This window comes from Streptomyces sp. NPDC037083, from assembly GCF_055606485.1.
The window spans coordinates 113883-170624 of sequence record NZ_JBVJSQ010000009.1; the positions used below are offsets into that span (position 1 = coordinate 113883).

46 protein-coding genes and 4 pseudogenes (2 of these 50 running past the window's edge) are annotated in these 56742 nt (G+C 72.7%); 20 read left to right on the forward strand and 30 right to left on the reverse strand.

All coding sequences use genetic code 11. The annotated features are described in order from the left end of the window. From ACZ7DE_RS24085 to ACZ7DE_RS24100, 4 genes are all read right to left on the reverse strand, one after another. A protein-coding gene (locus ACZ7DE_RS24085; protein WP_470764925.1) for a right-handed parallel beta-helix repeat-containing protein crosses the window boundary here: on the reverse strand, positions 1-1297 show its 5' portion. Its footprint begins 1145 nt before the window's first position; 1297 of the gene's 2442 nt are visible here — the first part of the coding sequence; its start codon is at positions 1295-1297; its stop codon lies beyond the left edge, outside the window. A 107-nt stretch (positions 1298-1404) separates the two neighbouring features. Then, positions 1405-2010 (reverse strand): Rv1733c family protein, encoded by a 606-nt coding sequence (locus tag ACZ7DE_RS24090; RefSeq protein WP_470764462.1) that lies wholly within the window; start codon positions 2008-2010, stop codon positions 1405-1407. A 180-nt stretch (positions 2011-2190) separates the two neighbouring features. Then, positions 2191-3015, reverse strand: a complete 825-nt coding sequence (locus ACZ7DE_RS24095) for an MOSC domain-containing protein (RefSeq protein ID WP_470764464.1) — start codon at positions 3013-3015, stop codon at positions 2191-2193. Positions 3016-3055: 40 nt separating this feature from the next. Beyond that, the gene (locus ACZ7DE_RS24100) at positions 3056-3487 is read right to left on the reverse strand and encodes a DUF6643 family protein (protein WP_470764466.1); all 432 of its coding nucleotides are present in this window, start codon (positions 3485-3487) and stop codon (positions 3056-3058) included. A 298-nt stretch (positions 3488-3785) separates the two neighbouring features. Here ACZ7DE_RS24100 and ACZ7DE_RS24105 point away from each other — a divergent pair, with 298 nt between their 5' ends. Then, positions 3786-5096 (forward strand): TerD family protein, encoded by a 1311-nt coding sequence (locus ACZ7DE_RS24105; RefSeq protein ID WP_470764927.1) that lies wholly within the window; start codon positions 3786-3788, stop codon positions 5094-5096. A 22-nt stretch (positions 5097-5118) separates the two neighbouring features. Here ACZ7DE_RS24105 and ACZ7DE_RS24110 read toward each other — a convergent pair whose 3' ends face one another. After that, positions 5119-6282 (reverse strand): glycosyltransferase, encoded by a 1164-nt coding sequence (locus tag ACZ7DE_RS24110; protein WP_470764929.1) that lies wholly within the window; start codon positions 6280-6282, stop codon positions 5119-5121. 69 nt (positions 6283-6351) lie between these two features. On the opposite strand from ACZ7DE_RS24110, the gene ACZ7DE_RS24115 reads away from it, so the two are divergent. After that, positions 6352-7137: a glutamate racemase gene (locus tag ACZ7DE_RS24115; RefSeq protein WP_470764468.1), complete on the forward strand. Its 786-nt coding sequence runs from the start codon at positions 6352-6354 to the stop codon at positions 7135-7137. 112 nt (positions 7138-7249) lie between these two features. After that, positions 7250-7825, forward strand: a complete 576-nt coding sequence (locus ACZ7DE_RS24120) for a hypothetical protein (RefSeq protein ID WP_470764470.1) — start codon at positions 7250-7252, stop codon at positions 7823-7825. A 24-nt stretch (positions 7826-7849) separates the two neighbouring features. Here the strand turns inward: ACZ7DE_RS24120 and ACZ7DE_RS24125 are convergent, their stop codons facing one another. Next, the gene (locus ACZ7DE_RS24125; RefSeq protein WP_470764472.1) at positions 7850-8866 is read right to left on the reverse strand and encodes an O-antigen ligase family protein; all 1017 of its coding nucleotides are present in this window, start codon (positions 8864-8866) and stop codon (positions 7850-7852) included. A gap of 475 nt (positions 8867-9341) precedes the next feature. On the opposite strand from ACZ7DE_RS24125, the gene lnt reads away from it, so the two are divergent. The 4 genes from lnt (at position 9342) to ACZ7DE_RS24145 (ending at position 14328) form a co-directional block, all read left to right on the forward strand. After that, positions 9342-10952 carry an apolipoprotein N-acyltransferase gene (lnt, locus tag ACZ7DE_RS24130; protein WP_470764474.1) on the forward strand — a complete coding sequence of 537 codons (1611 nt, stop codon included), beginning with the start codon at positions 9342-9344 and terminating at the stop codon, positions 10950-10952. 21 nt (positions 10953-10973) lie between these two features. Continuing rightward, positions 10974-11453, forward strand: a complete 480-nt coding sequence (locus ACZ7DE_RS24135) for an NUDIX hydrolase (RefSeq protein WP_470764475.1) — start codon at positions 10974-10976, stop codon at positions 11451-11453. A gap of 54 nt (positions 11454-11507) precedes the next feature. After that, positions 11508-12311 (forward strand): 3-hydroxybutyrate dehydrogenase, encoded by an 804-nt coding sequence (locus ACZ7DE_RS24140; RefSeq protein ID WP_470764477.1) that lies wholly within the window; start codon positions 11508-11510, stop codon positions 12309-12311. 88 nt (positions 12312-12399) lie between these two features. Next, entirely contained in the window at positions 12400-14328 is a 1929-nt protein-coding gene (locus tag ACZ7DE_RS24145) for a helix-turn-helix domain-containing protein (protein ID WP_470764479.1), read from the forward strand. 94 nt (positions 14329-14422) lie between these two features. Here the strand turns inward: ACZ7DE_RS24145 and ACZ7DE_RS24150 are convergent, their stop codons facing one another. Beyond that, positions 14423-15817: an MFS transporter gene (locus tag ACZ7DE_RS24150; protein ID WP_470764931.1), complete on the reverse strand. Its 1395-nt coding sequence runs from the start codon at positions 15815-15817 to the stop codon at positions 14423-14425. 262 nt (positions 15818-16079) lie between these two features. On the opposite strand from ACZ7DE_RS24150, the pseudogene ACZ7DE_RS24155 reads away from it, so the two are divergent. Next, a pseudogene (locus ACZ7DE_RS24155) lies at positions 16080-16420 on the forward strand (RHS repeat-associated core domain-containing protein); the annotation flags it as partial. A gap of 78 nt (positions 16421-16498) precedes the next feature. On the opposite strand, the gene ACZ7DE_RS24160 reads toward ACZ7DE_RS24155, so the two are convergent. Together ACZ7DE_RS24160 and ACZ7DE_RS24165 are read right to left on the reverse strand one after the other, a co-directional pair. Continuing rightward, positions 16499-17323 carry an ABC transporter permease gene (locus tag ACZ7DE_RS24160; RefSeq protein ID WP_470764481.1) on the reverse strand — a complete coding sequence of 275 codons (825 nt, stop codon included), beginning with the start codon at positions 17321-17323 and terminating at the stop codon, positions 16499-16501. Then, entirely contained in the window at positions 17323-18252 is a 930-nt protein-coding gene (locus ACZ7DE_RS24165) for an ABC transporter ATP-binding protein (protein ID WP_470764483.1), read from the reverse strand. The genes ACZ7DE_RS24160 and ACZ7DE_RS24165 overlap by 1 nt, the downstream gene beginning before the upstream one ends. A gap of 685 nt (positions 18253-18937) precedes the next feature. On the opposite strand from ACZ7DE_RS24165, the pseudogene ACZ7DE_RS24170 reads away from it, so the two are divergent. Further along, positions 18938-19076, forward strand: a pseudogene (locus ACZ7DE_RS24170) (rhodanese-like domain-containing protein); the annotation flags it as partial. A gap of 117 nt (positions 19077-19193) precedes the next feature. Here ACZ7DE_RS24170 and ACZ7DE_RS24175 read toward each other — a convergent pair. The 4 genes from ACZ7DE_RS24175 to ACZ7DE_RS24190 are packed head-to-tail and all read right to left on the reverse strand — an operon-like array spanning position 19194 to position 24896. Next, on the reverse strand, positions 19194-21221 hold the full coding sequence (locus ACZ7DE_RS24175; protein ID WP_470764485.1) for an acetoacetate--CoA ligase: 2028 nt from the start codon (positions 21219-21221) through the stop codon (positions 19194-19196). Beyond that, positions 21218-22819: a bifunctional 3-(3-hydroxy-phenyl)propionate/3-hydroxycinnamic acid hydroxylase MhpA gene (gene mhpA, locus ACZ7DE_RS24180; protein WP_470764487.1), complete on the reverse strand. Its 1602-nt coding sequence runs from the start codon at positions 22817-22819 to the stop codon at positions 21218-21220. Before mhpA ends, ACZ7DE_RS24175 begins: the two co-directional genes overlap by 4 nt. After that, complete coding sequence (locus tag ACZ7DE_RS24185) at positions 22816-23754, reverse strand: fumarylacetoacetate hydrolase family protein (RefSeq protein WP_470764489.1); 939 nt, start codon at positions 23752-23754, stop codon at positions 22816-22818. The genes mhpA and ACZ7DE_RS24185 overlap by 4 nt, the downstream gene beginning before the upstream one ends. Next, the gene (locus tag ACZ7DE_RS24190; RefSeq protein WP_470764491.1) at positions 23751-24896 is read right to left on the reverse strand and encodes a VOC family protein; all 1146 of its coding nucleotides are present in this window, start codon (positions 24894-24896) and stop codon (positions 23751-23753) included. Before ACZ7DE_RS24190 ends, ACZ7DE_RS24185 begins: the two co-directional genes overlap by 4 nt. Before the next feature lie 137 nt (positions 24897-25033). Here ACZ7DE_RS24190 and ACZ7DE_RS24195 point away from each other — a divergent pair, with 137 nt between their 5' ends. Then, positions 25034-25675 (forward strand): TetR/AcrR family transcriptional regulator, encoded by a 642-nt coding sequence (locus ACZ7DE_RS24195; protein WP_470764493.1) that lies wholly within the window; start codon positions 25034-25036, stop codon positions 25673-25675. A 258-nt stretch (positions 25676-25933) separates the two neighbouring features. Here the strand turns inward: ACZ7DE_RS24195 and ACZ7DE_RS24200 are convergent, their stop codons facing one another. From ACZ7DE_RS24200 to ACZ7DE_RS24215, 4 genes are all read right to left on the reverse strand, one after another. Further along, positions 25934-26590, reverse strand: a complete 657-nt coding sequence (locus ACZ7DE_RS24200; protein ID WP_470764495.1) for a TetR/AcrR family transcriptional regulator — start codon at positions 26588-26590, stop codon at positions 25934-25936. 145 nt (positions 26591-26735) lie between these two features. Next, positions 26736-29138 (reverse strand): Orn/Lys/Arg family decarboxylase, encoded by a 2403-nt coding sequence (locus ACZ7DE_RS24205; RefSeq protein WP_470764497.1) that lies wholly within the window; start codon positions 29136-29138, stop codon positions 26736-26738. Positions 29139-29375: 237 nt separating this feature from the next. Then, positions 29376-30035, reverse strand: coding sequence for a YceI family protein (locus tag ACZ7DE_RS24210; RefSeq protein WP_470764500.1), 660 nt, complete (start codon positions 30033-30035; stop codon positions 29376-29378). Positions 30036-30166: 131 nt separating this feature from the next. Continuing rightward, positions 30167-30769: a response regulator transcription factor gene (locus ACZ7DE_RS24215; RefSeq protein ID WP_470764501.1), complete on the reverse strand. Its 603-nt coding sequence runs from the start codon at positions 30767-30769 to the stop codon at positions 30167-30169. Positions 30770-30809: 40 nt separating this feature from the next. Between ACZ7DE_RS24215 and ACZ7DE_RS24220 the strand changes: the two are divergent. From ACZ7DE_RS24220 to ACZ7DE_RS24230, 3 genes and pseudogenes are all read left to right on the forward strand, one after another. Further along, a pseudogene (locus tag ACZ7DE_RS24220) lies at positions 30810-31596 on the forward strand (LLM class flavin-dependent oxidoreductase); the annotation flags it as partial. Between the two features lie 102 nt (positions 31597-31698). Beyond that, the gene (locus ACZ7DE_RS24225) at positions 31699-32271 is read left to right on the forward strand and encodes a MarR family winged helix-turn-helix transcriptional regulator (protein ID WP_470764502.1); all 573 of its coding nucleotides are present in this window, start codon (positions 31699-31701) and stop codon (positions 32269-32271) included. Between the two features lie 519 nt (positions 32272-32790). Next, complete coding sequence (locus ACZ7DE_RS24230) at positions 32791-33696, forward strand: DMT family transporter (RefSeq protein WP_470764504.1); 906 nt, start codon at positions 32791-32793, stop codon at positions 33694-33696. Between the two features lie 180 nt (positions 33697-33876). Here ACZ7DE_RS24230 and ACZ7DE_RS24235 read toward each other — a convergent pair. Beyond that, a pseudogene (locus ACZ7DE_RS24235) lies at positions 33877-34572 on the reverse strand (gamma-glutamyl-gamma-aminobutyrate hydrolase family protein); the annotation flags it as partial. Further along, entirely contained in the window at positions 34569-36059 is a 1491-nt protein-coding gene (locus tag ACZ7DE_RS24240; protein WP_470764506.1) for an aldehyde dehydrogenase, read from the reverse strand. The pseudogene ACZ7DE_RS24235 and the gene ACZ7DE_RS24240, both read right to left, overlap by 4 nt. Before the next feature lie 104 nt (positions 36060-36163). Here ACZ7DE_RS24240 and ACZ7DE_RS24245 point away from each other — a divergent pair, with 104 nt between their 5' ends. Next, positions 36164-36874 (forward strand): type 1 glutamine amidotransferase, encoded by a 711-nt coding sequence (locus ACZ7DE_RS24245; protein WP_470764508.1) that lies wholly within the window; start codon positions 36164-36166, stop codon positions 36872-36874. Between the two features lie 393 nt (positions 36875-37267). Here the strand turns inward: ACZ7DE_RS24245 and ACZ7DE_RS24250 are convergent, their stop codons facing one another. The 8 genes from ACZ7DE_RS24250 to ACZ7DE_RS24285 form a co-directional block, all read right to left on the reverse strand. Further along, positions 37268-38722, reverse strand: coding sequence for an APC family permease (locus ACZ7DE_RS24250; RefSeq protein WP_470764510.1), 1455 nt, complete (start codon positions 38720-38722; stop codon positions 37268-37270). Between the two features lie 267 nt (positions 38723-38989). After that, positions 38990-39619, reverse strand: a complete 630-nt coding sequence (locus tag ACZ7DE_RS24255) for a TetR/AcrR family transcriptional regulator (protein WP_470764512.1) — start codon at positions 39617-39619, stop codon at positions 38990-38992. Positions 39620-39699: 80 nt separating this feature from the next. Further along, positions 39700-40545 (reverse strand): fumarylacetoacetate hydrolase family protein, encoded by an 846-nt coding sequence (locus ACZ7DE_RS24260; protein WP_470764514.1) that lies wholly within the window; start codon positions 40543-40545, stop codon positions 39700-39702. A 12-nt stretch (positions 40546-40557) separates the two neighbouring features. Then, a complete protein-coding gene (locus ACZ7DE_RS24265; RefSeq protein ID WP_470764516.1) occupies positions 40558-41502 on the reverse strand; it encodes a 3,4-dihydroxyphenylacetate 2,3-dioxygenase in 945 nt (314 codons plus the stop codon). Next, on the reverse strand, positions 41495-42955 hold the full coding sequence (locus tag ACZ7DE_RS24270; RefSeq protein ID WP_470764518.1) for an aldehyde dehydrogenase: 1461 nt from the start codon (positions 42953-42955) through the stop codon (positions 41495-41497). Before ACZ7DE_RS24270 ends, ACZ7DE_RS24265 begins: the two co-directional genes overlap by 8 nt. A 96-nt stretch (positions 42956-43051) precedes the next feature. Then, positions 43052-43864, reverse strand: a complete 813-nt coding sequence (locus ACZ7DE_RS24275) for an acetoacetate decarboxylase family protein (RefSeq protein WP_470764520.1) — start codon at positions 43862-43864, stop codon at positions 43052-43054. A gap of 10 nt (positions 43865-43874) precedes the next feature. Then, positions 43875-45107 carry an NAD(P)/FAD-dependent oxidoreductase gene (locus ACZ7DE_RS24280; protein ID WP_470764522.1) on the reverse strand — a complete coding sequence of 411 codons (1233 nt, stop codon included), beginning with the start codon at positions 45105-45107 and terminating at the stop codon, positions 43875-43877. A gap of 5 nt (positions 45108-45112) precedes the next feature. Beyond that, a complete protein-coding gene (locus ACZ7DE_RS24285) occupies positions 45113-45301 on the reverse strand; it encodes a ferredoxin (RefSeq protein WP_359280117.1) in 189 nt (62 codons plus the stop codon). A gap of 356 nt (positions 45302-45657) precedes the next feature. On the opposite strand from ACZ7DE_RS24285, the gene ACZ7DE_RS24290 reads away from it, so the two are divergent. From ACZ7DE_RS24290 to gndA, 5 genes are all read left to right on the forward strand, one after another. Continuing rightward, positions 45658-46971, forward strand: coding sequence for a glutamine synthetase family protein (locus tag ACZ7DE_RS24290; protein WP_470764933.1), 1314 nt, complete (start codon positions 45658-45660; stop codon positions 46969-46971). Positions 46972-46988: 17 nt separating this feature from the next. Then, the gene (locus ACZ7DE_RS24295; protein WP_470764524.1) at positions 46989-48272 is read left to right on the forward strand and encodes a cytochrome P450; all 1284 of its coding nucleotides are present in this window, start codon (positions 46989-46991) and stop codon (positions 48270-48272) included. A 1113-nt stretch (positions 48273-49385) separates the two neighbouring features. Next, on the forward strand, positions 49386-50993 hold the full coding sequence (locus tag ACZ7DE_RS24300; protein ID WP_470764526.1) for a cellulase family glycosylhydrolase: 1608 nt from the start codon (positions 49386-49388) through the stop codon (positions 50991-50993). A gap of 126 nt (positions 50994-51119) precedes the next feature. Then, a complete protein-coding gene (locus ACZ7DE_RS24305; RefSeq protein WP_470764528.1) occupies positions 51120-51626 on the forward strand; it encodes a MarR family winged helix-turn-helix transcriptional regulator in 507 nt (168 codons plus the stop codon). 223 nt (positions 51627-51849) lie between these two features. After that, on the forward strand, positions 51850-53289 hold the full coding sequence (gndA, locus tag ACZ7DE_RS24310; RefSeq protein WP_470764530.1) for an NADP-dependent phosphogluconate dehydrogenase: 1440 nt from the start codon (positions 51850-51852) through the stop codon (positions 53287-53289). Positions 53290-53362: 73 nt separating this feature from the next. Here the strand turns inward: gndA and ACZ7DE_RS24315 are convergent, their stop codons facing one another. Together ACZ7DE_RS24315 and ACZ7DE_RS24320 are read right to left on the reverse strand one after the other, a co-directional pair. Then, a complete protein-coding gene (locus ACZ7DE_RS24315; protein WP_470764532.1) occupies positions 53363-54817 on the reverse strand; it encodes a glyceraldehyde-3-phosphate dehydrogenase in 1455 nt (484 codons plus the stop codon). A 172-nt stretch (positions 54818-54989) separates the two neighbouring features. After that, positions 54990-55391 (reverse strand): DUF3291 domain-containing protein, encoded by a 402-nt coding sequence (locus ACZ7DE_RS24320; protein WP_470764534.1) that lies wholly within the window; start codon positions 55389-55391, stop codon positions 54990-54992. 121 nt (positions 55392-55512) lie between these two features. Here ACZ7DE_RS24320 and ACZ7DE_RS24325 point away from each other — a divergent pair, with 121 nt between their 5' ends. Then, positions 55513-56130, forward strand: a complete 618-nt coding sequence (locus tag ACZ7DE_RS24325) for a MerR family transcriptional regulator (protein WP_470764536.1) — start codon at positions 55513-55515, stop codon at positions 56128-56130. Between the two features lie 159 nt (positions 56131-56289). Here ACZ7DE_RS24325 and ACZ7DE_RS24330 read toward each other — a convergent pair whose 3' ends face one another. Then, a protein-coding gene (locus ACZ7DE_RS24330; RefSeq protein WP_470764537.1) for a LysR family transcriptional regulator crosses the window boundary here: on the reverse strand, positions 56290-56742 show its 3' portion. Its footprint extends 417 nt past the window's final position; the window shows 453 of its 870 coding nt (coding positions 418-870); its start codon lies beyond the right edge, outside the window — the gene reads right to left on this strand; it ends in the stop codon at positions 56290-56292.

The following is a 56742-nucleotide window of genomic DNA, read 5'->3' on the forward strand; positions in this document are numbered from 1 at the left end:
CCCGGCCGCCGGCCGAGACGTAGAACCCGGCCTCGGTGGGGGAGTCGACCGTGCAGCGCTCCACGGTGGGATCGGCGCCCTTGGTGACGATCACGCCGGTCTGGGTGCCGTCCATGGTGCAGTTGCCGAGGGTGCCGCCGCTGCCGTGGTCACGGAACCACGCGCCGGTCGCCGCGTCCCGGATCCGGCAGTCGTCGAGCTGGGCCGTCGCCCCGTCGCTCACCGACACGGCCGTGTTGCGCACCTGGAACAGATCGCTGTCGACGACGTCCGCGCGTGAGCCGCGGTCGAGGACGAACAGGGCGTCCGGCACGTCGTGCACCCGGCAGGACTCCAGCACCGCGGTGGCGCCGTCGCTCACCCAGACGGCCGGATAGTCGCCGGTGCTGTCGAAGATCTCGCACTGGTTGGCGTCCACGCGCGTGCCCGGATCCCACACCGACAGTCCGTTGCGCCCGAACTGACGCACCGTCGTGCGGGTCAGCGTCAGCACCGAGCGCGAGCGCAGGTCGACCGCGTTCTCCGGAATGTCGTGGATACGGCAGTCGGCCAGGGTGAGCACGGCGTCCGTGTCGAGCGTGACGCCGTCGGCGGTGGTGCGGTGCACATCGCAGTCGGTGAGGTGCGCGGTGGCCCGGCCGGTGACCTGGACGCCGCTGCCCCTGACCTCGTAGACCTCGCAACCCACCGCTTCCAGTGCCGAGTTGTCGCCGGTCGCGCTCAGCCCCGCGCCTGAGGTGTGGTGCACCCGGCAGCGCTCCAGCCGGGGATGCGCGCCCCCGCGCACCGCGACGCCGGCCTGACCGGCCGCCACGACCTCGCACTCCTCGAAGACGCCGCCGCCGCCGTCGACCACGGCGATGCCGATGCCCGCCGGGTTGTCGACGGTGCAGCGCCGTACCGTCGGGCGGGCGCTGCCGCGCACCTCGACGCCCGCCGAGGACCGCGTGACGATCCGCAGGTCCAGCAGTTCCGGGGCGCCCTCCTCGACGAGCACCGCCGGGGCGGCCGCGTCCTGGCCCTCCACGTGCAGGTCCTGCACCACCGCCGAGGCGCGCACGGTCAGCGGCACCCCGTCCACCGGGGCCAGACGCACGGAACCGGGAGAGCCCTCGGGGCCGCGCAGGGTCACCGACCGCTGCACGACGAGGTTCTCCCGGTAGGTGCCGGGAGCGATGGTGAGAACGTCACCCTCGGCCGCGGCCTCCAGGGCGGCGGCGAGCGATGCGTACTCACCCGTGCGGCGCCGCCACCGCGACGTGCCGGTGTGCGTCACCTGGACCGTGCCCTGTGCCATGGCGTTGATGTGCCCCCACCTCGTCATACGCGGGTTGATGCCGAATGGTTCGGCCGGACCACCGTAGCGTGCGCGGGGCTCGTGGGATGACCACAGACGCAAGGGTGTCAGCTACCTGTGCCGGTACGGCCCCAATCCGGACCCACCCGCTCCCACGCACGGTCCCAACGCGCATACCGGCGGCGGACCATGCGCCAGACGATCACCCGGCGGGCGCCCTCGACGACGCCCGCGGTGAGCAGGGCCGCGCCGAAGCCGGCCAGCACGGCGTGCGTGGTCGCCGTCGCGGAGTCCAGCGGGCGGGCCACCAGCCGGCCGTGCGCGTCCGTCCACATCCCGAAGCGGTCGCCGCTGTGCGGGGACTTGAGGCCCGCCAGAACCGTGCCGTGTCGCGCGGTGCCGTCCGGCGCGGTCCACTTCGCGACGACCCTGGTGCGTGCCTCCCGGCCGGTGGCCGTCTCGGGGTCCACCTCCAGCGACGAGCCGTCCGCCTTCCGCACCACGGTGGCCGTGACCTCGTGGCGGGTCGCGCGCTGCTCGCGGACCGCCTGCTGCAGGACGCCCTGGGCCGCCCCGCCGACGAGGGAGCCCACCACGGGCGCCACGAGAAGAATCAGCAGCATGGCCGACAGCGCCACCCACGCCTCGACCAGATCCGTCCCCCGACGCAGCGGGTTGTGTCGCCAGCGCCAGATTCCACCGATCGCTCGCACCGTCCGCACCCCCTTCCCGCTCCGTGATAACTCCCCTCGGAGCCGTTCCCGCGCGAGCCCGGTGAAAGAGAGAGCGAAATCACCCGGGCTCGGGACCCCCACGAACGTCTCCCGCAGTCCCAACGCTCCGCGGCCGGGCGGCGGTTCCCGCGAAGCGCCCGTCCCCCGCCGGGGGCGGGATCAGGCGAGGGCGCGCACCGGGTCGCCGACCCTGATCGTGCCGCCGGAGAGGGGGACCAGGTTCTGTCCGAAGATCAGCCGGCCGTCGAGTCGCCGGTGCCGGCCCAGGGTGTACAGGGGTTCCTTGCCGCGGCCTGCGCCGTCCTGGTCGGTGGTGGTCACGACACACCGTCCGCAGGGCTTGGCCACCCGGAACTCGACCTCGCCCACGACCAGGCGGGACCAGTCGTCCTCGGCCCACGGGCCGGTGCCGGCGACGACCAGGTTCGGCCGGAACCGGTTCATCGGCAGCGGTCCCTCGCCGGCGTGCTCGCCCCGGGCGATCAGGGAGTTGAGGGCGTCGAGCGAGGAGGCCGAGGTGACCAGCAGCGGATACCCGTCGGCGAAGGAGACGGTCTCGCCGGGCAGCGCGTACTCCGGGTCGACGGGCCTGCGGGTCGCCGGATCGTCGAGGTGCACCAGCCGCACGTCGGCGCCCACGTGGGCGCTGCACCACGCGTGCGCGGCGGCGCCGGCGGGAACCGCCTCCACCTTGTCGCGGAAGATCTCCATCGACACGGTGTCGACGGGGTCGGGCACCGGCACGGTCAACGGCTCAAGACCGGGCGCGGACAGACGAACGCCGCCGCCGGGCAGAGGCTCGGCGGCGGCCAGTGCGAGGCGCGGCTGCTGGCGTTGTGTGACGACCTTGCCCCCGTCGTCGATCAGCGCCCACCGTCGGTCTCCGGCCAGCCCCCAGGGCTCCACTACGGCTTCCCGGGGCGACTGGCCCCGGAACGCCTTGACCGGATGAACGTGTATCGACTGCAGTTCCGCATTCCCCATGGGGCCATCCTGCCAGGCGGCGGCGACGGCCCCGGGCGGCTCAGTAGCCGCGGTACTGCTGGTTGTTGTACGGGTCCTGGTACTGCGGCGCGGCAGGCCGGGGCGCGGCGGGACGCATCGCCTCGTAGCCGGCCGGGGCCGCGGGGCGCATCTGCTGCTGCGCCTGCGGACCCGGATAGCCGCGCGGCGGGCCGGCCTGCTGCGGGATGTACGCCGCCGGGGCCTGCTGCAGCGGAGCCGGATGCTGCGCCTGCGGGTAGCCGTAGGCGGTCTGGGAGGGGCCCGCCGGGAGAGCGGGCAGTGCCGAGGGCAGCGCGGGCAGATGGCCTGCGCCCATGTCGTACGCGGCGGGCACCCGGATCGGGGCGATCTGCGGGGTGCCCCGCTCGGCGACGAGCGAGTCGTAGATCGGGGTGTCCGGGAAGGAGGCGGAGTAGTAGCCGCCGCCATAGGTGGAGCGGGGGGAGGTCATGGCACATAAGTTAAGCCCACGATGTGCTGGTTGGGGAGACCGATAAGAGGGTTGTTTTCCGTGTCTCCGGTGGCCTCGCACCGCCAATGCGAGCGAACGTGGGAAAAAAGGACGGCGAAAGTGCGGTCAATCGTGTAAAAGCCCGGGTTACGAGTGGGTTACCCGCGGTTGGCCAGGGCTGTTCCGTCCTCCTGATGGGCGTTCGCCGCCCCGCGCAATAGGTTGACCGGGTAGACAACGCGAGGGGTGCCGGGGCGCTGCCTGGGCGCACTGACTGACGATGGGGGCGTACATGTCAATGGCGAAGGGATCCAATGCTCCGGTGCCGACCACGGCGCTGCGGGTCGAACTGGGCTGGCGCCCGGGACCGGGCGTTCCGGACACGGACGCGTCGGCACTGCTGCTCGTGGGCGGAAAGGTCCGTTCGGACTCGGACTTCGTCTTTTACAACCAGCCCGCCCACTCCTCCGGCGCCGTCCGCCACGAGGGCAAGCGCGACGCCGGCGGCCGGGTGACCGACAGCCTTCTCGTCGACCTCGCGCGCGTGGAGCCCGCGATCGAGACCGTCGTCGTGGCCGCCTCGGCGGACGGCGGCTCGTTCGGCCAGGTCCCGGACCTCTACATCGAGGTACGGGACGCCGCGCAGGGCACCGTCGTGGCACGGTTCGACAGCACCGGCGCCACGGTGGAAACGGCCTTCGTGCTGGGCGAGTTCTATCGCCGCCAGGGCGCCTGGAAGTTCCGGGCCGTCGGACAGGGCTACGACAGCGGCCTCGAGGGGCTGGCCACGGACTTCGGCATCACCGTCGACGAGCCCCAGCAAGCCGCCGCCCCTGCCGCGCCCACCCCTTCCCGGACGTCGTGGACCGCGCCGCCTCCGCCGCCGCCGACCGTGCCCGCGTTCCCTGTCACGGTCCCGCCGCCCGTCCACCAGGCCCCGCCTCCGCCGCCCGCCCCGCCCGCGGAGCCGGTCCGGCTGACCAAGGTGACGCTCACCAAGGCGGCCCCGTCGGTGTCCCTGACCAAGCAGGGCGGCACCTCCGGCGCGCTGCGCGTGAACCTCAACTGGGAGGTGCGCAAGCAGTTCTCGGGATGGGGCAGCAAGCGCGGGCGGGCGGTCGCCCTGCACAACGACCTCGACCTCGACCTGTGCGCCCTGTTCGAGCTCGCCGACGGCCGCAAGGGCGTCGTCCAGGCCCTCGGCAACGCCTTCGGCGCCCTGCACCAGCCGCCGTACATCCACCTCGACGGCGACGACCGCACGGGCGCCGTGTCCAGCGGCGAGAACCTCACCGTCAACCTCGACCACAAGAACGACTTCCGGCGCATCCTGGTCTTCGTGACCGTCTACGAAGGCGCCCGCTCCTTCGCCGACCTGCATGCCACGGTCACGCTGCAACCCCAGTACGGCGCGCCGATCGACTTCTCCCTGGACGAGTGCACGGTGCCGTCGACCGTCTGCGCGCTCGCGTTGATCACCAACCACGGCGGCGACCTCGTCGTCCAGCGCGAGGCCCGCTACCTCGTGCCCGAGCGCGGGGTGAGTCCGCAGCGGACCGTCGACCACGCCTACGGGTGGGGCATGAACTGGACGCCCGGCCGCAAATAGCGCCCGGCGGGGCCCGCAGGCCTCAGCCCTCGTCGGCGACGGCCTCCGGACGAGCGTAGGTGCGGCCCTTCCAGGCCGCACCGCGCCCCCGGTAGTGCTGGACCGCGGAGTCGACCGTCATCAGCAGATAGAGGAACGCGGTGAACGGAAGCAGGGGGGCGCGCCACGGCGACAGGCGGTAGTGACGCAGCATCGGGACGTACGTTCCCGTCATGACCAGCCACGCCAGGCCGCCGCACGCCGCGGTCGGCGCGCTGCCGACCGTCGGCCCGGCGAGAAGGGCGAGCGGCGGGACCAGGTACACCAGGGCGAGGCCGAGCACCGTGCCGAGCAGCAGAAGCGGGTTGTGCCGCAGCTGTGCGTAGGCGCTGCGCGAGACCATCCGCCACAGGTCGTGCAGGCTCGGGTACGGGCGCACGCTGTCCACCCGGTCGGCCAGCCCCAGCCAGATGTGCCCGCCGCCGCCCTTCACGGCCCGCGCCAGCGCCACGTCGTCGATGACCGCGTGCCGGATGGCGTCCGGGATCCGCGCCCGCTCTGCCGTCTCGGTGCGCAGCAGGACACAGCCGCCCGCGGCCGCGGCCGTCCGCGCACCGCGCCGTCCGATCCGGCGGAAGGGGTAGAGCTGCGCGAAGAAGTAGACGAACGCCGGTACCACCAGTCGCTCCCACCGGCTCTCCACCCGCAGCCGCGCCATCTGGGAGACGACGTCGAACTCGCCGGTGCGCGCCGCCGCCACCAGCTCCCGCAGGCTGTCGGGCGCGTGCGCGATGTCGGCGTCCGTGAGGAGGAGGTACTCCGGCTCACGCGCGCGTGCCAGAGCGATCCCGTGACGCACCGCCCACAGCTTCCCGGTCCAGCCCGCCGGCGGTTCGCCGGGCGAGTCCACCGTCAGGGGGAGTCCGCCGTGCCGCCCGGCGAGCGCCCGCGCCAGCTCCCCCGTGCCGTCGCTGCTGCCGTCGTCGACGAGGAAGACCTCCGCTCGCCCCGGATACTCCTGCGCGAGCAGCGAGGGCAGGCTCGCGGTCAGCACGGCGGCCTCGTCGCGGGCGGGGACGACGACGCAGACGGAGGGCCACTCCCGCGGCGCCGTCCGGGCGGGCAGCCGGACGTCGGTGCGCCAGAAGAAGCCCTGACAGAGCAACAGCCACAGCCAGGCGGCCAGGGACATGACGGCGATCCACACGAGGGCGCTCACGCGCGCAGTCTGCCCCACCCGCCCTGGCCGTAGGAGCACATCGTCTATGGTGGCCGGGTGAAGATCGCGCTCATGGACTCCGGAATCGGTCTGCTGGCGGCCACCGCCGCGGTACGGCGCCTGCGGCCCGACGCCGATCTCGTGCTCTCCCTCGACCCCGACGGCATGCCCTGGGGACCGCGCACCCCGCAGGACCTCACCGAGCGGGCCGTGGCCGTCGCCGAGGCCGCCGCGGCGCACCGGCCCGAGGCCCTCATCGTCGGCTGCAACACGGCGACCGTGCACGCCCTGCCGGCCCTGCGGGCCCGTCTCGAACCCGCCATCCCGGTGATCGGCACCGTCCCCGCGATCAAGCCCGCCGCGGCCGGCGGCGGCCCCGTCGCCATCTGGGCCACGCCCGCCACCACCGGCAGCCCCTATCAGCGTGGTCTGATCGACGACTTCGCCGGCGGCGTCACGGTCGCCGAGGTGCCCTGCTGGGGGCTGGCCGAGGCCGTGGAGCACGCGGACGAGGCGGCGATCGACGCGGCCGTCGCCGCGGCCGCCGCGCTCACTCCCGACGAGGTGACGACCGTCGTCCTGGGCTGCACCCATTACGAGCTGGTCGCCGACCGCATCCGGGCCGCCGTGCGGCGCCCCGGGCGTCCGGCGCCGATCCTGCACGGATCGGCCGGAGCCGTGGCCGCGCAGGCGCTGCGCAGGATCGGTGCGCGTCCCGAGCCCGAGACGGCGGCCCTCGGCGCCGTCACGGTCATCCTCAGCGGCCGCACGGGTGGGCTGCCCGCGCCCGCCCTGGCCTACCCGGAAGGCCGGCTGCTCCAGGCCGTCAGCCCCGTCCGGTGATCGACGCCGGCGCCCGGGCGGGGATCGACGCCGGCGCCCGGGCGGTCCGGGCGCGGCAGTCACCCTGTGCGACGAGGTACCGGCGCAGCGAAACCTGAGTAATCTCATGGATATGAGGGACCACCCCCACGACGAGAGCGCGCCGCTTCCCGACGTCCCGCACCGCGACGCCCCGCATCCCGACGTCTGGACCGGGCGCGCCACCAACCGCTTCCAATGGCTGCTCGCGCTCGTCGGGGCCGCCTGCATGGGGCTCGGCGTCGAGCTCGCCGTCGACTCCGCGTGGACGTCCGGCATCGCCCCCCTCGCCATGGCCGTCGTCGGCTGCATCGCCGCCGGGCTGCTGGTCCTCTTCGGCACCCTGGCCTTCGTCCACGTCGACCTGAAGCTCGACCGGGAGTGCGTCGAGGTGCGCTGCGGTCACATCGGCGTGCCGCGCCGCCGCATCCCGCTGGCCCATGTGGCCGGCGCCGACTTCGAACCCCATGTCACCCCGCGCCACTGGGGCGGCTGGGGTTATCGCTGGCGGCCGGAGAAGGGCACCGCGGTCGTCGTGCGGCGGGGCGAGGGCGTGGTGCTGCGGCTCTGGGACGGCCACACGTTCACGATCACCGTGGACGACGCCGAGTCGGCCGTACGCGCCATCCGGGACCGGCTGCGGACGGGCGCCGCGGGCGCGGCGCACTGACGTCCGGCCCGGTCACGCCTTCCCTCAGGCGGCCGGACAGTCGCCGTGCACGTCCCTGTCGAACTCCGCCGGCGCTTCGGGCGCCGCGGGCGCCTCGGCCAGCGGACGGGCCGTGGCCAGGCCCGCCAGCAGCCCCGCGCCCACCGACACCGGGGTGAAGCTCAGGGCGTTGCCGACCGAGGCGAGGGCGGCCAGAGCCGTGAGCGTGGCGCCCGCGGTGAGGACGACCGGTGTGGGGCGCGGCGCCCGCCACAGGGCGAACAGCACCCAGCAGAAGACCGCGGCGAACAGCAGCACGCCGACGACACCCTGCTCGGCCGCCAGTTGCAGCGGCGCCGAGTGCGGCTTGCCGTCGGACAGCGTCGACCGGGCCGCCGTCTCGCTCAGCTCCCCGAAGCGGCCGGGGCCCACGCCGAGGCCGCTCTCGCGGTGGGCCATGCCGAGGGCGTCCCGCCACAGATCGACCCGACGCGGCGTCAGCCGGTCCGTGAGCGCGTCGGCGAGGCCGCCCGGCAGCGCGTTCCCGGCGACCGCCCAGGTCAGGCCCGTCGCCAGGGCGGCGACCCCGGCCAGCGCCGCGAGCGCCGGCCCCCGGCGACGCATCCGGCCGGCGGCCAGGGCGCACAGCAGCACGGCGCAGCAGGTCAGCACTGCCGCGGGCGAGCCCAGGAGGGCTCCGGCGACCGCGACGCCCCCGGCGAGCAGCCACAGCGCGAGCCGCAGTGCGGGTACGGGCGTCGTCCAGGCCGCGCAACAGGCGGCGCCGGCCGACAGGGTCAGCACCGCGGTGGTGGCGCCGACGTGACCCAGCGGCGCGACGGTCTCGGGCCCCGGGGCGATCCGGGGCAGGGCCACGGTCAGCGCGAGGCCGGCGAGCGCACCGGCGCAGGGCGCGGCGAACGGCAGCAGCACCCCCAGGATCCGCCCCGCCGCGTACCCGGCGGCCAGCGCCAGCACCGCCAGCAGGACGCCCTCGGGGCGGCCGTCGTGCACCGCGGCGGTGATCAGGGACCAGGCGGCGCAGCCCCCCAGCACCCCCACGCCCACGGCGTCCAAAACGTTTCGTCTCTCACCGTCCGCGTCCGTGCCGCCGGACGTCGTCGCTGTGGAACCCACCCCGCCCCCCGAACCCGGTCGCCCCCCGACCGTGACGGACCTGAACCGTGACGGACCCCGGACGCTCGCGCGCGACCGGAGCTCTGGCACACCGTAACGGCTGATGGGCGGTTTGTGGATGACTTGCGCCCGGTTGTACGACCGCCGAGGGCGGCCCGGCGCACGCCCGGCGGACGGGTGGGCGTGGGCGGGGGGAGAGGAGGGCGAGCGTCGACGGAATTGGGGGTGGGCTTGCTCGGACCGAGAAGAGGGCGGGCGTGGGGGCGAGCAGGCTCGGTCGGGAGTGGGGGTGAGCACGTTCGGACGGGAATGGGGGCGGGCGTGGGGGTGAGGGCGGTGCGGGTGTCCGCCCCGCAGACCGCGCTGTCGGCCAAAAGGTCACTCGCCGTACACTCCCGGAGTGACCGTCACCGCAACATCCGTGGGCCAGCCGGACCAGCTCGAGCCCCAGACCGCGCGGGCCCCGCGCGGCGCGCGGCTCCTGCGTCTCGTCCCGGCCGCCGCAGCGGCGCTCTCCGGAGTGCTGCTCTATGTCAGTTTCCCGCCGCGCACCCTGTGGTGGCTGGCGCTGCCCGCCTTCGCCGTCCTCGGCCGGGTGCTGCGCGGACGCGGCTGGAAGGCGGCCTTCGGCCTCGGCTACCTCTTCGGCCTCGGTTTCCTGCTGCCGCTGCTGGTGTGGACCGGCGTCGAGGTCGGACCCGGGCCCTGGCTCGCGCTGGTGGCCATCGAGGCGGTGTTCGTCGCGCTGGTCGGCGTGGGCGTCGCCGCGGTGTCGAAGCTCCCGGCCTGGCCGGTGTGGGCGGCGGCGCTGTGGATCGCCGGCGAGGCGGCACGCGCGCGTGCGCCCTTCGGCGGCTTCCCGTGGGGCAAGATCGCCTTCGGCCAGGCGGACGGCGTCTTCCTGCCCCTCGCCGCGCTCGGCGGCACCCCTGTCCTGGGCTTCGGGGTCGTCCTGTGCGGGTTCGGTCTGTACGACATCGTGCGGCTCGTCCTGGAACGGCGCCGCTCGGGCGAGGTGCGGCGGTCGGCGGCCGCGGTGGCCCTGCTCAGCCTGGCCGTCCCGGTGGTCGCGGCCGTCGCCGCCCGCACGCTGGTGAGCGACAAGGCGGAGGACGGCACCGCGACGGTCGCCGTCATCCAGGGCAACGTTCCCCGTCTGGGCCTGGAGTTCAACGCCCAGCGCCGGGCCGTGCTCGACTACCACGCGCGCGAGACGGAGCGGCTGGCCGCAAAGGTCAAGGCGGGCGAGACGCCGAAGCCCGACTTCGTGCTGTGGCCCGAGAACTCCTCGGACATCGACCCCTTCGCCTACGCCGACGCCGCCGCCGTCATCGACAAGGCGGCCAAGTCGATCGGCGTGCCCGTCTCGGTGGGCGGAGTCGTCGAGCGCGACGGCAAGCTCTACAACGAGCAGATCCTGTGGGACCCGGTCCTCGGCCCCACCCAGACCTACGACAAGCGGCAGGTCCAGCCGTTCGGCGAGTACCTGCCGCTGCGCTCGCTCATCGGGGCGATCAACAGCGACTGGACGTCGATGGTCCGGCAGGACTTCAGCCGGGGCACCGAGCCGGGCGTGTTCGACATGGACGACGCCAAGGTCGGCCTGGTCACGTGCTACGAGGCCGCGTTCGACTGGGCCGTGCGCTCCGAGGTCACCGACGGCGCCCAGCTGATCTCCGTGCCCAGCAACAACGCCACCTTCGACCGCAGCGAGATGACCTATCAGCAGCTCGCCATGTCCCGGGTCCGCGCGGTCGAGCACAGCAGGACCGTCACGGTGCCCGTGACCAGCGGCGTCAGCGCGATCATCATGCCGGACGGGACGATCACCCAGAAGACCGGCATGTTCGTCGCCGACTCCCTGGTGCAGAAGGTGCCCCTGCGCTCCTCGCAGACGCCGGCGACGAAGCTCGGAACCATGCCCGAGATGCTCCTGGTGCTCGTCGCGATGGGCGGCCTCGGGTGGGCGATCGGCGCCGGGGTGCGCGGCCGGCGGAGCACGACGGGCTGAGCCGCCGGATAGGGTCGGCCCATGCCGACTCCCGACTTCATCACCGAGATCCGGGCCTCCGCCGGGCACCAGCTGCTCTGGCTCCCGGGCGTCAGTGCCGTCGTGTTCGACGGGGACGGCCGGGTGCTGCTGGGGCAGCGCGCGGACAACCGCCAATGGACCGTGATCAGCGGAATCCCGGACCCCGGCGAGCAGCCCGCGGACTGTGCCGTGCGGGAGGTCCACGAGGAGGCGGGCGTGCACTGCGTCCCGGAGCGCGTCGTCCTGGTGCGCGCCGGGAGGCGGGTGGAGTACCCCAACGGCGACGCGTGCCAGTTCATGGACATCACCTTCCGCTGCCGGGCCGTCGGCGGCGAAGCGCGGGTCAACGACGACGAGTCCGTCGCGGTGGGCTGGTTCGCGCTGGACGCCCTGCCGTCCCTGCACGAACGGCAGCTGTTCCGCATCAAGCAGGCGCTCTCCGACGAACCCACGTGGTTCGAGACCACGACTTCCGAATGAAGTGTGGGCGGTGACCACATGGGACGGGGGCATGGCTCTGCCTAGGGTCGAGGCATGACTTCGTCCCAGGCCGCCGCCCCCGGCCCCGCCGCCCCCTCGCTCGACCTCGGAGGTCGGACCGCCCTCGTCACCGGCGCCGCCGGCGGCATCGGACGTGCCTGTGCGCTGCGGCTCGCGGCCGCCGGGGCCAAGGTCCGGGCCGTCGACCGGGACGAGGCCGGCCTGGAGCGGCTCACCGGGAACGCCGTCGGCCTGCCCGGCTCGGTCGAACCGTACGTTCTGGACCTCACCGACCTGGACGCCGCCGAACTCGCCGCCGCGGGGACCGACGTCCTGGTCAACAACGCCGGACTGCAACGGGTGGCCCCCCTGGAGGAGTTCCCCCCGGACGTCTTCCACACGGTGCTCACCGTGATGCTGGAGGCGCCCTTCCGGCTCATCCGCGGCGCCCTGCCCCACATGTACGGACAGGGCTGGGGCCGAATCGTCAACGTGTCCTCCGTCCACGGACTGCGCGCCTCCGCCTTCAAGTCGGCCTACGTCGCGGCCAAGCACGGGCTCGAAGGCCTGTCGAAGACCGCGGCCCTCGAAGGCGCGGCCCACGGCGTGACCTCCAACTGCGTCAACCCCGCCTATGTGCGCACCCCGCTCGTGCAGCGCCAGCTCGCCGACCAGGCGCGGACGCACGGCATCCCGGAGGAACGCGTGCTGGCCGAGGTGCTCCTGCGCGACAGCGCCGTCAAACGGCTCATCGAACCGGAGGAGGTCGCCGAAGCCGTCGCCTACCTGTGCGGACCCCGGGCGTCCTTCGTCACGGGCGCCTCGCTGGTCCTCGACGGCGGCTGGACGGCGCACTGAGCGTCCCCGGCGACAGCGCGGTCGCCGTCGTCCGCCCGGTTGTCCACAGGGCTGACGGACCGGCCGGGCGATGAGGAATCCTGTGCACATGTCCCGCGATCACACGGAGGGCGCCGTCGCGGCGCCCGGTACCGCCCCCGGCGCTGACGCGCCGTTCCTCGAGCTGCTCGCCCGGGGCGCGGCCGCCGAGGCGTACGACCGGCCCGTGCTGCTCGCCCGCGCCGAGAAGGCGTCGCCCGAACGGATCGCGGCGCTCGAACACGCCAAGCTGCTCGCGCTGCGGGTGCGCTCGGAACTGGAGGGCCGGCGCCGCCGGGAGGCCGAGCTGTCGGCGCTCTTCGAGACGGCCCACGATCTCGCGGGCCTGCGCGACGTGGACGCCGTCCTGCAGGCGATCGTGCAGCGGGCCCGCTCACTGCTCGGCACCGACATCGCCTACCTCAGTCTGAACGACCCGGTCAGAGGCGACACCTACATGCGGGTCACCGAGGGCTCCGTCGCCGCCCGTTTCCAGCAACTGCGGCTGGGGATGGGGGAGGGCCTCGGCGGCCTGGTCGCCCAGACGGCCCGTCCGTACGTCACCGACGACTACTTCCGCGACGCCCGTTTCCGGCACACGGCGGCCATCGACGCGGGCGTGCGCGACGAGGGGCTGGTGGCGATCCTCGGCGTTCCGCTGACGCTGGGACCGAACGTCATCGGCGTGCTGTTCGCCGCCGACCGGCGCGCCCGGGTCTTCGAACGGGAGCAGATCGCCCTGCTCGGATCCTTCGCGGCGCTCGCCGCGGCCGCCATCGACACCGCCAACCTGCTCACCGAGACGCGCTCGGCGCTGGCCGGTCTGGAACACGCCAACGAGATCATCCGAGACCGCAGCGCTGTCATCGAGCGCGCCTCCGACGTCCACGACCGGCTGGCCGAACTGGTCCTGCGCGGCGGCGGGGTCCACGACGTGGCGGCCGCGGTCTCGCAGGTGCTCGACGGCGCCGTGGAGTTCACCGAGAGCGCGCCCGCCGACGCCCTGCAGGCCTCGCGCGCGGAGGGCCACGCCGTACGCCACGGGGAGGACTGGATCGCGGCGGTCGCGGCCGGCGGGGAACTGCTCGGCGCCCTGGTGCTGCGCGGCCACCCGGGCCTCGATCCGGTCGACCAGCGCACCCTGGAGCGGGCCGCGATGGTGACGTCCCTGCTGCTCCTGGCCCGACGCTCCGCGGCCGAGGCCGAACAGCGCGTCCGCGGCGAGCTCCTCGACGACCTGCTCGACGCCCGCGACCGCGACCCGCGCCTGCTGCGCGAACGCGCCGCCCGGCTGCACGCCGACCTCGACGCCACGCACGTCGTGCTCGCCGCCCGCCTCGACGCCGTCGCGCCCGACGCCGACCACGAGGCGGCCGCCCGCCGCCGTCTGTGGGCCGCCGCCTCCCACCTGGCGGCCACCCGGCACGGCCTGGCCGCCGCCCGTGACGGCGGCACCGTCCTGCTGCTGCCCCTTGAGCCCGGCGACAGCGCGACGGAGCTGGCCCGCCGTACGGCGCTGCACCTGGGCGGCGCCGTCCACGAGACGGTCACCGTCGGCGCGTCCGCCCCGGTGCGCGACCTCGCCGCGGGACCGGACGCGGTGGTGGCCGCCTACGAGGAGGGCCGCCGCTGTCTGGACGCGCTGAGACTGCTGGGCCGTACCGGCGACGGGGCGGCCGCCGAGGACTTCGGCTTCCTGGGCCTGCTCCTGGCGGGAGACCGCGATGTGGCCGGTTTCGTGGACCGCACGATAGGCGGGGTCGTCGCCTACGACGAACGGCGCGGCACCGACCTGCTGCACACCCTCGACGCGTACTTCGCCTCCGGCATGAGCCCGGCGCGCACCAAGGACGAACTCCACGTCCACGTCAACACGGTGGCCCAGCGTCTGGAGCGCGTGGGCCGCCTCCTGGGCGAGGACTGGCAGAGCCCGGCTCGCGTCCTGGAGATCCAACTGGCCCTGAGACTGCACCGGTTGGCTGCCCCGACCCGGCACTGATGGCCCTCTCGGAACGGCCCCCGTACGCGCGGACGGCGTACGGGGGCGGCGAGAGGGCGGCCGGTGACGGTCGGGACGCGCGCCGGGGCCGGAGTCAGACGGCGCGCACATCCGCGGCGGGGGCCGGGACGGGCTCCGCGTCCGCGGCGGACCCGACGTCGGCCAGGTCGCGGTGCCGGGTCTCCTTGGCGACGCCCACGGCGACGACCGTCAGCAGGGCCGCGGCGATCACGTACAGGGCGATCGGGGTGGAACTGCCGTAGTCGGCGAGCAGCGCCGTGGCGATGAGCGGCGCAGGGGCGCCCGCCGCGACCGAGGCGAACTGGGCGCCGATGGAGGCTCCGGAGTAGCGCATCCGGGTCGCGAACATCTCGGAGAAGAAGGCGGCCTGAGGCGCGTACATCGCCCCGTGCAGCACCAGCCCCACGGTCACGGCCAGGACGAGACCGCCGAAGGAGGCGGAGTCGACGAGCGAGAAGAACGGGAACATCCAGAGCCCGATCCCCACCGCCCCGAGCAGGTACACGGGCCGCCGCCCGACCCGGTCGGACAGCGCGCCCCAGGCGGGGATCACCGCGAAGTGCACGGCGGACGCGATGAGGACGGCGTTGAGCGCGGTCTGCTTGGAGACGCCGGCCGAGGTGGTCGCGTACACGAGGATGAACGCGGTGATGACGTAGTAGGAGATGTTCTCCGCCATGCGCGCGCCCATCGCGACCAGCACGTCACGCCAGTGGTGGCGCAGCACGGACACCAGCGGGAGCCGCTCGGCGTCCGCCGTCCGCGCCGCCTTGCGGGCCTCGGCCCGGGCCGACGCCTCCCGGAAGACGGGTGATTCGTCGACAGACAGACGAATCCACAAACCGACGATCACGAGCACACCGGAGAGCAGGAACGGGATCCGCCAGCCCCAGGAGGCGAAGGCGGCGTCCGAGAGCACGGCGGTCAGCAGGGACAGCACGCCGGTGGCGAGCAACTGCCCCGCCGGCGCGCCCGTCTGCGGCCACGACGCCCAGAACCCGCGCCGCCGGGCGTCCCCGTGCTCGGACACCAGCAGAACGGCCCCGCCCCACTCGCCGCCCAGCGCGAAGCCCTGGATCAGCCGCAGCGTGGTCAGCAGCACGGGCGCGGCGCTCCCGACCGTCGCGTGGGTGGGCAGCAGCCCGATCGCGAAGGTCGCCCCGCCCATCAGCAGCAGGCTCAGCACCAGGAGTTTCTTGCGCCCGAGCCGGTCGCCGTAGTGCCCGAAGACCAGCGCCCCGAGCGGCCGGGCGGCGAAGCCGACGGCATAGGTCAGAAACGACAGGAGCGTGCCGACGAGCGGGTCGGAGTCCGGGAAGAACAGCTTGTTGAAGACGAGGGCGGCCGCGGAGCCGTAGAGGAAGAAGTCGTACCACTCGATGGTGGTGCCGATGAGGCTGGCGGCGACGATGCGCTTGAGGCCGGCGGGGGTTCCCGGGGAGGGGGGAGCGGTCGCGGGGGAGGACATCGGCACCACTTCCATGCGGTTGGCGGGGACGTTTCGTGTCGCCATACCGTAGGAACGCGCAGGTCAATGGCACATGTGGTGGGACACCATAGTTCTGGGTGCCGAGGTGCGTGCCGCCGCCATGATGCCGCCGCCCACAGCCTCGGCGAGAGACTCCATCGGGCCTGCGAATGCGCTGTCCGAGGGGCGCTGTGCCCACTGGAGCGAAGAACTGATAGAGGCCCACCCTCCTTCCAGGGGCGCGATGTCCATGCCCGGCATCGGCACCAGGACCGGCGCCCGCATCCTCAACGACGGCGACGGCACGGCCACCACCTCGGTGGAGCAGAGCACCGGCCAGCCCGTCACCCGCCGCGCCTTCAAGCCGTACGGCGAGACGCGCGGCGCCCGCCCCGAGGCCTGGCCCAACGCGCGCAGCTATTTCGGCACCGGCATCGACGACACCTACTCCGGGCTCACCCACGTCGCGCCCGCGAGTACGACCAGTCGACCGGACGCTTCCTCTCTGCCGACCCCGTGGTCGACTTCGCGGACCCGCTGCAGATCAACGGCTACGCCTACGCCAACAACAGCCCGATCACCAAGAGCGACCCCGACGGGCTCGGGGGACGGTGCGGCGGTCGTCCCCCCGGGCGGCGGTCGCGGGCCTGTCTCGTCATCCCCACTTTCTCCCGCCGCCCCTCAGGCGTCGGTCTTGAGGAGCCGCCAGGCGGCTGCGGCGAGGGTGAGGGCCACCCACCCGGCGAAGACGGCGAGTCCCACCCCCGGGGACAGGGCGTCGGAAGACTGGCGCAGGGCGTACACCGCGGAGCCCGCGTTGCTCGGGAAGTAGGGGTTGATGTTGTCGTAGACGGAGTCGGGCAGCAGGGAGGCCAGGCCCGGGAGGATGAGCAGGACGCCGACCAGGACCGCGATCGCCCCGGCACTGGAGCGCAGCAGCACGCCCAGGGCCACACCCGCGACGGCGACCAGCGCGAGGTAGAGGCCGGCGCCGGCCAGGCTGCGCAGCACGCCGTCGTCGCCCAGGGACAGGGCGATCTTCTCGCCGTGCAGGCCCAGGGTGCCCAGTTGGAACGCGGCGAGGGCGCCGAGCGTGGTCAGGACCAGGGCGATGGGGCCGATCACGGCGGCCTTGGACCACAGGACGGGCAGGCGGCGAGGGACGGCGGTAAGGGTGGAGCGGATCATGCCGGTGGTGTACTCGCCGGCCGACAACAGGACGCCGAGCACGCCGACCGCCAGCGACGCGAAGGTCACCCCGAGCAGGGCGAGGCTGACTGCGTCCTGCTCGCCGGAGCCGGGTCCGGGCGGCCCGCCCTGGGTGGTGGCCGTGTCGGGGCTGTAGGTGGCGGAGGCGATCGCGCCGAGGGCCATCAGCAAGGCCACGGCGACGGCGAGGGTGATCCAACTGGAGCGCAGCGACCAGAACTTGGCCCACTCCGCGCGCAGCACCCGCGGACCGGTGACCTTGTAGGCCGGGGTGGGGGAGAGCGGGGTGACGGTCATCAGGCTGCCTTTCGCTCGGTCTCGGCGGGGTGGCTCTGGTACTCGACGACGTCCCTGGTCAGGTCCATGAACGCCGCCTCCAACGACACGGCCTGCGGGGTGAGTTCGTACAACGCCACCCCGTGTTCGGCCGCGATCAGCCCGATCTCCCGGGCATCGCGTCCGGAGACCAGGAGTTCCTCGGCGGACGAGGAGGAGATCGAGACGTCCGGGCCCGCCAGCAACGAGCGCAGCCTGGCGGCCTCGGCGGTGGCGACCTTCACACCGCCGCCGCTCGCCTCCCGGGTGAAGTCGTCGACGGTGGTGTCCGCGAGGAGCCGGCCGCGGCCGATGATCACCAGGTGGTCGGCGATCATTGCCGTCTCGCTCATCAGGTGCGAGGAGAGCATCACCGCCCGGCCCTCGTCGGCCAGTGAGCGCAGCAGATTGCGCACCCACAGCACGCCCTCGGGGTCGAGGCCGTTGACCGGCTCGTCGAGCATGACGATGGCCGGGTCGCCGAGCAGGGCCGCCGCGATGCCGAGCCGCTGACCCATGCCGAGCGAGAAGGCGCCCACCCGCTTGCCGGCCACGCTGGTCAGACCGGCCAGTTCGATGACCTCGTCGACCCGGCGGCGCGGAATGCCGTGGGTGTACGCCAGCGCCATCAGATGGTTGAAGGCGCTGCGGCCGGGGTGGACGGACTTGGCCTCCAGCAGGGTGCCGATCTCGTGCAGCGGCGCCGTGTGCTTCGCGTACGACGTGCCGCCCACGGTGACCGAGCCCTTCGTGGGGGAGTCCAGGCCGACGACCATGCGCATGGTGGTGGACTTGCCGGCGCCGTTGGGCCCGAGGAAGCCGGTGACCTCACCAGGCTTCACGGTGAAACTCAACTCGTCGACGACGGTCTTGTCGCCGTACCGTTTGGTCAGCTCACGTGCTTCGATCATGGGTATGGGTCTTTCACCTCGGACTCGGCCGGGCGAGCGCCGCGACCTGTGCAGTCGACGTTAGAAGCGCGGCCGGCCCGAACCCTGGCACCATGGGAGACACTTCGCCGCCCGAGTGGTACCCCGGTACCACTCGTCGCCGATCACGGGTACGCCTCAGGGGCGACCTGCGGCCACCGATCAGCCGCCGGACGTGCGCCGCGCTGTCCGCGCTCCTTCAGCGCCGTGACCGACGGCTTTGCGCGCACGGGAACCAGGCCCAGGTGGTCGGTGCGCTGGTGAGGCGTCAGCCGGTATCCCGCCACGGCAGCAGCAGCAGCCGGCGGCGGAGCGGGCGGACGGGCGCTCCGCGGCGGTCCCCTGTCGCCGCGCGCCCGGCCGGCGTGAGGCGTCACCCTGCTCGGCGCGCTCGCGGTTCTCACCGCACAGCCCATCGGGTTCCTCGTACTGCACCGAACGACGAGCAGCCGGTCGTCGGAGGCACGACAGGTCGCGCCGGTCGAAGTCGGGGTGGAGATCCACACGGTCGGCGGACAAAGAACGAAGTCGTCCGGGCTCGCAACGACTTCGTCGAACGCGTACTCGGATGTAAGCCGCGCACTCTGGAGGAGTGGCTGCTGGAACACGCGAGACTCCTGCTGCCGTGAGGCCGACGCGGGTGCGCCGGCGCTCTCCCGCTGATCCCGCCGGCGTCGCGGGTGGCCTGGTCTTCTCCGCCCTCACGAACACCTGCGGCAGGGCGGCCGTGCTCGGCGAGCTGCCCCCCCAGCCGCCCGCGCGCAGCCGACCTGGAGACCGTGCTCGCCGCTCCGCGCAACCGCTGAGCGGTGCGCTCGAGGGCGCCATGGAGTTCCGTCGGCGCCTCGAGCTCCAGCTCGCTCCCGCCGGGGCCACGACCTGTCGGCATGAGTCGTCCGCGACTGCGGCCTCCTGCCGTGCTGTCATCCCCGCGTTTCCCGCCCCCGCCGCGCGGCCCGGCGTTCCGCGCCCAGGCGGATGAAGTGGGCGAGGAGTTCGGGGCTGTCGACGGTCGCAGGGTTGACGACCTGGTCGGCGGGCGCGCCCTGGAGGAGGCGTTTGACGGGGACTTCGAGCTTCTTGCCGGTGCGGGTGTGGGGGATGCCCGGTACGGCGAGGATCTCGTCGGGCACGTGACGGGGTGAGGCGTCGGTGCGGATGGCGAGGCGGATTGTGTCCCGCAGGGCGTCGTCCAGTTCCACTCCGGCCGCGGGGACCACGAACAGCGGCATCCAGTAGCCGCCGTCCGGTTCCTCCGCGCCGATGACCAGCGCTTCGGTGATCTCCGGGAGGCGTTCGACGACGTCGTGGATGTCGGCGCTGCCCAGCCGTACGCCGTTGCGGTTGAGGGTGGAGTCCGAGCGGCCGTGGACGATCACCGAGCCGTGCGAGGTGAGGGTGATCCAGTCGCCGTGCCGCCACACCCCGGGGTAGGTGGTGAAGTAGGCGTCCCGGTAGCGGTCGCCGTCGGGGTCGTTCCAGAAGTACAGCGGCATCGACGGCATGGGGCGGGTGACGACCAGCTCGCCGACCCGGTCGACCACCGGGTGGCCCTCGGTGTCGTACGCGGCCAGGGCGACGCCCAGGTAGGGCGCGGACAGCTCGCCCGCCCAGACGGATGTGGTGGGGGCGCTCCCGGCGAAGCCGGAGGCGACGTCCGTGCCGCCGGTGCTGGAGGCGAGCTGGACGCGTTCGCCCACGTGGTCGCGGACCCAGGGGTGGGCGGAGGCGGGCAGGGTGGAGCCGGTGCAGCCGACGGCCCGCACGGACGACAGGTCGTGCACGCCCGGGTCGATGCCGAACTTGGCCATGCCCAGGAGGTATTGGGGGCTGGTGCCGAAGAGGGTGACACGGTGGCGGGCGGCCAGTTCCCACAACAGGTCCGGCCGGGTGAGCGGCGCCGGGCTGCCGTCGTACGTGCAGGCGGTCGCTCCGGTCAGCAGCGTGGAGACGGTCAGGTTCCACATCATCCAGTGGGTGGTGGTGTACCAGAGGAGACGGTCGCCGGCGCCAAGGTCGGACTGAAGCCCCAGGGTCTTCAGGTGTTCGAGCAGGACACCGCCGTGGCCGTGGACGATGCCCTTGGGCAGGCCGGTGGTGCCGGAGGAGAACAGGACCCACAGCGGGTGGTCGAACGGTACGGGCGTGCAGCTGAGTTGCTCGGAGCGGCCGGCCGCGTCAGCCCACGGGAGAGCGACGGCCGGGTAGCCGTCCTCGGGCCAGGGCAGCCCGACGTGGTCCACCAAGACGGTGGCCTTCAGGGTGGGAAGCGCACGGGCCAACTCCCCTGCGGCCGCTCGGCGGTCGTGGGTGGCGCCGTTGAAGAGGTAGCCGTCGGCCGCGATCAGAACCGTCGGCTCCAACTGCGCGAAGCGGTCGGCGGCGGCCTGGGCGGCGTAGTCCTGGCCGCACACCGACCAGACGGCCCCGACACTGGCGGCGGCGAGGAAGGCGACGACGGCGTGCGGGGTGTGGGGCAGATAGCCGACGACCCGGTCACCCGGGCCGACGCCCAGGTCACGCAGGGTGGCGGCGACGGAGGCGACCTGGGCGCGCAGTTGCGCCCCGGACACTTCGCGGCCGACGCCGGTCTCGTCCAGCGCGATGATCGCGGGCCGGTCGTCGCCGAGGAGGCGCAGGGCGTGATGGGCGTAGTTGAGGGTGGCGCCGGTGAACCAGCGGGCGCCGGGCATCTTCTCCTCGGCCAGCACCTGTTCGTAGGGGGTCGCCGCGTCGACGTCGAAGTACTCCCACACCGCGCCCCAGAACCCTTCCAGGTCGGTGACCGACCAGCGGTGCAGGGCGGCGTAGTCGGTGTGGTCATGGACGTCCCGAACGCCTCGGTGCAGGGCGACCCAGCGACCGAAGTCCGCGATGCGGCTGGTGGCGGCAGCCTCCGGATCGAAGGCCCAGAAGGGCTTTGCGGGAGGTGTGGGCTGTGCACTGGTCATCGCGATGCGCTCCTCGGCAGGCGTGCGGTGGCGAGCGGTTCGACGGGGGAGGAGAGTCGGTTGGAGCACAGCAGCGGCGCCCATCCGGCCGTGTCCGTGAAGTCGGCGGCGCCCGCCGGGACGACGTCCATGACCATGCGGTCGGGGCGCAGCAGGACGGCGTCCGCACGGCCGTCGCGCAGCCAGGCGGCGAGGACGCCGTCGTCGCCGAGACCGTCCGTGCCGACGATCCGTGCGCCGAGCGCCCCCGCGACCGCTCGCAGCCAGGGCGCGGCAGGCACGGCGCTCAGGACGGCGAAGGAGTCGCCCAGCAGGTCGTCGAGGCGGACCGACCCGGCGTCGAAGCCCACCCGGGGCTGCGGACAGAACGTGCCCGCCAGGCGCCGTCCGCCCGGGCGGACGCGCCGTCGGACGAGGGCGCTGTGCCCCGGGGCCGCACCGAGGTCGCGGCCGGCCGCCTCCCGCAGGGCGGGTATGCGGCAGGCCGTGCTCGTCAGGCTCCGGCGCAGCGCGGCGGCACGACCCTGGCCTCCGGTCATGGCCCAGCCCATGGCCACCGCGAGGCGGATCATGTGGCGGGCGTGCGGCTTGCGTTCGCTTTCGTAGGTGTCCAGCAGGCCTTCGCCGGAGCCCTGGCGCAGGACGCGGGCGAGTTTCCACGCCAGGTTGTGCGCGTCGCGCATGCCCGCGCACAGGCCCTGGCCGATGAAGGGCGGGGTGAGATGGGCGGCGTCGCCGAGGAGGAAGACGCGCCCCCGGCGCCAGCGGTCGGCGACACGGGCCCGGAAGGTGTACTGGGCCTGCCGGATCACCTCGAGCCCGCCGTCGTACGCGTCCTCGACCCACGGGGCGATCAGCTCCCGTACGCGCCGGGCGTCGAGCTCCTCCCCGTCCCGCAGGCGGAACTCCCAGCGGTAGCGGTCCTCGGCGATCCGCATGAACGTCGCGGCCCGGGTGGGGTCGCAGACCTGCTCGACGCCCTCCCAGGAGCGGACGGGGAGGTCCGTGCGGACGTCGACGACGGTCCAGCGCTCCTCGAAACGCAGGTCCTCCCACACCGCGCCGATGGCCTGGCGGGTGAGGCTGCCGGCGCCGTCGCAGCCGAGGACGGCGTCCGCGTCCAGGTACTCGGGGGTCTCCCCGCCGTCAGGGCGGAAGGTCACCCGGACGGGGCCGTCGCCGTCCTGGTCGACGCCGACCACCTCGACGCCGCTTCGCAGTTCGCACTCGGGCCGCCGCGCCAGCGCCTCGCGCAGCAGCCTCTCCAACGCCGGCTGGTCGAACATGCTGGTCTGCGGGAAGCCGTGGTGCCCGTGCTCGGAGCGCCGGAACTCGCCGATCACCCGGTGGCGGGCGTCGAGCAGCCGCAGACCCCTGGCCGGGCGGGCGAGCGCGGCGAACTCCTCGTGGACGCCCACCGCCTGCAGAATCCGCCGGACCTCGTCGTCCATGGCGACGGCGCGCGGCAGCGGGTAGACGTCCTGGTGGCGTTCGAGGACGACGCTGCGCACTCCGCGCCGGGCGAGCAGGAGGGCGGCCGTGATCCCCACCGGTCCGGCGCCGATGATCACCACGGGCGCCCGGGAGACTGCGTTCACCGCGCGTCCGCGACGGGGGTGCGCTGCTCACCGAGGTCGATCCGGCGGTCGGGGGTGGCGATCGTGGCGGTGATGACGTGGCCCTCGCGCAGGTAGTGCGGGTTGCGCGCCTGGCTGTTGAAGAACGCCTTCCACTTCAGGGCCGGCGGCAGCAGTGCGCCGATCTTCTCGACCGGTTTCGGCGGCGCCTTCAGGGCCGTGCCGCCGGGAGTTCCGGTGAGCAGCAGGTCCCCGGGGTCGAGGTTCTGGAAGCGGGCCAGCAGCGTCAGCGCCTGCGCCGGCCGGACGATCATGTCGGCCAGGGTCCGGTCCTGGCGGGGGCTGCCGTCCACCGACAACCTCAGCCGCAGATCGAGGAGGTGAGGGAAGTCCTCCGGCTCCAGCAGAGCCAGGTAGGGCCCGGTCGGCGTGAAGGTGGGGTACGACTTGCTCTCGTAGAACTGGCCCTTGGTCAGTTGCACGTCGCGGGCGCTCACGTCGTTGGTGAGGACCAGTCCCGCCACGTACGAGGGCAGGTCGGACTCCGTGACCACCGTGCCCACCGGCAGGGGGGCGCCCATGACCAGACCGAGTTCGACCTCGTAGTCGAGGAACCTCACATGCGCGGGCCTGACGACGGTGTCGTTCGGGCCGCTCACGGAGCCGGAGGCCTTGCGGAAGAAGGTGGGCGGGATCTCACCCGTGAAGCCCGAATCGCGGGCGTGGCTGCGGTAGTTGACCATCTGCGCGACGACCCGGCACGGCGTGGTGACCGGGGACAGCGCGGTCAGTTCCGCGACGGGCGTGCCCGTCTCGCCGGAGACGGCGGCATCCCGTACCGCTGCGCGGTCCGCGAGCAGCTCGGCGGTGGTGACGGCCTCGGTCTCGACACGGACGGCGCGCTCGTCGCGCACCACCCACCAGTCGTGCGCGGTACGCAGAACGTTCGTGCTCATGGGGTCATCGCTTTCAGCAGGCCCAGCAGGCGGGCGGGGTCGAGTTCGCTGTCGTCGCGCAGCGCGCGCAGCAGTTCGCGGATCTTGGCGGGTGACGGATTCGTGCCGAGGAACTCGCGGGTGACGGGCGGCCCCCACTGCGCCAGCCCGCTCGCCGACAGCGGAGCCCATCCCGGCTCCACGTCGCAGGAGAACAGGTCGCCGTCCGCGAAGTGCTCCAGCATGAGACGGTCCGGATCACGCCAGTAGTCGAAGATCTGGCTGCCCTGGACGTGCCGGCCGATGCCCCAGCTGCGCTGGTAGCCGCGCTCGGCCAGATACTCCCCGCCCGCGGCGATCGCGTCGAGGTCGCTGACCTGGTAGGCGGAGTGGACGTAGTGCGTCCCCGGTCCCAGATGCATGGCCAGCGTGTGATGGTCCACGGCGACGCTTCCCCGGTCACAGCGGATGAACGCCATCACCGGCCCGCGCTCGCGCTGCCCGTCCAGGAAGTGGAAGTCGCTGACGATCATCCCGAGCGTGTCGAGATACCAGTTCATGCTCCGGGCGAACACCCTGGTCTCCAGCACCAGATGCCCCAGCCGCTGGATCCGTGACGGCTCGCGCGGCGGGCGCTGGGTGGCGTTCCGGCGACGGTGATCCGTCCCGAAGTTGAGCAGGAGCGGCCGCTGTCCGGGCAGCTCCGGCAGCTCCTCGGCGCAGTGCACCACCCGCACGGGGACGCCGGAGGGGTCGAGCAGGTCGACCTGCTTGCCGCCGCCGGGGACGTCCGCGTCCCGTACCGCGGTGCCCGTCGCGCGGGCCAGACGGTCCAGATCGGACCGTTCGGCAGCGTGGAACGCCTGTCCGATGAAGCGGGAGGCGGGCCCTCGGCGGATCACCGCGCAGGGGGAGCCGGCGAAGGTGCCGCGCAGCCAGAGGGCGTCCGGCCCGCGGGCGGCGACGGAGAACCCGAAGTCACGCGCGAAGACCTCCGCGCGGTCCAGATCGGGCTTCTCGAACTCCACCCAGGCGAGATCGGCCACCTTGATCACCGGGTTCCGGGCGCGCCCGGGGTGCTCGCCCCGCAGGGCGCCCTGCTCACTGTGCAGGTCCTGGTGGGCGGTCGTGACGTCGGCCTGGGCGGCAGGGGGTTCGGACATGGCGTCCTCCAAGCAACATTGCCGTAATGAGGAAATCATCAACTCTGCGAATCTCGTCGTCAATAGGTGGCCGCTTGTTAACTGACGAAAAACTCAGAGATGCTGACTCGGTCACCAGGGTTGCTAGACTCCGCTCCATGTCCACATCAGCGCCGGCCGCCAATCGCTTCGAGCGACGACGCGCGGCGACCCGCAGGGCCCTCGTCCGCGCGGCGCGGCAGATCCTCGCGGAGACCGGTGAGACCGGCGTCAGCATCCAGGCCATCGCCGACCGGGCGGACGTCGGATTCGGCTCCTTCTACAACCACTTCGAGTCGAAGACGGAGTTGTTCGACGCCGCGGTCTCGGACGCGCTGGAGGAGTTCGGTCAGGCCATCGACGAGCGGCTGCGGGAGATCGACGACCCGGCCGAACTCGTCGCGGCCGGCTTCCGCCTCACCGCCCGGATGGCCGACTCGCACCCGGATCTGATGCGGGTCCTGCGCCACCGCGGCCTCGCGCACATCCACTCCGACAAGGGCAGCGCCCCGCGTGCTCGCCGCGACCTGGAGCGGGGCATGGCCGCCGGCCGCTTCACGCCCGTCGACCCGGCCATCGCCCTGTCCGCCGTGGGCGGGACGCTGCTGTCACTGGTCGAGCTGAGGTTCTCCCGCCCTGATCTCGACGGCGAGGAGGCCGCCGCGAGCCTGGCCGAGATGGCCTTGCGCATGCTGGGTCTGCCGCAGGACGAGGCCCACGAGATCGCCCGGCGCCCCCTGCCTCCCGGCTCCGGCGACTGAGGGGGCGAGCGCCGCGACGAGGCCGCCCCCGCCTTCGCGGGCGCCGAGGGTCTGTCGTCGTCGCCGTGCTGTGTCGGCCGTTCCCCTGCCGTGTCCGCCGTGCTCTTGTGGTGACGCCGCGGCCCCTGCGTCGCCGTGGCCCCTGAGGTGTCGCCTCCTGCAGCGACGCCGTGCCCGTGCGGTGACAGGGGGGCGTCGCTGGTCTGCACCGGCATCCGTCGGAGTGCCGGAGTCGGGCCCCCGCGATGGGCCCGTCCGTCAAGCGGCGGAACCCTGGCCGCTGCCCGTGGCGGCGAGGTCGGGCAGCGGCAGCCGGCAGATCTCGTGGGCCTCGTCGGCGGTCAGGCCGAGCAGACGCAGCAGGTCCTCGGCGATCTGGTCGGTGGCCTGCGCCTCGTCCCGCTCGGGGTGGTCGTGCAGGAGCTGACCGAGGCAGAGCTGCGCGCCCGCGACGACGACCAGGGCCAGTTCGGGGTCGCGCACGCTGAACCGGCCGGCGCGGACCGCGGCTTCGATGTCCCGGAGGGCGTGGGAGGCCATGCCCTTGTCCGGCACGGCCAGGGCCGACCCGTTGCTCAGCAGGACCTTGCTGAGAGCCGGTCGGCGGCGGTGCAGACGTCCGGTCAGGCGGAAGCTCTGCGCGAAGACATGAGCGGGGTCGGCGAGATCCGTCGTCAGCTCGTCCAGCAGATCACCGTACGCTTCGAGGGCGTGCTCGACAGCGGCCTGGTAGAGCTGCTCCTTGCTCTCGAAGTGGTTGTAGAACGACCCCATGCCCACATCGGCGGCCTGGGTGATCTCCAGGATCGGGACGTTGGTGTCGCCGGCCGCGATGAAGGCCGTGGCCGCTTCGACGAGCGCGGCCCGGGTGCGCGCCTTCCGCCGCTCCGTCCGGCTCGGGACGTCCTCCGTCATGCCTGCTCCCTCTCGCGGGTTTCGGGGCCCACCCTATCGGCGGTCCGTCAGGCATGAGGAGATCGTCACCTCTGTCGGGCGGCGAGGTGCCGGTGACGCAGGGACCGGTGCCGCCGTGCGGGGACGCCCTCCGCAGGCGTCCCCCTCACGGACGCCTGCGGCTCTCCTTCGGGTGACTGCGCTGGGCGGGCGTGGCGATGCGGCGCCCGCGCGCCTTCGGCCCCGTCGCCTCCTCGGCCGTCGGGCGCAGGCACTCGATGAGGTAGTCGCCGGTGTCCGGGTCGACGGTGACGCCGTGGGTCTCGCTGCGGAAGCCGGGGAAGCGGCGGTCGAAGGACTCCAGCGCCCCGAGGTAGCGCAGCAGCGGGCCGTCGGGGCCGCCGACGCTCTCGCCGGGCATGAGCACGGGAATGCCGGGCGGGGTGACGGTGACCATGGCGGCGGCCACCTGTCCGGGCGCGTCGGCCAGCCTCACACGGTGCGTGCCGCCGCGGACCAGCCGCTGGTAGCACAGCTGCGGCGGGGCGACCGGCTCGGGCAGTTCCCGGAACGCGGTGTCCAGGAGTTCGACGAGGCGGGCCGAACGCAGGTGGTCGTGCATGTCCTGGCACAGTTCGCGCAGGGTCAGGCCGGCGTAGCGCCGGGCGTGCTCGGCGACCAGCGCGGGCAGCACCCGGTCGAGACCGGCGTCCTCGTCGTAGAGGGCCTTGAAGTCCATCAGCGCGTCCAGGAGCGTCCCCCACTTGCCCTTGGTGATGCCCATGGAGAACAGCACGAGCGTGGTGTAGCTGTCGGTCTTCTCCACGACGATGTTCCGCGTGGCCAGATACGCGGTGAGCACCCGCGCCGGGATGCCCCACGCGGCCGTCCGCCCGGTCGCGTCGATGCCGGGGCAGGTCAGCGTGACCTTGATCGGGTCGAGCATGCAGTGGCCGTCGGTCAGATCCGGGAAGCCGTGCCAGTCGGCGCCGGGTGCGAGATGCCAGCACGACGGCTCGGTGCGCAGCAGCTCGGGGGGAGCTTCCTCGAACGGCAGACGCGCGCCGCTGACCGGGTCGGTGACCGCGTCCGGCTGCCACACCCCGAAGAACCAGGGCGGCCGGTCGCCGGCCTCCTCGACCCGGCGCCGGATGCGCACCATCTCCTGGCGGAAGCGGACCGCCTCGGTCACGGCCTCGTCGATCAGCCAGCGGCCCTGCGGCCCGTCCATCATCGCGGTCGCCACGTCCAGGGACGCGATCATCGGGTAGAGGGGGGAGGTGGTGCCGTGCATCATGAGCGCCTCGTTGAACCGGTCGTGTTCGACGGGCGCCCGCGGGGCGGGCCTGACGTGGATCATGGCGCTCTGCGAGAGGGCGGCCAGCAACTTGTGCGTGGACTGCGTCGAGAACACCGTCGGGCGGTCGGGGCCGGGGAAGGCGTTCTCGTCCACCGACATGCCGTAACGGCCCGCGTAGAGCGGGTGGAACCGGGCGTAGGCGAACCACGCCTCGTCGAAGTGCAGCCGGGGAACGCTCGCGGCGAGCGCCCTGGCCGCGGCCGGGGCGTCGTAACACAGACCGTCGTAGGTGGAGTTGGTGAAGACGGCGTACTGGGCGTCCGGCGTCGGCGCCTGCTCGGTCAGCGGGTTCGCCGCGATCCGGGCGGCGACCGACTCCGGCGCGAGCTCCTTCGGAGGCAGCGGCCCCGCCAGGCCGTAGCCGTTGCGGGTGGGGACGAGATAGACCGGGCGCGCGCCGGACACCACCAGTCCGTGCAGCACCGACTTGTGGCAGTTGCGGTCCACGAGCGCGATCTCGTCACGGGTGACGCTGAAGTGGCCGACCACGCGGTTGCAGGTGGAGTCGCCGTGCAGCACGAAGTACGTGAGGTCCGCGCCGAAGACGCGGGCGGCGTTGCGCTCCGCCTCGCCGATCGGGCCGGTGTGCTCGAAGAGCGAGCCGAGCTCGCCGACGGAGATCGACAGGTCGCTGCGCAGCAGGCGCTCGCCGAAGTAGTCGTGGAAGGCCCGCCCGGCGGGTGACTTCAGCAGGGCGACGCCGCCGGAGTGGGCCGGCGTGTGCCAGGAGTACTCGTGTGCGTCGTCGAAGCGGCGCAGCGCGCGGAAGAAGGGCGGCAGGACGGCTTCCCGGTAGGCGCGGGCCGCGGTCGTGATCCGGCCCGCGATGAACCCGGGCGTGTCCTCCAGCGGCCACACGTACCCGACGACCGACTCCGACACCCACAGCGGCAGGTCGTGCACTCCGTCGTCGGTCATGACCAGGAAGACCGGCAGGTCCCGGAACCGCCGGCCGATGGAGCGCAGGACCCTGGCCCCGCCGGGCTCGCCCGCGGAGCCGGCCCGGTCCGGCAGCTCCCAGGCGACCAGGGCGGCGGTCAGGCCCGCCTCGGTGCGCAGGACCGCCTCAGCGTCGTCGGCGTCGACGGCCCAGCGGACGTCGAATCCCCGTGCCTCGATCGCCTCCCGGATGCGCACCAACTGCTCGGCGCCCGCGCCCTCGTCGCGCGGATGCTCCCGTACCGCGACCAGCAGCCTGCTGTCCGTCATGCGTCCCCCTCGTCCCGGCGGCAGGGCGCCGCCCCGCCCAGTCTCCGAGCGTGCGGGGGCTCTTTCGCGACCACGGCGCCGCAAACCACCCGCAGGACGGAACGAGCTTCGCCCCGGCTGACGGCACGGGAGCAAGGCGGGCAGTCGGTCGGCCGTGACGGTGACGGTCGCCCGACGACGACGCCCATGGCGACCGCGTGCGAGGCCGACGGCGACCGCGCGCGACGCCGGCGGCGGTCAGTCGGCGGCGGGGGTGCGAATCGCGGCGATGTCGAATTGCAGGCGCACCTTCTCGCTCACCATGGCACCGCCCTCCGCCAGCCGGGCATTGTACGTAAGTCCCCATTCGGAACGGTCGATCGTGGTGGTGCCGTCGAAACCGGCCCGTTCATAACCGAACGGGTCGGTGACATGTCCAATGTAGGTGAGGTCGAGAACTACGGGACGAGTGGCGTTCTTTATGGTGAGGTCGCCGGTCATGCGGTAGACGTCCGGGCTCGCGAGTTGCACGTCGGTACTCGCGAAACGCATATGCGGATAGGTCGCCGCGTCCAGGAAGTCGCGACCGACCAGATGGGCGTCGCGCTGCTCCACACCGGTGTCGACGCTGGCCGTGGACAGCAGGATCTCGGCCCGTGAGCGGGAGGGGTCGCGGCCGTCGAACCACAGACGGCTCCGGTACTCGGTGAAAGCCCCGCGCACCGTGGTCACCAGGGCGTGCCGGACGGAGAAGCCGATGCGGCTGTGCGCCGGGTCGATCATCCACTCTCCGGTCAGCGCCGCCATGGCGGGATCCAGCACGCCGGCAGAGCGTGAGCCGGGCGAGCCGACGGGGAGTTGCGCATCGTCGGAGGACGCCGAACGTCGGAGGGACGCGCCGCGGGTGAACAGGTTCATGCATCACCTAGTTACTGCACCGCGGATATCGTCGCAAGCCGCCTGCGCCGGCCGCGACGGCTCGAATCAGTACTGAAAGGCCTATACGCAGGCGCCACTTGACGGGCGGCTACAACATCCACACATTCCCGTCACCGAAAAGTCAACCGAAATCGGTTCATGACGAGCCGATGGAATTCGGTGCGCGTCCAGCGGTCCTCGGCGATGCGGACGGAGCGCCGATCGGGTCTCGCCGAATACCGTTGCCGATTGGCGCGTTGTGGTCGGCCGGTTTTCGCCGTGGAGCGCGCGGCCGACGGCGGGCGCCGCCCTCGGTCGGCGGGGATCCGCTCGACGAAGTGCTCCAGCTCCTCTGTCGTCGGCCGCGGCAGTCCGTCGCGCAGCGCGAGCGCCGTGGCCTCCGCCCGGGAGGCGCTGCCGGTCTTGCGGAGCAGGTGCTCGATGTGACTGTGCACGGTCCGCGGCGACAGGAACAGCGCCTGGGCGATGGCCTGGTTGGTCTGCCCCCCGGCCCGGGTGAGCACCTCCAGTTCGCGCGGGCTGAGACCGTAGGGCGGTCGGGTCGGCGTCTCGGTCACCAGGACCGCCTCGCGTGCGATCGGCGAGCCCGTCGTGCACCGGCACAGCACCACCCGGCGCCAGTCGCGGCCCGCCGGCCACAGCACCCGCAGCCGATGACCGCCGAAGTGCGCGAACGCCGTTGCCAGGCAGCCGAATTCCTCGTCCGTCAGCACCTCTGCGGGCCGGCGGCCGGGGACGGCGATGACGCCCCCGGCCGTGGGCGTGATGGGCAACCCGCGCGACTACGCCCTGCCGGGCAACCAGGACCCGTACACCCCGTGGCCGAACTCGCTGCTCCTGCTCGCAGCGATCGCCTCGGTGACCGAACGCCTGCGACTGGCCGCAGCCGCCGTGCCGGCGCCTCTGCGCCATCCGCTGCTGATGGCCCGGGAACCGGGCACCCTCGATCTGATCAGCGAGGGACGGCTGCTGGTGCAGCCGACGGTGAGCTGGAGCCGGGACGAGTACGACGCCCTGGGCGTGCCGTTCGCACGCCCCGGGAGGCTGCTCGACGAGCACCTGGAAGTTTGGGAGAAGGCCTGGGGGCGTCGCCGATCTCGCACCACGGCGAGCACTACCCGTTCCGGGACGTCTATTTCGAGCCAAGGCGTTCCGGCCCGGCGGCCCGCGGCTCTGGTTCGGCGGACAGCGCCTCGGCGGTCCCGTCCTGCGCAGACTCGTGCGGTACGGCCACGGGTTCCACCCGCTGGGGCGGCCGTCACCGCAGGACATGCACGCGATCGAGGAGGCCATGACCGCGGCGGGCCGGGACGCCGCCGGCCTGGAGATTGTCGGCGGCACCCGGGCGGTCTTCCCGGACGACCGCTCCACCGCGGATCTCGGCGCGGGGCTGGCGGACATCCCGGAGCAACAGGAGCAGGGCTTCACCACGTTCTGCGTCAAACCGAACCAGCTCATCGACGACCCGACCGGGGCGGGCGCCGGGGTGGGCGCGTTCTGCCGGGAGGTGATGCGCCGAGCAGAAGCGCTCACCGCCTGAAGCGGCGCGCTCCGGGACGGTCTGTCGTTTCGTACAATTTGAGTCCGAACAATCACGACGACAGGACGATCACGCATCGCGCGTGGCCGAAGGAGTGTGCCGATGCCGGGCCAGCGATCGATCGCCGAAGCAGAGAAGCTCGCCGAGGCCAAGCTCGGCGGCATCCCGCTGCGGCGGGAGCAGATGGCCGTCGTCGCCAACATCTACCGCGCCGCCTCGGCGGTGCGCCAGCACCTGGAGAACTCCGTGCTGCGCGGCTCCGACCTGACATGGACGGCGTTCGTCGTGCTGTGGGTGGTGTGGGTGTGGGGCGAGTCGGAGACCCGGCACGTCGCGGAGGAGGCCGGGATCTCCAAGGGCACGCTCACCGGCGTGGCGCGGACGCTGGAGGGGCGGGGGCTGGTGCGTCGCGCCGGGCACCCCGCCGACGGCAGGCTGGTCCTGCTCAGCCTCACCGACGAGGGGGAGGCCCTGATGCGCAGGCTGTTCCCGGCCTTCAACGAGGAGGAGGCCTTCGTGGCGCGCCGCCTCAGCGACGAGGAGTGCCGGACCGTCGCCGACGGTCTGCGCCGCGTCGTCCGCCAGGTCGAGGAGGAGGGCGAGGAGCGCCGCGTCGCCCTCCTCGACGGCGCCGAACCGGCCCCCCGCCGCAGCGGCCGCCGCCCGAAGTCCTGACCACCCCACCCGGCCACCCCCGGCGACGACGGGACGGCAGTCCGGACGACGGTGATCCGAGTCGCGCTCTCGGCGTGCTCGCTCGTCGATGAGCACGGCCGAGCCGTCCAGGATGCGCTGCACGCCGAACTCCCGTGCCTGATCCTGCCCGTCGGCCTGAGCCGCCGAGGCAAGGGCCCCAGTGACCGCGGGAAATCGCGCGCCGTGCGTCTGCAACCACCGTCCGAGGACGGTGCCGAACTGGGCCTCGGGGCCGCCGTCGACTCTGTGCCGCTGTGCCACGTGTCTGGGGAGACGACTTCAGCCGTGGAAACGTGATCTTCGCGGCGGGGATTCTGGGCTAGGGTCCTGACCGTGATGTCGTACTCCCTCGGGGCCCTGCCCCCGCCCGCCCGCTAGCGGGCGGCCCCACCGGATCTCCACTCCCTCCGAGCGTTCCTCAAAGGAGCCGCCGGAGCGGTGCCTGCTGCCCGCGTGCCGAGTCCACGCGCCGTCAGAGACCACCGACCGGAGTCATCCATGCGGGCTGCACCCGTACGTCCCCTGCTCTGCCTTTCCCTCGCTGCCACCTCCTGGGGCAGTGCCGGCGCCGCCGCCGCGCTGCTCTACCGCACCAGCGGCCTCAGTCCGGTCGCGGTCTCCTGCTGGCGATTCGCCGTGGGCGCCGTGCTGTTGCTCGCCGGGCGCGCCTTCGTCGCACGGGCCTCCGGCACGCGGGGCGCCCGGCCGCTCGTGCTGGTGGCGACCGGGGTGCTGATGGCGGTCTTCCAGACCGCGTACCTGGCCGCTGTCGCCTTCGCCGGACTGGCCGTCGGCACCGCGGTCGCGCTGGGCGCCGGGCCGGTCTTCGCGGCTTTGGGCGCACGGCTCGTCTTCCACGAGCGGGTGGGCCGCCGTGGCGCACTCACCATCCTGCTCGCACTCTGCGGGCTCTCCCTGCTGGTCCTCGGCGCCGATGCCCGAGCAGGAGGCGCCGACCCGCTTCGCGGACTCCTGTGCGCACTCGCCTCGGCCGCCGCCTCGGCCGCGATCAACCTGCTGACCGAGGCCGAAGCGCGGCGCGGCCGGGCCGGGCAACCCTACGACCGCGCACTGGCCGGCTTCGCCGTCGGCGCGGTGTGTCTGCTGGTCACAGCGGTGCCGTCGGGCGCGTTGTTGCCCGCTCCCGGGCAGTTTGCGGTGTCCGTCGCGCTGCTCGGATACCTGGGCGCGATCCCGACCGCGCTGGCCTACGCGTTGTTCTTCTCGGCGCTCATGGCGGTCCGTGCCACCACCGTCTCCGTGGTGATGATGCTCGAACCGGTCGCGGCACTGTTCCTCGGCGTCGCACTGCTCGGTGAGCGGCTCACCCTCGCGACCGCTGCGGGCTCGGCCGTACTGCTGGGCTCGGTCATGCTGTTGGCGAAGCAGGAGAAGGGCCGGTAGCACGGCCGGAGACTCGGATCCCGCCGACCGGGCCGACGACAGGACGGCCGTGGCCCCTGCCGATTCTCACTGTGCGAAGAGCGGTCGTCCCGCAGCCGGTGGCTCAGGTGTGCCACCGGCTACGGGACGGCTGGGGCCGGCCGACGGTGCCGAGGGCGTGTTCTTCGAGGAACGCGCCCGCGTGGGTGCCGCGGCTGTCACCAGGGCTGTGAAGAGGGCCTGTTGGGTCGAGTCCTCGGCGGCCGTGTCCTCCGGGTGCCACTGGACGGCAGCGAACCAGCCCCGGGCACCGGGCAGTTCGAGGGCCTCCACGGTGCCGTCCGCGGCCCGTGCGGTGACTTCGAGGCCCTCGCCCACGAGATCGACGCGTTGGTGGTGGTAGCAGGAGACCTCCGCCTTCTGCGCGCCCGTGGTCTGCTCCAGCAGGGTGCCGCGGCGGATCTCCACCGGGTGCACGACGTGCCGGTGTTCGCGTTGCGGTCCGCCCATGTCCTGCTCCAGCGTGCCGCCGAGGGCGACGTTGACGACCTGCAGGCCCCGGCACACCGCCAGCAGGGGCAGGCCCAGGCCGAGGGCGTGCCGGGCGACTGCGAGGTCGAAGCCGTCCTGGAGGTCGTCGACGTCGTAGACGCTGTCGTGGGTGTCGCCGGCGCCGTAGCGGTGCGGGGCGAGGTCGCCGCCGCCGGGGAGCAGGACGCCGTCGAAGCGGGCGAGCCGCCGGGCGACCTCGGCGTCGGCCGGGTGGATGCTGACCGGTTCGCCCCCGGCCCGCCACACCGCCTCCAGCAGGGCGCGGGCGTTCACCTCGGCGGCGAAGCGCAGCGCCGAGGTGGAGGCGGCGAAGCGGGCGGGGATCGCGATCAGCGGGCGGGTCACAGCCGGATCCAGGTCGTCTTGAGCTCGGTGTACTTCTCGAGGGCGTGGACGGACTTGTCGCGACCGTTGCCCGACTGCTTCATCCCGCCGAACGGCACGGTCAGGTCGCCCTCCTCGTAGCAGTTCACCCAGACCGTGCCGGCCTTCAGTGCCCGGGAGACCCGGTGCGCGGTGGACAGGTCCGAGGTCCACAGGCCGGCCGCGAGGCCGTACTCCGTCGCGTTGGCCAGCCGGACCGCCTCGTCGAGGTCGTCGAAGGCGAGCACGGACAGCACGGGACCGAAGATCTCCTCCCGGGCCAGCCGCATTCCGGGATCCACCCGGTCGAAGACCGTCGGCTCCAGGTAGCTGCCGCCCGTGTCGGCGAGCACCCGCTCGCCGCCGGTCCGCAGCCGTGCGCCCTCGACGACCCCGGTCTCGACGTGCCCTCGCACACGGTCCAGGTGGGCCGCGCCCACCAGTGCGCCCATCTCGGTGCGCGGGTCTAGCGGATCGCCCACGCGCAGCTCCCGGGCCCGCGCGACGACGGCTTCGGTGACGCGTTCGGCGATGGACGAGTGGACCAGCAGCCGGGAGGGCGCGGTGCACATCTCCCCCTGGTTGAAGAAGATGCCCCAGGCGGCGGTCGCCGCGGCCCGATCCAGGTCGGGGGCGTCGGGCAGCACGATGTTGGGCGACTTGCCGCCGAGTTCCAGCCAGACCCGCTTGAGGTTGGAGTCGGCCGAGTAGCGCAGGAAGTGACGGCCCACGGCGGTGGAGCCGGTGAACGCCAGGACGTCCACGTCCGGGTGCAGTCCGATCGCCCGGCCGGCCACCGGGCCGTCCCCGTTGACCACGTTGAGCACGCCCGGCGGCAGCCCGGCCTCGGTCGCGATCCGGCCCAGCAGAAGAGCGGACAGCGGTGAGTTCTCCGACGGCTTGAGCACGACCGTGCAGCCGGCCGCCAGCGCCGGGGCGACCTTCCAGCCGGCCAGCGTCAGCGGGAAGTTCCAGGGAACCACCGCGCCGACGACCCCGGCCGGCTCCCGTGTGACGAGGGCGAGCGCGTCGGGAGCGGTGTGCGGGGACTCGTCGGTGAGCTTGTCCGCCAACTGCCCGTACCAGCGGAAGGTGTTGATGAGCGCCGGCAGCTCGATCCCGTAGGCGTCGGAGACGGGCTTGCCCATCTCCAGGGTGACGGCGAGGGCGAGTTCGGCACGCCGTTCCTCCAGCAGGTCGGCGATCCGCGAGAGCGTCCGGCCGCGTTCGGCGGGTGCGAGCCGTGGCCAGGGGCCGGTGTCGAAGGCGCGGCGGGCCGCGCAGACGGCGGCGTCCACCTCGGCGGCGCCCCCGTCCGCGACCCGCGCCACCGTCCGGCCGTCCCGGGGCGAGACGGCCGCGAAGGTGGCTCCGCCGCCGGACTCGTCGGCGCCGTCGATGTGGTGGGCTCCGCACACATCGAAGGACTTGGCGCGCTGCAGCCACTCGTCGTGGGTGAGGTCCGGCATTCCTGGGCTTCCTTTCACGCAGTATTATTTGGTCCCAAACGATATGTCTTCGAGGAGCTCCTCACAAGGTCGGGAAGCCTCGCGGGAGTCAGGAAAGGAGCGCCGTGCGCGCACTCGTCGTCCAGCACGACCATGTGACGGAGCCGGGCCTGGTCGGCGGCCGGCTCACGGAGCGCGGCTACGACCTCACCGCCGTGACCGTCGTGCCCGAACACCGCCATCACGCGCCGGACGTGACGTTCGACTTCCCCGACGCGGCCGACTGGGACCTGATCGTCTCGCTCGGCGCGCCCTGGTCGGTGTACGACCAGGGCGCCGTCGGCAGCTGGATCGGCGGCGAACTCGCCCTGCTGCGCAAGGCCCACCACCTCGGCGTCCCGGTACTCGGCGTCTGCTTCGGGGCCCAGGCGCTGGCCACCGCCCTCGGCGGCTCGGTCGAGCGGTCGCCGCGTCCGGAGATCGGCTGGACCGAGATCGACACGGACGACGCCTTGCTGGTGGGCCGCGGGCCCTGGATGCAGTGGCACTACGACCGCTGTGTCCTTCCGGCGGGCGCCGACGAGCTGGCGCGCAACGAGGTGGGCGTGCAGGCGTTCCGGGTCGGGCGCAGCCTCGGCGTCCAGTTCCACCCCGAGATCACGCCGCGGATGCTGGGCGGCTGGCTGGCCAACGGCGGCGCACAGCAGTGCGAGCGGCACGGCGTCGACCCCGCCGAGCTGCTCGCCCGCGCCGCCGCCCTGGAGCCGGTGGCCCGGAACAACGCCCGCCACCTGGTCGACGCCTTCCTCGACCGGGCGGCCCCCGGTCCCGCCTGAGACGCCGGCCGGCCCGAGCCCCGAGCCGGCCTGGGTCACCTGGGCCGGCTCGCCGAGACGCCTGAGTCGTGGGAGCCCTCCTTGCGGCGAGCGGCGAGCGGGGAGCGGGGAGCGGCGCGAGTCCGCCCCGCCGCCGGCCGCTGAGACGGCTCGCCGGGCAGGCCGACTGGCGGCTCGCCCACCCGGCTACCGCTGGCCACCCGGGGTGTGAGCCGTACGTCCGGCCGGCCGGCCTGCTGTGCGAGCCGGCCGGCCCCGGGCATGGGTCGGGTGTTCTGCTCATCCGCCTGCCCGTTCGCCGTCGAGGTCGGCCCTCGGGCCGTCCGGCGGCCGCACGAGTCGGTCGGTGTGTCCCGTGCGGCCCGGTTCCTCGGGCCGGGCCGCACAGGTGGGTCAGGCGTCGGTCGCCGCTCTGCGGGTGACGCGGGCCGCGATCACTCCCGCGAGCAGGACCGCCGGGACGGTGAGCTCCAGCCAGAGGGCGGTACCGGGTTCCCCGCCGATGAGGGTCGTGAAGTTCTCCACGACGAGCCAGATCGCTCCGACGATGCCGAGCGCGCCCACGGCGGGGGCGATCAGCGTGTTCCACGGCCGGCTGTCCAGACGCTCGCGCCGGAAGAAGACGACCACGGACACCGAGGTCAGGAAGTACAGCAGCATGATTCCGAGGACCGCCACTCCGCTGCCCCAGGAGAAGAGCGTCAGCACCGGGTCCTTGCCGGTCAGTGCGAAGGGGCCGACCAGCAGCACGGCGATGGCCGTCTGCACGAAGCCCGCCACGCCGGGGGAGTGGCGCCGGTTGATCGACGTCAGCTTGCGGGGCAGCAGCCCGTCGCGGCCGAGGGAGAACAGGTAGCGGTTGGCGGAGTTGTGGAATGCGAGGATGCCGGCGAAGAGGGAGGTGGCCAGCAGGATCGGCAGGACGTCGTTGACCCAGGCGCCGAACAGGTCGGCGATCGGCGCGAAGACGAAGCCGGTCGAGTCGCCGCTCTGCAGTGCCTGCCCGGCCGCCGCGGTCGCCTTCGACGCGCCGTGGGCGGAGATCAGCATCCAGGAGGTGAAGGCGAAGAAGCCGGTCACGAGGGCGACGGCCAGATACGTGGCCCTGGGCACCGTCCTGCGGGGCTCGCGTGCCTCCTCGCCGTAGATCGCGGTCGCCTCGAAGCCGACCATCGACGCCACGGAGAACATCAGCGCCACGCCCGGCGCTCCCTGAAGAGCGGCGCCCGGCGAGAAGGACTCGGCGACGCCCAGCCCCTCGGGTCCGCCGCCCTTGAACAGGGTGACCAGCGCGAAGACGGCCAGGATGCTGAACTCGGCCAGTACGAAGACGGCCAGCACCCGGGCGCCCATCTCGATCCCGGCGCCGCCCAGTACCTGCACGATCGCCATGGTGACCAGGGCGCACGCCCACCAGGGCACGTCCGCCCCCGTGTGCGCGGCCAGCAGGCCGCTCACCGTCGCGCCGTACAGGCCGTACATGGCGGCCTGGATCGCGCAGTAGGAGAAGAGCGCGATCCCGGCGCTTCCGGTGCCCAGGGAGCGGCCGAGGCCCTTGCCAATGTAGGTGTAGAAGGCGCCGGCGTTCACCACATGGCGGCCCATGGCCACGAAGCCGACCGAGAACAGCAGGGTGATCGCGCCGGCGGCCACATAGGCGGCGGGGGCGCCGGGGCCGTTGCCGAGCGCCACGGAGATGGGGACGGCGCCCGCGATGCCGGTGAGCGGCGCCTGGGCGGAGAGGACGAAGAAGAGGATGCCCAGCACGCCGAGCGAGTTGGGCTTGAGCCTGCCTGCGGTGGAGGCGTCGGCCGCGGTCTGGTTCCTGACCGCCGTCTGACTGTCCACGCGGATCACCTGCCTGAGAGCGAAGAGGGGATGTCGTTTCAGGCCAAACGAGTTGCCTCATGGTGGGCTCGAACTATCCGTTTGGCAAGGGGGTGCGCGCAAGATGTGTCCGGAGGTGTGACGGACGTCGCAAGATCCGATGAGAACGGTGGAAATCGGACCGAGAGGGACCGGCCGACGAAGGACGACCGGTCAGTGGTCTGAGACGGACGACAGGTCACGGCTCTGAGCAGGACGACCGGTCAGTGGTCTGTGAAGGACGACCGCTCAGTGCTCCGACGGAGAACCCGTGTCCTGGTCGTCGGCCTTGAGCAGGCGGATCAGCCGGTGCAGCTCGTCCACGGCCCGGTCGGTGACCTCCGGCTCGCCGAAGACGAGCTGATGAAGGACGAGACCGTCGAGCGCGGCGAAGACCAGGCGGGTCAGCGCGGGGTCGGCGCCCCGGGGGAGGATCCGGGACAGCTCGCGCCCGGTCGCGTCGAAGTAGTCGTCGTACAGGGCCCTGATCTGCGGCAGGAGTTCCGGCCGCCGGCGAGCCTCCAGCAGCAGCTCGTACTGGAAGGCCTGTATGTCCGGGTCGCCGGTGACCATCTCGGACAGCCCGGCCGAGAAGTCGGCGACCTCTCCGGTGCCTGGTTCGAGCGCGCTGGTGCTCAGCGAGGTGCGGATGGCGTGAGCGAGCGCCTCCTCGATCAGCGCGTCCCGGGAGCCGAAGTGGTGGACGACCAGTCCGTGCGTGGTGCCCGCCTCCTGCGCGACGGCCCGGTACGTGAGCTTGCGCAGCCCACCCCGCGCCACGACCCGTACGGCGGCGTTGAGCAGGGCCTCCCGGCCCTCCCCGTAGTTCATGCGCCGGCGCGGCTCGCGGCCCTCGGGGTGTGCGGCGGACTCGGTCATGACGGCGACCCTACCGGCCCGCCCGTACCCCGAGGGGACCACGGTGGCGCCGCACGGGCCGGGTGCCCGCGAGTGTCCGTTCATCGCCGGGGCGGGCGGATCCCGCGGAACTCCCAGTCGCCGCCGAGCGCCGTGGACAGCACCTCCTCGGACTCGGTGGGCTGGGCTCCGACGTCGCCGCGGACGGCGGCCGGACCGGTGACGACGTGGTTGGTGAGCCGGCCCAGGCCCTCGACCTCCACTTCCACCACGTCGCCGGGCCGCACCGGGCGCGAGTTGGCGGGCGTGCCGGACAGCAGCACGTCACCGGGGTACAAGGTGATCGTCCGGGCGATGTCGGCGACGAGGTAGTGCATGTCCCACTTCATCTCGTCGGTCGAACCGTCCTGCACCACCTCCCCGTTGACGTACGTCCGCAGGCGCTTGCCGTGGAAGTCCCAGTCGGTGACCAGGCCGGGGCCGAGCGGGCACAGGGTGTCGGAGCCCTTCACCCGGAGCATCGAGCCGGCGTCGGTGTCGCGGAAGTCGTGCAGTCCGAAGTCGTTGGCGATCGTGTAGCCCGCGATGTAGTCCCCCGCCTGGGCCGGTGGGACGTTCCGGGCGGTCCTGCCGATGACGATGGCCACCTCGCCCTCGTAGTTGAGCCACCTGCAGCCCTCGGGGCGCACGATCGCACCCCGGTGGGAGTTGAGGGACGAGGTCGGCTTGTGGAAGTACGTCGGGGTGTCCGGAAGACCGATCCGGAACTCCTCGACCCGGCTGCGGTGGTTGAGGTGGACGGCGATCACCTTGGAGGGGACCACCGGGGGCAGGTGGTGCGCCTCGTCGGACGTGACGCGGCGGCCGTCCCCGGCGACGAGCTCGTCGCCGTCCCGGACGGTGTCGACGACGGCGCCGTCGAGCAGGATGCGGCGGTACTCGGGCATGACGATGACTCCTCAGACGCGGCGATGGGGGTGGTGGGGGGCGGCGGACGCCGGTGCGCCGGCGCCGGTCCAGCCGTCGGCCGGACGGTCGAACCAGAGGTGGACCTGGCCGGTGCCGACGGAGTTCTCGTACTCCCCGTACTGCCGGGCCCGGGCGGTGCAGGCCTGCTCGCCGAGGGCGCCGGCCATCATCAGGTAGTGGAAGAACTTCGCCTCGGGCTTGTACTTCCAGAACTCGTCCATCGTGTCGAGGACCTTGTCGTGACGGCCCTCCTTGAACCAGGCGATGCGCTCCTGGTCGGCCTCGCGCGCCTGCGGCGTGCGGATGTGGACCGGGTCGCTCGCCTCGTGGTCGCGGATCTCGCGCAGCGGCCAGAAGGTGTGCGACAGGGCGCCGGAGGCGATCAGCAGGACGCGTCGCCCCGGGGTGGCCGCGATGCCGTCGGCGAGCGCGCGCCCGAGCCGCAGATGGTCCTCCATGTCCCCGGTCTGGCAGACGCCGATCGTCACCCACCGTTTGTCGGGCAGTCCCTCGCCGAGGAACTTCCAGAGGTTGACGGTGGCGTAGTAGATGGGCAGGTAGTCGTCCTCGATGGGGGTGATCCAGGTGCCGTGTCTGTCGGCGAACCCGGCGATGTTGTGGGCGAGTTCGGGGTCGCCGGGGAAGTCGTAGGGCATCCGGCACATGCCGCGCGGCAGTTCCTCGGAGGTGAACAGGCCGGCGCGCCGCCGCTGGGCGGTGACGACGAACTCGACGGTGGTCGCCCAGTGCGAGTCGAGGACGACGACGGTGTCGTAGGCGTCGGCGCCGTCGCGCTCGAAGACGTCCTCGCGCAGCCGGCGCAGGCCGGTGACGAGGGTGATCTCCTTGCCCTCGTTCAGCTCCAGCCGGTCGGCCTCGGGCAGCACGATGGTGGGGACGTGGGCCAGGAGGCCCGCTCCGACGATCTCACCCATGGTCGTTCCATCCCTTCGGCGCGGTCACGGTGTTCTTCAGGTCGCAGTAGAAGTCGAAGCTCCAGGTGCCGCCCTCGCGGCCGACGCCCGACTGGCGGGAACCGCCGAAGGGCGCCTGCAGGTCGCGCACGAAGAAGCAGTTGACCCAGACCGTGCCGGCGACCAGCCGGGCGGTGACGCGTGCGGCGCGCTCGCGGTCGCCGGTCACCAGGGTGGCGGCAAGCCCGAAGCGGGTGTCGTCGGCGAGCCGGACGGCCTCGTCCTCGTCGGTGAAGGTCTGCAGGGTCAGGACGGGGCCGAAGACCTCCTCCTGCACGATCTCGGAGTCCTGGGCGACATCGGTCAGCAGGGTCGGCGCGTAGTACTGGCCCTCCTTGCGGTGCCCGCCGACGACCGCCCGGGCCCCGGCCGCGACCGCCCGGCGCACGAACCCGTCGATCTTGTCGAGCTGACGGGGGTGGATGTTGGGTCCGATGTCGGTGCTCTCCTCCCGCGGATCGCCCTGGGTGAGCCGGGAGGCCTTCTGGACGAACCGCCGGGTGAACTCCTCGGCGACGGTCTCCTCGACGAGGATCCGGGTCGCGGCGAGGCACACCTGGCCGGCGTTGTCGTACTGCTCCACGGCGAGGTCCACGGCCAGTTCGAGATCCGCGTCGGCGAACACCAGCAGCGGTGACTTCCCGCCGAGTTCGAGACTGAGCGGGGTGAGGTTGGCCGCGGCCGAAGCGGCGATCCGCCGTGCGGTCGGCACCGATCCGGTGAAGCTGATGCGGCGCACGTCCGGGTGCGAGGTGAGCGCGTCGCCGATCTCGGAGCCGTATCCCTGGACGACGTTGAGGACCCCGGCGGGCAGCCCGGCCTCGGCGGCGACGTCGGCGAGCAGGGACGCGGTCAGCGGCGACCACTCGGCGGGCTTGAGGACCACGGTGTCGCCGGCCGCCAGCGCGGGGGCGACCTTCCAGGTGGCCAGCATCAGCGGCGCGTTCCACGGGGTGATCAGCACGCAGGGGCCGGCCGGGTCCCAGCTGACGTGGTTGGCGTGTCCGCGCGTCTCGAAGTCGTCGTGGCCCAGCGACAGCAGCCAGTCGGCGAAGAAGCGGAAGTTGTGGGCCACGCGGGGCATGACACCGCGGCGGTGGGAGCGCAGCAGGGCGCCGTTGTCGGTGGTCTCGACGACGGCGAGCTCTTCGAGCCGCTTGTCGACACCGTCGGCGATGGCGTGCAGCACACGGGCGCGTTCGGCACGAGGGGTGGCGGCCCAGCCGGGGAACGCCGCCTTGGCGGCGGCCACGGCGGCCTCGGCCTCGGCGGGCCCGCCGCGGGCGATCTCCCCGAGGGCGCTTCCGTCGATGGGGGAGTGGTCGGTGAAGGTGTGGGCGGAGGCGACGCGCCGACCGCCGATCCAGTGCCGGGTGTCGACGGCGACACCGCCGACGACGATCTTGTCAGGCATGAGCAGGGCTCCTATCGGATGAGGGGCAGGTGAATCGCCGAGGCGCGCGGGGAACGGCGCGGGCAGCCGCGACGGCCCCGCGGCCACCCGCCGCCCTCACTCGGCACTCGCTCCGGACGTGCCGGACTCCAGCAGCCGGCCGCCGTCCCAGACCACCCCGACCTGCCGGTAGTACGCGGCGATGGGCTCACGGACCTCCAGCCGCGCCAGCTCCTCGGTGGGCGCCTCGAACAGCTCCAACTCGGCCTCGCCCACCCATGGCTGGCCGCCCTCGAAGGAAGCCGCCCCCGACTCGATCAGCTCGTCGAGAGCGAGCCCCTTCCCCTTCTCGATCGACGGCAGCCACCGGTGGTGGGCCATGGGGTGCCCGTTGACGAAGCCGTTCGTCCCGGACGGCTCGCGCAGGGTGACGACGGTCTGCGCCAGCCGTCGGTCGGCCGCGGCGAGGGTCGCCCCGAACCGTGCCCCCGCCTCGATGCGCGGGGCGGGACCGTACGGGTGCGGACGGGTCTGGTGGATGGACCCCAGCTTCTTCGGGTACCCCTGGTGCAGCCCCCGCGCGACGGCGAAGTCCTTGTCGACCCAGATGTACACGCACCGCGAGTAGGTCTGCCCCCGGTACGTGCACCGGACGACCGCGAAGGCCTCCTTGTACTGGGAGAGCACGGGGTCCAGCAGTTCCGTCCCCGCTGTCGAGCAGGACTGCCAGTCGGCCCAGACGAGCGCGACGGCGCCGGGATCCTCGTCGGCCAACTCCAGCGGTTCGGGCAGCAGTTCACGTACCCGCGAGGGGTCCGTGCGGTACTCGACGGTGAGCAGGTCGCCGGAGTAGCGCCACGGCGGGGCGGGGACGAGCGAGGAGGCGCCGCTGCCCGTCTTGGGATGGAAGTATCCGCGGACACTGGTCACTTGAGGCTCCTTACGAGGTGAGAGCGGGCTGTTGGAGCAGCTCGGCGCGGTACCGGGCGGCGCTCATGGCGGTGGCGTGGCCGCCGAGAGCGACGACGCCCACCAGCCGGCCGGCGAGGTGGTAGCCGACGACGAGGTCCGCGTCCGGATCGCCGTCGAGCACGCGCACGTCGGCCAGCCCGAGGGAGGGCGCTCCGAAGGACTGCAGCCGGAACTCGTGCTGGTCGCTCCAGAAGGTGGGCAGCGGCGCGAACGGAGCCGCCTGCCGTTCGGCGCCGGTGAGACGGGCGACGAGGGCCTTCGCGGCGTGCCGGGCGGTGTCGGCGGGAATCGACCAGTGCTCGACGCGCCGGGGCACGCCGTCGTACCGCGCGTTGGGGAAGCGGGCCACGTCGCCCACCGCGAACACCTCCAAACGTCCCCCGACCCGCAGGTGTCCGTCGGTGAGCACACCGTCGGTCAGGTCGAGCCCGTTGCCGTCCAGCCACTCGACGTTGGCGACCGAGCCCACGGACTCGACCACCACGTCGGCGGGCAGCACACGTCCGTCGGCGAGGCGCACGCCGGTGACCCGGCCCTCGCTCTCCCCGCCGTCGCGCGCGCCCTCGAAGCCGCTGACGCCGACGCCGAGCGCGAAGCGCACGCCCCGCTCCTCGTGCCGCTTCAGCAGCGCCCGGGCGAGGAGTTCGCCCAGCGGGCCCACCATGGGCAGCGGCAGCGGATCGACGACCGTCACCTCGGCGACGCCCAGGCCGACGGCCGTGGCGGCGACCTCGCAGCCGATGAAGCCGGCGCCGACCACGACCACGCGGACACCGGGCCGGGTCAGCTCCTCGCGCAGCATCCGTGCGTCCGCGAGGGTGCGGACGGTGTGGCGGCCGGCGAGCGGGCCCGGGCAGCGCAGCCGCCGGGGCCGCATGCCCGTGGCGACGACCAGCCCGTCGTACGGGAGCCGCGCGCCGTCGGAGAGGACGACGGTCCGCTCGGTGAGCCGGGCCGAGACGACCCTCGTCCCGAGGCGCCACTCCACGTCCGCGGCGGCCGCCTTCGGGGTGAAGGCCAGCGACTCGAACGGCGCCTTCCCGGCCAGGACCTCCTTGGACAGGGGCGGCCGGTTGTAGGGCATGTGCGGCTCGTCCCCGACGACCGTGACGGCGCCGGTCCAGCCTGCCGTGCGCAGTTGTTCGGCGGCGCGCAGACCGCCCATCGAGGCGCCCGCGACGACGATGCGTCCGCTGGTCACGGGATTCAGTCCTCGATCCGGATGGCCTGCAGCGGGCACACGTCCGCGGCCTCCTCGACCTCGTCGCGCAGCGCGTCGTCCGGGTCGGGCACATAGGCCAGCCGGCCGCCGTCGTCCAGCGAGAAGACGTCCGGCGCCGCGAAGACGCACTGGCCGTGGTCCTGGCACTTGTTCATGTCGACGACGACCTTCATGGGGTGTTCCTCCAGAGGGTGAGGGCGTCGGAGCGGGGTGGAGAGGGGGAGAGGGCCCGGCCGTGAGGCGACCGGGCCCTCGGCCAAAGGGGTGCGGGACAACCGGACCCCTGACTCGTTTGGCTTCAAACAACATAGGAACCGGCCGGGGCCTGGTCAATACCTGTCCAGGTGGATAAATTTTTCGGGCGTCCCTCTTGCGGGGCGGTGGACAGTCTCCATACCGTTCGGGTTCAAACGACCTGCCGGGGCGGCCATCCCTCCCGCGTCCGGCCGGCCTCGCCCTCCCGCCACCCGCCCCGTCCGCCCGAGGAGAATCGGTGAGCGCTCACGACAACCCAGACATACGCCGGTCCATGGAGCGGCTCGCCGCCGACGGGATCGACGTGGTCCGGGTGACCTATCCCGACCTCATGGGCACCGACCGCGCCCGTGACGTGCTGCTCGAGGAACTGCCCCGCGCCATGGAGCACGGGCTCGCCTTCTGCCGGGCCGTCTACCACACCAGCCCCCAGGGCGACGTCGTGCCGATCGGCGGCGGACTGGACGCCGGTCTGCCCGACGTCACCGTCCGGCCCGATCTCGACACCCTCGTGGCGCTCCCGTGGGAACCCGGCGTCGCCACGAGCCTCGCCCACGTGGTCGACCCCGCCACCGGCGCGCCCGCCCCCGAATCGCCCCGCGACCTGTTGCGAAGCGTTCTCGCCCGATGCCGGGAGCGCGATCTGCGACCCGTCGTCGGACCCGAGCTGGAGTACTTCCTGTGCGAGCCGGACCCGGCCGGCGGCTGGCGTCGCTACGCACGCGACCGAGGTGTCGTCTACACGGCGGGCCTGCGCGCCGACCCCGACAACCATCTGCTGCGCACGCTGCGCAACGTCCGCGATCTGAAGCTCGACGTCCTCAGCGGCAACCACGAGTTCGACGGCGGCCAGTTCGAGATCAATCTCCTGCACTCCGAGGCGCTGTCGGCCGCCGACCGGGCCTTCCGCTTCAAGGCCGCGATCAAGGAGCTGGCCCGCCGGGAAGGGCGGCTGGCCACCTTCATGGCGAAGCCGTTCAACGACGCCGGCGGCTCCGGATTCCACCTCCATCTGTCGTGCGAGGACGCCGACGGCCGCAACGTCTTCGACGACCCCGCGGGCGCGTACGGACTCTCCGCGCCGGCCCGGCACGCCGTCGCGGGCGTCCTCGCGCACGCTCCCGCACTCGCCGCACTGGCCAACCCGACCGTCAACTCCTACAAGCGCTTCGGCCCCGACACCCTCGCGCCCTGGCTGATCGACTGGGGCCTGGACAACCGCAGCGCGATGGTCCGCGTCCCGCCCGAGCGCGGCGCCGGCGCCCGCCTCGAACTCAGGCTCGGCGACGCCGGCGCCAACCCCTACCTGCTGATCGCCGGCGCCGTCGCGGCCGCGCTGCTCGGCATCGAGGCCGGCGAGGAGCCGCCCGCGCCGCTGGAGGGCTACGGCTACGACACCGCCAGGGCGGCCGTCCTGCCCATGGACCTGCCCGCCGCGCTCGACGCGCTGGAAGCGGACACCGCCCTGACCGAACTCCTCGGCAAGAGCTTCACCACCTCCTTCCTCACCTACAAGCGCAACGAGGTCGAACGCTTCCAACGGCACGTGACCGACTGGGAGTTCACCGAGTACGCCTACCACCTGTGATCCCCCGGGAGCCACGCATGACCGAGATCCTGACCCCCGCCGTGAGCGAACCGATGCCGCTCGCCGACGTGAACCTCGCCGACCCCGACAACTTCACCGACGGGATCACCCCCTGGCGGATGTTCCACACGCTGCGGCACGAGGACCCGGTGCACTGGCAGCCCGAGGAGGCCCCCAACTCCGGCTTCTGGGCGGTGACCCGGCACGCCGACATCGCCCGGGTCGACCGCGACGCCGAGACGTTCACCTCCACCCGATTCGTCAACCTCGAAGAGGTCGACGACGACCAGATCAAGAAACGGGCCTCCATCCTGGAGCTCGACGGCGTCCGCCACCGCGCCCTGCGCAGCGTGATCCAACGCCAGTTCGGCGCCGCAGTGATCAACAGCTACACCGACTTCCTGCGCGGTCTGACGGCCACGACCCTGGACGCGGCCCTCGCCAAGGGCAGTTTCGACTTCGTCAAGGAGGTGTCGGCCGACTTCCCCATCAACGTCCTGGCCCGACTGCTGGACGTCCCGCCCGAGGACAACCAGCAGCTCATCGACTGGGGAAACCGGATCATCGGCAACACCGACCCCGACTACGCGGACGTGCTGCTGCACAGCGCCGAGAGCGAGAAGTACCGCGATCTGCCGTTCCGTTCGCCCGCCTCGCTCGAAGTCTTCGCCTACGGACGTGAGCTGGCCCGCCGGCGGCGAGGGGGACAGGGCGGCGACCTGATCTCCCAGCTGGTCAACACCACCCCCCGCGACGGAGTCCCGCTCACACCGCAGGACTTCGACAACTACTTCCTGCTCCTCGTCGTCGCCGGGAACGAAACCACCCGGCACACCATCACCCACTCGATGCTGGCCCTCCTCCAGCACCCCGAGCAGCTGGCCCGGCTCAGGGACGACCCGTCCCTGATCCCCACCGCGGTGGAGGAGTTCCTGCGCTGGGCCTCGCCCGTCTACCACTTCCGGCGCACCGCGACCCGGGACGTCGAACTCGGCGAAAAGCAGGTGAAGGAGGGCGACAAGGTCGTGATGTGGTTCGCCTCCGGAAACCGCGACGAGGAGGTCTTCGGCGACCCCTACGCCTTCGACGTGGGCCGCCGGAACAACGACCACGTCACCTTCGGCAAGGGCAGCCCTCATCTGTGCCTCGGCAACCTGCTCGCCCGCACCGAGATCCGCATCATGTTCGAGGAGCTCATCCCGCGCCTCGCCGACATCCGCCTGACGGGAGACGTCCCGCGCGTGCGCTCCAACTTCGTCAACGGCATCAAGAAACTGCCCGTCGAAGTCACCCTCGCGTGAGGGGGCGTGGCCGCAAGCTGCCCGTCGTAGCACCCCCGCCTGAGGGGCGCGGCCGCGCCACCCCGGTCGTCTCCGTGCGCCGCCACGGCGCGTGAGCCCGAGGCGGCCGCGACGGAACTGCCGGGCGCGGGCAGGACGGCCGTGACCGAACCACGGGGGTGCGAAAGGGCGGCCGCGCCCGATCGGCCGGGTAGGGCCAAGGCGGACACGGCCGGGCGTGGCCCTGCCAGGCCCGTGGCCGCCCAGTCCCGCCTCTGGCGGGGCCCCGGCCTCCGGCCCCTGACCACCGGGCCTCGGCCTCAGGCCCCGGGCCCCGGGCCTCGCGCTCCGGGCTCCGGCCCTGGCCCCTGGCCCCCGGGCCTCGGGCTCCGGCCCCCGGCCCCGGCCCCCGGCCCCGGCCCCCGGGCTCCGGGCCTCGGGCTCCGGCCTCCGGGCCCCAGCCCCCGCCGTGACCGAACCACGGGGGTGCGGAAAGACGGCCGCGCCCGAACGGCCGGGTACGGCCAGGACGGACACGGCCGGGCGTGGTCCTGCCTGGCCCGTGGCCTCCCAGCCCTGCCGCCCAGTCCTGCCTCTGACGGGGCCCCGGCCTCCGGCCCCTGGCCACCGGGCCTCGGCCTGAGGCCCCCGGGCCTCGCGCTCCGGCCCCGGCCCCCGGGCCTCGGCCCCCGGCCCCCGGCCCCCGGCCCCCGGCCCCCGGGCCTCGGGCTCCGGCCCCCGGCCCCTGCCCCTCGGCCCCCCAGAGCCCCGGCTCCGGCATCCCGCGCCCCCGCACACCCAGTCCCCTCCGGGGACGGCGCTCACGTGAGGGGTGCGGCGGCGGCCGGGGGCGGCTGGGCCGCCGTCGCCGGCCGCCCCTTCCCGGCGGGCCGTGCGGCCGAGGCGTGCGTGGCGAAGGATCGCGCGGCGAAGGAATGCGCGATGTCTTGACGTGTACTTGACGTAGTGGCTTTATGGGAGCGCTCCCATGAGTGAACTCCCGTACCCCCTCCGTCACCCTGAGCTTCCTGGCCCCCTGGAGTCGCTGTGAGAACGACTAGAGGCACGACGACGAGCACCTTACGAACGCACCCCCTGGCCGCCCTGCTGACCCGACTCGCGGCCCTCCTCGGCATGGTCCTCGTCGGAGCCCTGTGCCCGTCCGTCGCCCAGGCGCAGGACCAGGCCCAGGCCCGGGAGTCCGGCGCGCTCGCCACCGGGCTGCACATCAGCGACGGCCGCCTGGTCGAGGGCAACGGGAACGACTTCGTCATGCGCGGCGTCAACCACGCCCACACCTGGTACCCGGGCCGGACGCAGCAGTCGCTCGCCGACATCAAGGCGATGGGGGCCAACGCCGTGCGCGTCGTCCTCGCCGACGGCCACCGCTGGAAAGCGAACACCCCCTCCGACGTCGCGAGCGTCATCGCCCAGTGCAAGGCCAACCGGCTCATCTGCGTCCTGGAGGTGCACGACACCACCGGTTACGGCGAGGACGCCGCGGCCGGCACGCTCGACCAGGCGGCCGACTACTGGATCGGCCTGAAGGACGTGCTGGCCGGCCAGGAGGACTACGTCATCGTCAACATCGGCAACGAGCCGTGGGGCAACACCGACCCCGCGGGCTGGACCGCACCCACGATCGCCGCCGTCAAGAAGCTGCGCAACGCCGGATTCCAGCACACGATCATGGTCGACGCACCCAACTGGGGCCAGGACCGGCAGGGCGTCATGAAGGCCAACGCCCAGTCCGTGTACGCCGCCGACCCGACCGGCAATCTGATCTTCTCGATCCACATGTACAGCGTCTATGACACGGCGGCGGAGGTCACGGACTACCTGAACGCCTTCGTCGGCGCCAAACTCCCCCTTCTCATAGGTGAGTTCGGAGGGCCCGCCGACCAGTACGGCGACCCCGACGAGGACACCATGATGGCCGCCGCCCAGCAGCTCAAGCTCGGCTACCTGGCCTGGTCCTGGAGCGGCAACACCGACCCGATTCTCGACCTGACGCTCAACTTCGACCCCGCGCAGCTCAGTTCGTGGGGCAAGCGCATCTTCAACGGCGTCAACGGCATCGCCCAGACCGCCAAGGAAGCCACGGTGTTCGGCGGCGGCGTCCCGGGCGACACCCAGGCCCCCACCGCCCCCGGCGCGCCGACCGCCTCGGCGGTGACGACGGCCTCCGCCACCCTCTCCTGGACCGCCGCCACCGACAACGTCGGCGTCGCCGGCTATGACGTCGTGCGCGTCAGCGGCTCCACCGAGACCAAGGTCGCCGCGTCCACGGCCAACACCGCCACCGTGACGGGCCTCACCGCGAACACCGCGTACACCTTCGCCGTCTACGCCCGCGACGCCGCCGGCAACCGTTCCGCCCGCTCGGCCGCCGTGAACGTCACCACCGGCAGCGCACCCGCCGTGGCCTGCTCCGTGGGCTACCGCGTCGTGGGGGACTGGCAGGGCGGTTTCCAGGGCGAGATCATCCTGCGCAACACGGGCACCACCGCCATCAGCGCCTGGCGGCTGGCCTTCGCCTTCGCCGACGGCCAGAAGGTCACCAACATGTGGGGCGGAACCGCCGCCCAGAGCGGTGCCTCGGTGAGCGTCACGCCCGCCTCCTACACCTCCACCATCGCGGCCGGCGGCTCGGTCACCGTCGGCTTCATCGGCAGCAAGGGCGCGACGAACTCCGCGCCGACCACGTTCACGCTCAACGACGGCGCCTGCGCCACCGCATGATCTGACGCCGGCGCGAGCGCGGGCCGGCCGGCGGAGGCGATCACCGTCTCCGCCGGTCGACGCGCTCCCTTCGAGCAGGTCCGCAGCCCGTCGATCGCCCCGCCGGGCACCCCGTACTGTGTGCCCATGTCCATGACGCCCCGCTGGCTCGACGCCGACGAACGACGAGCCTGGCTGGCCTACGTAGAGTTCTCCACCCTGCTCGCGGACCACCTCAACCGGCAGTTGCGGCGCGACGCGGGGATGACCCATGCCGACTACAGCCTGCTGGCCTATCTCTCGATGGCCCCCGACGACACCCTCGGCATGTCGGAGCTGGCCCAGAGACTGAAGATCACCCGCAGCCGGCTCACCCACGCGGTCACCCGGTTGCGCGAGGTAGGTCTCGTGGACCGCCGGGTGGACCCGGCCGACGGCCGCGGCCAGCTCGCGTTCCTCACCGACGCGGGCAAGGCGCTGCTGGAGGAGGTGGCCCCCGGCCATGTGGAGGCCGTCCGCCGGGCGGTGTTCGACGCCCTCACCCCCGAACAGGTGCGCCAGTTCGCGGACATCGGCGAGGCGATCAGCCAGGCCCTGCACCGGGCGGAGAGCACCGACGCCGACCCCGCGGCCCTGCCCTGGCGACGCCGCTAGAACCTGGCGGGTCAACTGGTCGGACGGCCGGGGTGCCGGGGTTGCTCGGTCGGGTGGCCGGGTCGGTCGGGTCGGTCGGTGGGGCCGGTTCGGCGGGGTGGGCGGAGCGGTCCGGTCAAGGAATCGGCGGGGAATCGAGAAGAACCGGCCGGCGGTCCGTACCTGGGGGTACCGGGGGCCGCCCGCCCCTCCGACCGCGCCACCGATCCAAGGGACGTACCTCGTGAACGCAACCGCCGCCATCGGCGTCACCGGCCTCGGCGTGATGGGCCGCAACCTCGCGCGCAACTTCGCCCGCAACGGCTACACCGTCGCCGTCCACAACCGCACCGCCGGTCGCACCCGCGCGCTCGTCGAGGAGTTCGGCCACGAGGGCGCGTTCGTCCCCGCCGAGTCGGCTGCGGACTTCGTGGCGGCGCTGGAACGCCCCCGCCGCCTGATGATCATGGTGCAGGCGGGCGCCGTCACCGACGCGGTCATCGCCGAGTTCGCCCCACTCCTGGAGCCCGGCGACATGATCATCGACGGTGGCAACGCCCACTACGCGGACACCCGCCGCCGTGAGGAGGCCCTGCGCGAGCGAGGCATCCACTTCGTCGGCGCGGGCGTGTCCGGCGGCGAGGAGGGCGCGCTGAACGGTCCTGCCGTCATGGTCGGCGGCTCGTCCGAGTCCTATGACGTCCTCGGCCCGATGTTCGAGTCCATCAGCGCCAAGGTCGACGGCGAGCCCTGCGCCACCCACATCGGCACCGACGGCGCCGGACACTTCGTCAAGATGGTGCACAACGGCATCGAGTACGCCGACATGCAGCTCATCGCCGAGGCGTACGACCTGCTGCGCCAGGTCGCCGGCTACACCCCGGCGGAGATCGCCGGCATCTTCCGCACCTGGAACGAGGGCAGGCTCGGCTCCTACCTCATCGAGATCACCGCCGAGGTCCTCGCCCACACCGACGCCGCCACCGGCCGGGCCTTCGTCGACATCGTCGCCGACGCCGCCGGACAGAAGGGAACCGGCCGCTGGACCGTGCAGACCGCCCTGGACCTGGGCTCCCCGGTCACCGCCATCGCCCAGGCCACCTTCGCCCGCGCCGCCTCCGGCCAGCGTGAACTGCGCGCCGCCTATGCCGGGCTCCCCGGCGGCACCACGCCCCCGCTCAGCCGCACCGAGGCCAGCCGCTTCACCTCGCAGGTCGAGCACGCCCTGTACGCCTCGAAGGTCATCGCCTACGACCAGGGCTGGAAGATGATCCAGGACGCGGCCGGCGAGTTCGGCTGGAAGATCGACCTGGGCGCGGTCGCCCGGATCTGGCGGGGCGGCTGCATCATCCGCGCCTCATTCCTCGACCGCATCCGCGCCGCGTACGCGGCCGACCCGGACCTGGTCAGCCTGCTCGGCGAGATGGAGTTCGCCATGGAGATCACCGACGCGCAGGTGCCCTGGCGGGAGACCGTGGCCTCCGCGGCTCGCCGGGGCATCCCCGTCCCGGCCTTCTCCGCCGCGCTCGCCCACTACGACACCCTGCGTGCCGAGCGCCTGCCCGCCGCCCTTCTGCAGGGTCAGCGCGACTACTTCGGCGCCCACACCTACGGCCGCACCGACCGTCCCGGCGCCTTCCACACCCACTGGGCAGAGCCCGGTCGTCCGGAGACGTCCGCCTGACGGACCCCACAACGGCGGGGGCGGGGCACTCGTCGAGTGCCCCGCCCCCGCGACCGGTGTCGGCGACCGCCGGTCAGACGCTCGTCGCCGGGTACGTCGGGTACTCCACGCCGGAGACGTGCTGGACGACGCGGACGACCTGGCACGAGTAGCCGAACTCGTTGTCGTACCAGAGGTAGAGGATCGCGTTGTCGCCGTCGACCTTGGTGGCGCCGGCGTCGATGATCGAGGCGTGGCGCGAGCCGATGAAGTCCATCGAGACGGCGTCCGGGGCCGTGGTGAAGTCGATCTGGCGCCTCAGCGGCGAGGTCAGCGAGACGCCGCGCAGGTACTCGAGGACCTCCTCGCGGTCCGTCTCGCGGCCGAGCCGCAGGCTGAGGATCGCGATCGAGACGTCCGGCACCGGGACACGGATCGAGCTGCCGGTGATCGGCGCCTTGAGTTCGGGCAGCGCCTTGGCGACGGCGGACGCGGCGCCGGTCTCGGTGATGACCATGTTCAGCGGCGCCGAACGGCCGCGACGGTCGGCCTTGTGGTAATTGTCCAGCAGGTTCTGGTCGTTGGTGAACGAGTGGACGGTCTCCACGTGGCCGCGCTCCACGCCGTACTCGTCGTTCATCGCCTTCAGCGGCGGGACGATCGCGTTGGTGGTGCAGGACGCGCAGGACAGGATCCGCTCGTCCGGCTTGATCGTGTCGTGGTTGACGCCGTGCACGATGTTCGGGACGTCGCCCTTGCCGGGCGCGGTCAGGACCACCTTGTCGACACCGGGGCGCAGGTGCTTCGACAGGCCCTCGCGGTCGCGCCACTTGCCGGTGTTGTCGATCAGGATGGCGTTGTCGATGCCGTACGCCGTGTAGTCGACCTCGGACGGGTCGTTGGCGTAGATGACCGTGATCTCGTTGCCGTTGGCGATGATCCGGTTGTTGGCCTCGTCGACCGTGATCGTGCCCTGGAACTGCCCGTGCACCGAGTCGCGGCGCAGCAGGGACGCCCGCTTGACGAGGTCGTCGGCGGCCCGGCCTCCGCCGCCGCGCACCACGATGGCGCGCAGCCGCAGGCCGTTGCCGGAGCCGGACTTCTCGATCAGCAGACGGGCGACGAGGCGGCCGATGCGGCCGAAGCCGTACAGGACGACGTCGCGCGGCTCGCGGCGTTCGATCTTGTTGTCGCCCGTGGCGCCGGCGACGGCCTCGGCGGTGAAGTCCAGCACCGACAGACCGCGGTCGTCGGCCCGGTGGCTCTCGGCGAGGATGCCGATGTCGATCTGGGACGGGCCGAGGTCCAGGGTGGTGAGGGCCTCGAGGAAGGGCAGCGTCTCGGTGACCGAGAGTTCCTCGCCCGCGATCTGCCGGGCGAACCGGTGGGTCTTGAGGATGCTGACCACCGACTTGTTCACCAGGGAGCGGCTGTGCAGCAGGACGGTCACGTCCCGCTCGCGGTGCAGCTTCCCGATCATCGGGATCATCGACTCCGCGATCTCCTCGCGGTTCTTCCAGTCAGTGAACGAATCGTCGTTGAGCGTCACGGGCCTATCTTTCGAGCTAGGTGGCGCTCATATGCTAACCCCCTGGTCGTTCGATCATTCAAGCGGGCCCGCGCTCAGGTGTGCGGAGGGTGTCCGGGTGGGTCTCGCGGCGAGGAAAGGCGAGGTCTCCGCCCGGAAGGCGAGGTCTTCGCCCGGATCGCCGCTCGCGGGTTCAGCCGCCGGCGCGGCGCTGCTCGTCGAGGCGCCGACGGGCGTCCGTCCAGTCGACGGGCAGGCCGGCCGCCGGGACCTGCCAGAAGACGAAGGTCGAGTCCTTCATCGTGGACCGCAGGCCGGTCATGATCGACTTGTGCGGCTCGGTCCGCGCGTACCGGTAGAGCGCTTCCCTGTCCTCCCAGGCCGACAGGGTCCAGAAGGTGCGCTTCAGCGGCTGGGCGATCAGCGAGGCGCCGTACGCGCCCGGCGCCCCGGTCACCTGCTTCCATGCGGCCAGCGACTTCAGGAAGAAGCGGGGGACGTCGCTGAGCGAGCGGACTTCGAACCGGGACGCCATGACGAACGCCTCGGCGTCGGATGCGGGGGTGCTGACGGTGGTCCAGGGCAGCGTGGGCATGGCTGTTGCCTTCTCTCCGGCGGCGCGTGAACGCATTGGATACCTCTACTATCCATGTTAGACAGTAGAGGTATCCAGTTTTCAAGGGCAAGGCCGAACAACCGGACCGGAGTCGAACCGCATGCGCATCTCCGAACTCAGCCGCCGCAGCGGCGTCACCGTGACGACCATCAAGTACTACCTGCGCGAAGGGCTGCTCCCGCCCGGCCGCCAGACGGCCGCCACCCAGGCCGAGTACGACGACCAGCACCTGCGCCGACTGCGCCTGATCCGTGCGCTGACCGGTGTGCGCGGCCTGTCGGTCAGCACCACCCGGGAGGTGCTCGACGCCCTCGCCGAGCACTCCGGCGACACCCATCTCCTGCTGGGCCTCGCCCTGGGCTCGCTCCGGGTGGGAGAGCAATCCGCCCCCGGCGCCCCGGAGGCGGCCGAAGTCGACAAGCTGGTCGAGGAGTTGGGTTGGAGCGTGCATGCGTCGGCGCCCGCCCGCGCCGTCCTCGCCGACACCCTGAACTCCCTGCGCGCCCTCGGCGTCCCGCTCGACTGGCGCACCCTCCTGCCGTACGCGCAGCTCGCCGAGCGCACCGCAGTCCTGGATCTCGACCAACTCGTCGGTCTCGACGACCCGTTGGAGACCGCCGAACGCGCCCTGCTGCTGACCGTCCTTCTGGAGCCCGGGCTGATGGCGCTCAGGCGCATGGCCCAGGAGAACGAGTCCGCCCGCCGGCACGCTCCCTAGCGCTCGTCCGCTCCCAGGCCTCAGCGCTGGTCCGCCGAGGTTCGCGGGCCCGATGGGCTACGGTCCCGGCCTTCCCTTACGGACCGTTTCCCGGATGCCAGTCGACGGCCCCAGGGTGTGCCGGCGGCCGCGGCCAGTACCAGCCGCTCACGAGGCGGCTCAGGTCCGACCGGACGCCAGCCGACGGCCCCAGGGCGTGCGGGCGGCCGCGGCCAGTACCAGCCGCTCACGAGGCGGCTCAGGTCCGACCGGACGCCAGACGAGGTCCGGATCACCGACCGAACCGCTCCGCGTCCGGAGCGCGACCAGGTCGTCATGGCCGAGGAGCCGGTGGCGGAACAGCGTATGGCCGCCGTGGTCCTCGGCCACCGTGTCGGGGGACCAACCGTGCTCGCGCAGGCACGCCAGGACGGCGGCCGCATAGCCGGGGGCGCGTTCCGACGGAAACCACAGCAACCGCTGACCGGACAGCTCGGGCCAGGCCAGTTCCCTTCGGTCGGCGAGCGGATGCCGCCCGTGCAGCACCACGCCGAGCGGCTCGTCGTTGAGCGTGTGCAGCTCCAGGGCGGAGGTGTACACGGGCGGGCGCAGGATGCCGAAGGCCAGTGCGCC

Coding starts and splice junctions, on each gene's coding strand:
- ACZ7DE_RS24095 (WP_470764464.1), bottom strand. CDS start 3,015: ATGGGGAATGCGGAACTGCAGTCGATACACGTTCATCCGGTCAAGGCG.
- ACZ7DE_RS24100 (WP_470764466.1), bottom strand. CDS start 3,487: ATGACCTCCCCCCGCTCCACCTATGGCGGCGGCTACTACTCCGCCTCC.
- ACZ7DE_RS24105 (WP_470764927.1), top strand. CDS start 3,786: ATGGCGAAGGGATCCAATGCTCCGGTGCCGACCACGGCGCTGCGGGTC.
- ACZ7DE_RS24120 (WP_470764470.1), top strand. CDS start 7,250: ATGAGGGACCACCCCCACGACGAGAGCGCGCCGCTTCCCGACGTCCCG.
- ACZ7DE_RS24135 (WP_470764475.1), top strand. CDS start 10,974: ATGCCGACTCCCGACTTCATCACCGAGATCCGGGCCTCCGCCGGGCAC.
- ACZ7DE_RS24140 (WP_470764477.1), top strand. CDS start 11,508: ATGACTTCGTCCCAGGCCGCCGCCCCCGGCCCCGCCGCCCCCTCGCTC.
- ACZ7DE_RS24145 (WP_470764479.1), top strand. CDS start 12,400: ATGTCCCGCGATCACACGGAGGGCGCCGTCGCGGCGCCCGGTACCGCC.
- ACZ7DE_RS24150 (WP_470764931.1), bottom strand. CDS start 15,817: ATGTCCTCCCCCGCGACCGCTCCCCCCTCCCCGGGAACCCCCGCCGGC.
- ACZ7DE_RS24160 (WP_470764481.1), bottom strand. CDS start 17,323: ATGACCGTCACCCCGCTCTCCCCCACCCCGGCCTACAAGGTCACCGGT.
- ACZ7DE_RS24165 (WP_470764483.1), bottom strand. CDS start 18,252: ATGATCGAAGCACGTGAGCTGACCAAACGGTACGGCGACAAGACCGTC.
- ACZ7DE_RS24175 (WP_470764485.1), bottom strand. CDS start 21,221: ATGACCAGTGCACAGCCCACACCTCCCGCAAAGCCCTTCTGGGCCTTC.
- ACZ7DE_RS24185 (WP_470764489.1), bottom strand. CDS start 23,754: ATGAGCACGAACGTTCTGCGTACCGCGCACGACTGGTGGGTGGTGCGC.
- ACZ7DE_RS24190 (WP_470764491.1), bottom strand. CDS start 24,896: ATGTCCGAACCCCCTGCCGCCCAGGCCGACGTCACGACCGCCCACCAG.
- ACZ7DE_RS24195 (WP_470764493.1), top strand. CDS start 25,034: ATGTCCACATCAGCGCCGGCCGCCAATCGCTTCGAGCGACGACGCGCG.
- ACZ7DE_RS24200 (WP_470764495.1), bottom strand. CDS start 26,590: ATGACGGAGGACGTCCCGAGCCGGACGGAGCGGCGGAAGGCGCGCACC.
- ACZ7DE_RS24205 (WP_470764497.1), bottom strand. CDS start 29,138: ATGACGGACAGCAGGCTGCTGGTCGCGGTACGGGAGCATCCGCGCGAC.
- ACZ7DE_RS24210 (WP_470764500.1), bottom strand. CDS start 30,035: ATGAACCTGTTCACCCGCGGCGCGTCCCTCCGACGTTCGGCGTCCTCC.
- ACZ7DE_RS24225 (WP_470764502.1), top strand. CDS start 31,699: ATGCCGGGCCAGCGATCGATCGCCGAAGCAGAGAAGCTCGCCGAGGCC.
- ACZ7DE_RS24230 (WP_470764504.1), top strand. CDS start 32,791: ATGCGGGCTGCACCCGTACGTCCCCTGCTCTGCCTTTCCCTCGCTGCC.
- ACZ7DE_RS24240 (WP_470764506.1), bottom strand. CDS start 36,059: ATGCCGGACCTCACCCACGACGAGTGGCTGCAGCGCGCCAAGTCCTTC.
- ACZ7DE_RS24255 (WP_470764512.1), bottom strand. CDS start 39,619: ATGACCGAGTCCGCCGCACACCCCGAGGGCCGCGAGCCGCGCCGGCGC.
- ACZ7DE_RS24260 (WP_470764514.1), bottom strand. CDS start 40,545: ATGCCCGAGTACCGCCGCATCCTGCTCGACGGCGCCGTCGTCGACACC.
- ACZ7DE_RS24265 (WP_470764516.1), bottom strand. CDS start 41,502: ATGGGTGAGATCGTCGGAGCGGGCCTCCTGGCCCACGTCCCCACCATC.
- ACZ7DE_RS24270 (WP_470764518.1), bottom strand. CDS start 42,955: ATGCCTGACAAGATCGTCGTCGGCGGTGTCGCCGTCGACACCCGGCAC.
- ACZ7DE_RS24285 (WP_359280117.1), bottom strand. CDS start 45,301: ATGAAGGTCGTCGTCGACATGAACAAGTGCCAGGACCACGGCCAGTGC.
- ACZ7DE_RS24290 (WP_470764933.1), top strand. CDS start 45,658: ATGGAGCGGCTCGCCGCCGACGGGATCGACGTGGTCCGGGTGACCTAT.
- ACZ7DE_RS24295 (WP_470764524.1), top strand. CDS start 46,989: ATGACCGAGATCCTGACCCCCGCCGTGAGCGAACCGATGCCGCTCGCC.
- ACZ7DE_RS24300 (WP_470764526.1), top strand. CDS start 49,386: ATGGTCCTCGTCGGAGCCCTGTGCCCGTCCGTCGCCCAGGCGCAGGAC.
- ACZ7DE_RS24305 (WP_470764528.1), top strand. CDS start 51,120: ATGTCCATGACGCCCCGCTGGCTCGACGCCGACGAACGACGAGCCTGG.
- ACZ7DE_RS24320 (WP_470764534.1), bottom strand. CDS start 55,391: ATGCCCACGCTGCCCTGGACCACCGTCAGCACCCCCGCATCCGACGCC.
- ACZ7DE_RS24325 (WP_470764536.1), top strand. CDS start 55,513: ATGCGCATCTCCGAACTCAGCCGCCGCAGCGGCGTCACCGTGACGACC.